Annotated in this window: 52 protein-coding genes (1 of these 52 running past the window's edge); 27 read left to right on the top strand and 25 right to left on the bottom strand. The window is 58.8% G+C overall.

What is annotated here, in order from left to right; translation table 11 throughout:
* Positions 1 to 131: 131 nt before the first annotated feature.
* Entirely contained in the window at positions 132 to 1,331 is a 1,200-nt protein-coding gene (gene tyrS / locus JJD74_RS18430; RefSeq protein WP_200616508.1) for a tyrosine--tRNA ligase, read from the bottom strand.
* Positions 1,332 to 1,543: 212 nt separating this feature from the next.
* On the opposite strand from tyrS, the gene JJD74_RS18435 reads away from it, so the two are divergent.
* Together JJD74_RS18435 and JJD74_RS18440 are read left to right on the top strand one after the other, a co-directional pair.
* Positions 1,544 to 2,968: a peptidoglycan DD-metalloendopeptidase family protein gene (locus JJD74_RS18435; protein WP_200616510.1), complete on the top strand. Its 1,425-nt coding sequence runs from the start codon at positions 1,544 to 1,546 to the stop codon at positions 2,966 to 2,968.
* Positions 2,969 to 2,971: 3 nt separating this feature from the next.
* Positions 2,972 to 4,063, top strand: a complete 1,092-nt coding sequence (locus JJD74_RS18440) for an anhydro-N-acetylmuramic acid kinase (protein ID WP_200616511.1) — start codon at positions 2,972 to 2,974, stop codon at positions 4,061 to 4,063.
* Between the two features lie 76 nt (positions 4,064 to 4,139).
* Here the strand turns inward: JJD74_RS18440 and erpA are convergent, their stop codons facing one another.
* Positions 4,140 to 4,490 (bottom strand): iron-sulfur cluster insertion protein ErpA, encoded by a 351-nt coding sequence (erpA, locus tag JJD74_RS18445; RefSeq protein WP_042561358.1) that lies wholly within the window; start codon positions 4,488 to 4,490, stop codon positions 4,140 to 4,142.
* A gap of 168 nt (positions 4,491 to 4,658) precedes the next feature.
* On the bottom strand, positions 4,659 to 5,693 hold the full coding sequence (gene argC / locus JJD74_RS18450) for an N-acetyl-gamma-glutamyl-phosphate reductase (protein WP_042561359.1): 1,035 nt from the start codon (positions 5,691 to 5,693) through the stop codon (positions 4,659 to 4,661).
* A gap of 135 nt (positions 5,694 to 5,828) precedes the next feature.
* On the opposite strand from argC, the gene hemJ reads away from it, so the two are divergent.
* The 6 genes from hemJ to coq7 all read left to right on the top strand — a co-directional run bounded on the left by hemJ (position 5,829) and on the right by coq7 (position 10,397).
* Positions 5,829 to 6,257: a protoporphyrinogen oxidase HemJ gene (gene hemJ / locus JJD74_RS18455; RefSeq protein WP_042561360.1), complete on the top strand. Its 429-nt coding sequence runs from the start codon at positions 5,829 to 5,831 to the stop codon at positions 6,255 to 6,257.
* A gap of 33 nt (positions 6,258 to 6,290) precedes the next feature.
* Entirely contained in the window at positions 6,291 to 7,259 is a 969-nt protein-coding gene (locus JJD74_RS18460; RefSeq protein WP_042561361.1) for an NAD(P)H-dependent flavin oxidoreductase, read from the top strand.
* Between the two features lie 79 nt (positions 7,260 to 7,338).
* Positions 7,339 to 8,289, top strand: a complete 951-nt coding sequence (locus JJD74_RS18465; protein WP_042562228.1) for a DUF805 domain-containing protein — start codon at positions 7,339 to 7,341, stop codon at positions 8,287 to 8,289.
* A gap of 61 nt (positions 8,290 to 8,350) precedes the next feature.
* Positions 8,351 to 9,139, top strand: coding sequence for an SDR family NAD(P)-dependent oxidoreductase (locus JJD74_RS18470; RefSeq protein ID WP_042561362.1), 789 nt, complete (start codon positions 8,351 to 8,353; stop codon positions 9,137 to 9,139).
* 80 nt (positions 9,140 to 9,219) lie between these two features.
* Entirely contained in the window at positions 9,220 to 9,558 is a 339-nt protein-coding gene (locus JJD74_RS18475; RefSeq protein ID WP_003228789.1) for a histidine triad nucleotide-binding protein, read from the top strand.
* 191 nt (positions 9,559 to 9,749) lie between these two features.
* Entirely contained in the window at positions 9,750 to 10,397 is a 648-nt protein-coding gene (gene coq7, locus JJD74_RS18480; protein WP_047303750.1) for a 2-polyprenyl-3-methyl-6-methoxy-1,4-benzoquinone monooxygenase, read from the top strand.
* A gap of 111 nt (positions 10,398 to 10,508) precedes the next feature.
* Here the strand turns inward: coq7 and speD are convergent, their stop codons facing one another.
* Positions 10,509 to 11,303: an adenosylmethionine decarboxylase gene (speD, locus tag JJD74_RS18485; protein WP_042561364.1), complete on the bottom strand. Its 795-nt coding sequence runs from the start codon at positions 11,301 to 11,303 to the stop codon at positions 10,509 to 10,511.
* Positions 11,304 to 11,540: 237 nt separating this feature from the next.
* Entirely contained in the window at positions 11,541 to 11,963 is a 423-nt protein-coding gene (locus tag JJD74_RS18490; protein ID WP_003228794.1) for an OsmC family protein, read from the bottom strand.
* A gap of 236 nt (positions 11,964 to 12,199) precedes the next feature.
* Here JJD74_RS18490 and crp point away from each other — a divergent pair, with 236 nt between their 5' ends.
* Positions 12,200 to 12,844: a cAMP-activated global transcriptional regulator CRP gene (gene crp / locus JJD74_RS18495; protein WP_007966430.1), complete on the top strand. Its 645-nt coding sequence runs from the start codon at positions 12,200 to 12,202 to the stop codon at positions 12,842 to 12,844.
* A gap of 9 nt (positions 12,845 to 12,853) precedes the next feature.
* On the opposite strand, the gene JJD74_RS18500 is transcribed toward crp, so the two are convergent.
* The 4 genes from JJD74_RS18500 to JJD74_RS18515 all read right to left on the bottom strand — a co-directional run bounded on the left by JJD74_RS18500 (position 12,854) and on the right by JJD74_RS18515 (position 16,175).
* Positions 12,854 to 13,555, bottom strand: coding sequence for a lipoate--protein ligase family protein (locus JJD74_RS18500; protein ID WP_200616512.1), 702 nt, complete (start codon positions 13,553 to 13,555; stop codon positions 12,854 to 12,856).
* A gap of 134 nt (positions 13,556 to 13,689) precedes the next feature.
* On the bottom strand, positions 13,690 to 14,526 hold the full coding sequence (gene trpC / locus JJD74_RS18505) for an indole-3-glycerol phosphate synthase TrpC (RefSeq protein ID WP_042561366.1): 837 nt from the start codon (positions 14,524 to 14,526) through the stop codon (positions 13,690 to 13,692).
* Positions 14,523 to 15,572, bottom strand: coding sequence for an anthranilate phosphoribosyltransferase (gene trpD / locus JJD74_RS18510; protein WP_200616513.1), 1,050 nt, complete (start codon positions 15,570 to 15,572; stop codon positions 14,523 to 14,525). The genes trpC and trpD overlap by 4 nt, the downstream gene beginning before the upstream one ends.
* Positions 15,573 to 15,581: 9 nt before the next feature.
* Positions 15,582 to 16,175, bottom strand: a complete 594-nt coding sequence (locus JJD74_RS18515) for an aminodeoxychorismate/anthranilate synthase component II (RefSeq protein ID WP_025113531.1) — start codon at positions 16,173 to 16,175, stop codon at positions 15,582 to 15,584.
* A gap of 406 nt (positions 16,176 to 16,581) precedes the next feature.
* On the opposite strand from JJD74_RS18515, the gene estP reads away from it, so the two are divergent.
* Positions 16,582 to 18,492 (top strand): esterase EstP, encoded by a 1,911-nt coding sequence (estP, locus tag JJD74_RS18520; protein WP_200616514.1) that lies wholly within the window; start codon positions 16,582 to 16,584, stop codon positions 18,490 to 18,492.
* 166 nt (positions 18,493 to 18,658) lie between these two features.
* Here estP and trpE read toward each other — a convergent pair whose 3' ends face one another.
* From trpE to JJD74_RS18570, 10 genes are all read right to left on the bottom strand, one after another.
* Positions 18,659 to 20,140 (bottom strand): anthranilate synthase component I, encoded by a 1,482-nt coding sequence (gene trpE, locus JJD74_RS18525; protein ID WP_200616515.1) that lies wholly within the window; start codon positions 20,138 to 20,140, stop codon positions 18,659 to 18,661.
* A 70-nt stretch (positions 20,141 to 20,210) separates the two neighbouring features.
* A complete protein-coding gene (locus JJD74_RS18530) occupies positions 20,211 to 21,029 on the bottom strand; it encodes a phosphoglycolate phosphatase (protein WP_042561370.1) in 819 nt (272 codons plus the stop codon).
* Positions 21,026 to 21,700 carry a ribulose-phosphate 3-epimerase gene (gene rpe / locus JJD74_RS18535; RefSeq protein WP_042561371.1) on the bottom strand — a complete coding sequence of 225 codons (675 nt, stop codon included), beginning with the start codon at positions 21,698 to 21,700 and terminating at the stop codon, positions 21,026 to 21,028. The genes JJD74_RS18530 and rpe overlap by 4 nt, the downstream gene beginning before the upstream one ends.
* Before the next feature lie 114 nt (positions 21,701 to 21,814).
* Entirely contained in the window at positions 21,815 to 22,963 is a 1,149-nt protein-coding gene (locus JJD74_RS18540) for an iron-containing alcohol dehydrogenase (RefSeq protein ID WP_200616516.1), read from the bottom strand.
* Between the two features lie 224 nt (positions 22,964 to 23,187).
* Entirely contained in the window at positions 23,188 to 24,012 is an 825-nt protein-coding gene (locus JJD74_RS18545) for an ABC transporter permease (protein ID WP_042561373.1), read from the bottom strand.
* A 12-nt stretch (positions 24,013 to 24,024) separates the two neighbouring features.
* The gene (locus JJD74_RS18550) at positions 24,025 to 25,272 is read right to left on the bottom strand and encodes an ABC transporter permease (RefSeq protein ID WP_042561374.1); all 1,248 of its coding nucleotides are present in this window, start codon (positions 25,270 to 25,272) and stop codon (positions 24,025 to 24,027) included.
* 180 nt (positions 25,273 to 25,452) lie between these two features.
* Complete coding sequence (locus JJD74_RS18555) at positions 25,453 to 26,496, bottom strand: ABC transporter substrate-binding protein (RefSeq protein ID WP_042561375.1); 1,044 nt, start codon at positions 26,494 to 26,496, stop codon at positions 25,453 to 25,455.
* 48 nt (positions 26,497 to 26,544) lie between these two features.
* Complete coding sequence (locus JJD74_RS18560; protein ID WP_200616517.1) at positions 26,545 to 27,669, bottom strand: ABC transporter ATP-binding protein; 1,125 nt, start codon at positions 27,667 to 27,669, stop codon at positions 26,545 to 26,547.
* 330 nt (positions 27,670 to 27,999) lie between these two features.
* A complete protein-coding gene (locus JJD74_RS18565; protein ID WP_008147212.1) occupies positions 28,000 to 28,629 on the bottom strand; it encodes a response regulator in 630 nt (209 codons plus the stop codon).
* Positions 28,630 to 28,739: 110 nt separating this feature from the next.
* Positions 28,740 to 31,136 carry a PAS domain-containing sensor histidine kinase gene (locus JJD74_RS18570; protein WP_200616518.1) on the bottom strand — a complete coding sequence of 799 codons (2,397 nt, stop codon included), beginning with the start codon at positions 31,134 to 31,136 and terminating at the stop codon, positions 28,740 to 28,742.
* 73 nt (positions 31,137 to 31,209) lie between these two features.
* Here JJD74_RS18570 and JJD74_RS18575 point away from each other — a divergent pair, with 73 nt between their 5' ends.
* Positions 31,210 to 32,199 (top strand): alpha/beta hydrolase family protein, encoded by a 990-nt coding sequence (locus JJD74_RS18575; protein ID WP_200616519.1) that lies wholly within the window; start codon positions 31,210 to 31,212, stop codon positions 32,197 to 32,199.
* A gap of 70 nt (positions 32,200 to 32,269) precedes the next feature.
* On the opposite strand, the gene JJD74_RS18580 is transcribed toward JJD74_RS18575, so the two are convergent.
* The 3 genes from JJD74_RS18580 to JJD74_RS18590 are packed head-to-tail and all read right to left on the bottom strand — an operon-like array spanning position 32,270 to position 34,726.
* On the bottom strand, positions 32,270 to 33,037 hold the full coding sequence (locus tag JJD74_RS18580; RefSeq protein ID WP_042561379.1) for a TerB family tellurite resistance protein: 768 nt from the start codon (positions 33,035 to 33,037) through the stop codon (positions 32,270 to 32,272).
* Position 33,038: 1 nt separating this feature from the next.
* Positions 33,039 to 33,710: an N-acetylmuramate alpha-1-phosphate uridylyltransferase MurU gene (gene murU / locus JJD74_RS18585; RefSeq protein WP_200616520.1), complete on the bottom strand. Its 672-nt coding sequence runs from the start codon at positions 33,708 to 33,710 to the stop codon at positions 33,039 to 33,041.
* Positions 33,707 to 34,726, bottom strand: a complete 1,020-nt coding sequence (locus JJD74_RS18590; protein WP_200616521.1) for an aminoglycoside phosphotransferase family protein — start codon at positions 34,724 to 34,726, stop codon at positions 33,707 to 33,709. Before JJD74_RS18590 ends, murU begins: the two co-directional genes overlap by 4 nt.
* Before the next feature lie 131 nt (positions 34,727 to 34,857).
* On the opposite strand from JJD74_RS18590, the gene JJD74_RS18595 reads away from it, so the two are divergent.
* The 11 genes from JJD74_RS18595 to JJD74_RS18645 all read left to right on the top strand — a co-directional run bounded on the left by JJD74_RS18595 (position 34,858) and on the right by JJD74_RS18645 (position 48,959).
* Entirely contained in the window at positions 34,858 to 37,671 is a 2,814-nt protein-coding gene (locus tag JJD74_RS18595) for an LPS-assembly protein LptD (protein WP_200616522.1), read from the top strand.
* On the top strand, positions 37,646 to 38,968 hold the full coding sequence (gene surA / locus JJD74_RS18600; protein WP_200616523.1) for a peptidylprolyl isomerase SurA: 1,323 nt from the start codon (positions 37,646 to 37,648) through the stop codon (positions 38,966 to 38,968). Before JJD74_RS18595 ends, surA begins: the two co-directional genes overlap by 26 nt.
* Entirely contained in the window at positions 38,965 to 39,954 is a 990-nt protein-coding gene (gene pdxA, locus JJD74_RS18605) for a 4-hydroxythreonine-4-phosphate dehydrogenase PdxA (RefSeq protein WP_200616524.1), read from the top strand. The genes surA and pdxA overlap by 4 nt, the downstream gene beginning before the upstream one ends.
* Positions 39,951 to 40,769, top strand: a complete 819-nt coding sequence (rsmA, locus tag JJD74_RS18610; protein WP_115147186.1) for a 16S rRNA (adenine(1518)-N(6)/adenine(1519)-N(6))-dimethyltransferase RsmA — start codon at positions 39,951 to 39,953, stop codon at positions 40,767 to 40,769. Before pdxA ends, rsmA begins: the two co-directional genes overlap by 4 nt.
* A 113-nt stretch (positions 40,770 to 40,882) precedes the next feature.
* Positions 40,883 to 41,263 (top strand): Co2+/Mg2+ efflux protein ApaG, encoded by a 381-nt coding sequence (gene apaG / locus JJD74_RS18615; RefSeq protein WP_042561385.1) that lies wholly within the window; start codon positions 40,883 to 40,885, stop codon positions 41,261 to 41,263.
* Positions 41,263 to 42,144 (top strand): symmetrical bis(5'-nucleosyl)-tetraphosphatase, encoded by an 882-nt coding sequence (locus JJD74_RS18620; protein ID WP_200616525.1) that lies wholly within the window; start codon positions 41,263 to 41,265, stop codon positions 42,142 to 42,144. Before apaG ends, JJD74_RS18620 begins: the two co-directional genes overlap by 1 nt.
* Before the next feature lie 33 nt (positions 42,145 to 42,177).
* The gene (gene glpE, locus JJD74_RS18625) at positions 42,178 to 42,507 is read left to right on the top strand and encodes a thiosulfate sulfurtransferase GlpE (RefSeq protein ID WP_200616526.1); all 330 of its coding nucleotides are present in this window, start codon (positions 42,178 to 42,180) and stop codon (positions 42,505 to 42,507) included.
* A 294-nt stretch (positions 42,508 to 42,801) separates the two neighbouring features.
* Positions 42,802 to 44,724: a PrkA family serine protein kinase gene (locus JJD74_RS18630; protein ID WP_042561388.1), complete on the top strand. Its 1,923-nt coding sequence runs from the start codon at positions 42,802 to 42,804 to the stop codon at positions 44,722 to 44,724.
* 117 nt (positions 44,725 to 44,841) lie between these two features.
* Positions 44,842 to 46,113, top strand: a complete 1,272-nt coding sequence (locus JJD74_RS18635) for a YeaH/YhbH family protein (RefSeq protein WP_042561389.1) — start codon at positions 44,842 to 44,844, stop codon at positions 46,111 to 46,113.
* Positions 46,110 to 47,672 carry a SpoVR family protein gene (locus JJD74_RS18640; RefSeq protein WP_042561390.1) on the top strand — a complete coding sequence of 521 codons (1,563 nt, stop codon included), beginning with the start codon at positions 46,110 to 46,112 and terminating at the stop codon, positions 47,670 to 47,672. The genes JJD74_RS18635 and JJD74_RS18640 overlap by 4 nt, the downstream gene beginning before the upstream one ends.
* 63 nt (positions 47,673 to 47,735) lie before the next feature.
* Entirely contained in the window at positions 47,736 to 48,959 is a 1,224-nt protein-coding gene (locus JJD74_RS18645; protein ID WP_200616527.1) for a multifunctional CCA addition/repair protein, read from the top strand.
* Positions 48,960 to 49,054: 95 nt separating this feature from the next.
* On the opposite strand, the gene folK is transcribed toward JJD74_RS18645, so the two are convergent.
* The gene (gene folK, locus JJD74_RS18650; RefSeq protein WP_200616528.1) at positions 49,055 to 49,570 is read right to left on the bottom strand and encodes a 2-amino-4-hydroxy-6-hydroxymethyldihydropteridine diphosphokinase; all 516 of its coding nucleotides are present in this window, start codon (positions 49,568 to 49,570) and stop codon (positions 49,055 to 49,057) included.
* Positions 49,561 to 49,917 (bottom strand): dihydroneopterin aldolase, encoded by a 357-nt coding sequence (folB, locus tag JJD74_RS18655; RefSeq protein WP_042561393.1) that lies wholly within the window; start codon positions 49,915 to 49,917, stop codon positions 49,561 to 49,563. The genes folK and folB overlap by 10 nt, the downstream gene beginning before the upstream one ends.
* Before the next feature lie 74 nt (positions 49,918 to 49,991).
* Between folB and plsY the strand changes: the two genes are divergently transcribed.
* A complete protein-coding gene (gene plsY / locus JJD74_RS18660; RefSeq protein ID WP_042561394.1) occupies positions 49,992 to 50,561 on the top strand; it encodes a glycerol-3-phosphate 1-O-acyltransferase PlsY in 570 nt (189 codons plus the stop codon).
* 23 nt (positions 50,562 to 50,584) lie between these two features.
* On the opposite strand, the gene tsaD is transcribed toward plsY, so the two are convergent.
* Positions 50,585 to 51,610 (bottom strand): tRNA (adenosine(37)-N6)-threonylcarbamoyltransferase complex transferase subunit TsaD, encoded by a 1,026-nt coding sequence (gene tsaD, locus JJD74_RS18665; RefSeq protein WP_042561395.1) that lies wholly within the window; start codon positions 51,608 to 51,610, stop codon positions 50,585 to 50,587.
* A gap of 202 nt (positions 51,611 to 51,812) precedes the next feature.
* On the opposite strand from tsaD, the gene rpsU reads away from it, so the two are divergent.
* The 4 genes from rpsU to JJD74_RS18685 form a co-directional block, all read left to right on the top strand.
* Positions 51,813 to 52,028, top strand: coding sequence for a 30S ribosomal protein S21 (gene rpsU, locus JJD74_RS18670; protein WP_002551877.1), 216 nt, complete (start codon positions 51,813 to 51,815; stop codon positions 52,026 to 52,028).
* 483 nt (positions 52,029 to 52,511) lie between these two features.
* Positions 52,512 to 54,476, top strand: coding sequence for a DNA primase (gene dnaG, locus JJD74_RS18675; protein ID WP_042561396.1), 1,965 nt, complete (start codon positions 52,512 to 52,514; stop codon positions 54,474 to 54,476).
* A 67-nt stretch (positions 54,477 to 54,543) separates the two neighbouring features.
* Positions 54,544 to 56,391: an RNA polymerase sigma factor RpoD gene (gene rpoD / locus JJD74_RS18680; protein WP_042561397.1), complete on the top strand. Its 1,848-nt coding sequence runs from the start codon at positions 54,544 to 54,546 to the stop codon at positions 56,389 to 56,391.
* Positions 56,392 to 56,517: 126 nt separating this feature from the next.
* Positions 56,518 to 57,671 carry the start of a bifunctional diguanylate cyclase/phosphodiesterase gene (locus tag JJD74_RS18685; protein ID WP_200616529.1) on the top strand. Its footprint extends 2,593 nt past the window's final position, so the window shows 1,154 of its 3,747 coding nt (coding positions 1–1,154); the start codon lies at positions 56,518 to 56,520; the stop codon falls past the right edge of the window.

Below are 57,671 nucleotides of genomic sequence, written 5' to 3' on the forward strand. Positions count from 1 at the left end.
ATGAACTGAAGCGACCCACTCTCGAAACCTACTTAACTCATTGAATCTCAAGGAGTTTTCCGTTTCGACTGCGCCGGAAGTGGGGCGAATTATAGACGTCTGGAATCTGCCGTCAACCGTTAATTTCGACTTTATTCAGATTTCAGCGTGATACGCGCAAAAGCCTTCTTGCCAGCTTGGCAAACGTGAGTCGCACCCACTGCATATATAAAGGAGCGATCAACGACCTCACCATCTATACGCACACCGCCGGACGCCAGAAGATCACGCGCCGCTGCCGAGTTCTTCACCAGACCTGCCTTATTAAGGACGGCGGCAATCGGCATATCTTCAGCAGAAGGCAGTTCGATCTCCGGCAGATCATCAGGGAGCTCGCCATCCTTCATACGATTACCTGCCGCGCGGTGAGCGTTCGCTGCAGCCTCTTCGCCATGGAAGCGCGCAACGATCTCTTCAGCCAGCTTGATTTTCACATCACGCGGATTGGCGCCTGCCTCTACATCAGCACGCAACGCATTGATCTCGTCCATCGAGCGGAAGCTGAGCAATTCGAAGTAACGCCACATCAGCGCATCCGGAATCGATACGAGCTTGCTGTACATGACGCCCGGCGCCTCTTGAATGCCGACGTAGTTGCCCAACGACTTGGACATCTTCTTCACGCCATCGAGACCTTCGAGCAGAGGCATCGTCAGAATGCACTGAGCTTCCTGACCATAACCACGCTGCAGCTCACGCCCCATCAGCAAGTTGAACTTCTGATCGGTACCGCCCAACTCGACGTCCGCACGCAGAGCGACCGAGTCATATCCCTGAACCAGCGGATAGAGAAACTCGTGAATAGCGATTGGCTGGTTGGTGGTGTAACGCTTGTCGAAGTCATCGCGCTCAAGCATGCGCGCGACGGTGTACTGCGAAGTCAGACGAATGAAATCCGCCGGACCCATCTGATCCATCCAGGTGGAGTTGAAAGCAACTTCGGTTTTCGCCGGATCGAGAATCTTGAACACCTGAGTTTTATACGTCTCGGCGTTTTCCAGGACCTGCTCACGAGTCAACGGCGGACGAGTGGCGCTCTTGCCGCTCGGATCACCGATCATCCCGGTGAAGTCCCCTATAAGGAAGATCACCTGATGCCCCAGCTCCTGGAACTGACGCAGCTTATTAATAAGCACGGTATGACCCAAGTGCAGATCCGGAGCGGTTGGATCAAAACCAGCCTTGATACGCAGCGGCTGGCCGCGCTTGAGCTTCTCGATCAGCTCGGACTCGACCAACAGTTCTTCCGCACCACGTTTAATCAGCGCTAGCTGCTCTTCAACCGACTTCATAACAGACCCGCAAGGCTCAGATTCAAAGGGAACCAACCATACAAGATCGCGCACCAATTACAAGTTTTGCCCGGCGCACGGACACCAATCCACAGACGCGATGTCTGTAGACTTGCTTCAGAGATGATTTGGTTATATTTTATACAGTTATTTCATCTTCATCATGTCATTCATCTTTTCCAATTCATTACTTTTCAAAGTCAAAATTACCTATGACCACCGAACCGTCTAAAGCGCCACCGCTTTACCCGAAGACCCACCTGCTCGCTGCAAGTGGAATCGCCGCCCTTCTCAGCCTGGCGCTCCTGGTATTTCCTTCCAGTGATGTAGAAGCCAAAAAGACAACCCTGAGCCTTGAACTGGAAAGTCCTGCTGAACAACTGACACAAGATCAAGACGCTGCAGACGCCGCTCAAGCCACAAATGAGCCTGTAGCCTCGCCGTTCGCCCAAATCGAAAACAGTGAAGAAAACACTCCGCAAACCGCTGAAGCCGCGCCCGCCCCGGCTCCGATCGCTGAAAAACCTAATGCCCCTGGGCATCGAGAGGTAGTTGTTGCAAAAGGCGATACGCTATCGACCCTGTTCGAAAAGGTCGGTTTGCCTGCAACCGCCGTGCATGAAGTTCTGGCCAGCGACAAACAAGCCAAACAGTTCAGCCAGCTCAAGCGCGGCCAGAAAATCGAGTTCGAACTCACCCCTGAAGGTCAACTGACAAGCCTGCACAGCAAAGTCAGCGACGTTGAAACCATCACCCTGACCAAGAATGACAAGGGCTTCGCCTTCAACCGGGTTACTACAAAACCTATCGTTCGCACCGCCTACGCTCACGGTATAATCAACAGTTCGCTATCGCAATCCGCCGCTCGCGCCGGGCTTTCCCATAGCATGACCATGGACATGGCCAGTGTCTTCGGCTACGACGTCGACTTCGCTCAGGACATTCGCCAGGGCGATGAATTCGATGTGATCTACGAACAGAAAGTGGTTAACGGCAAGGCTGTCGGCACCGGCCCCATCCTGTCAGCACGCTTCACTAACCGCGGCAAGACCTACACCGCTGTGCGCTACACCAACAAACAGGGTAATAGCAGCTACTACACCGCCGATGGCAACAGCATGCGCAAAGCGTTCATCCGCACTCCGGTGGACTTCGCCCGCATCAGCTCCAAGTTCTCCATGGGCCGCAAGCACCCGATCCTGAACAAGATCCGCGCCCACAAAGGCGTCGACTACGCAGCCCCACGCGGCACGCCGATCAAGGCTGCCGGTGACGGTAAAGTGCTGCTGGCCGGCCGCCGCGGAGGCTACGGCAACACTGTTATCATTCAACACGGCAATACTTACCGTACGCTTTACGGCCACATGCAAGGCTTCGCCAAAGGTGTGAAGACCGGCGGCAGTGTCAAACAGGGCCAAGTGATCGGTTACATCGGCACGACTGGTCTGTCGACCGGCCCGCACTTGCACTATGAGTTCCAGGTCAATGGCGTTCACGTAGACCCACTGGGCCAGAAGCTGCCAATGGCCGATCCAATCGCCAAAGCCGAACGCGCCCGTTTCCTGGCGCAGAGCAAACCACTGATGGCACGTATGGACCAAGAGAAGGCCACCATGCTGGCTTCGAGCAAGCGATAAGCCATGGCTCTCTATATCGGGGTAATGTCCGGAACCAGTCTCGACGGGCTGGACATCGCCCTGATCGAGCAAACCTCGGCGATCAAACTGATCGCCACGCACTACATTCCCATGCCTGAATCCCTGCGCGCCGAGCTGCTTGGCTTGTGCGCAAGCGGCCCCGACGAGATCGCTCGCTCGGCGATTGCCCAGCAAAAGTGGGTAAGGCTCGCGGCACAGGGCATCGATGCCCTCCTCAGCCAGCAACAGCTCAAACCTGAAGCTATCCGTGCGATCGGCAGCCATGGCCAGACTATTCGCCACGAGCCAGCGCGCGGTTTTACCGTACAGATTGGTAACCCTGCCCTGCTGACAGAGCTGACGGGTATCACGGTGGTCAGTGACTTCCGCAGCCGCGATGTCGCTGCCGGCGGTCAAGGTGCGCCTCTGGTACCGGCCTTCCATGAAGCTTTGTTCGAAGAGCGTAGCGGTAATCAGGCGGTCTTGAATGTCGGCGGTTTCAGCAATCTGAGTCTGATTGAGCCGACCAAGCCTGTAGCCGGTTTCGACTGCGGGCCTGGGAATGTGCTGATGGACGCCTGGATTCAGCAGCAGCGTGGCGAGAATTATGACCGTAACGGCGATTGGGCTGCCTCCGGTACCGCTGAACCAGCGCTGCTGAAAGCATTGCTCAGCGATCCGTTCTTCGTGACCAAAGGCCCGAAAAGCACCGGCCGGGAAGTGTTCAACCTGCCTTGGCTGGAACGACACCTTGCAAGCCTGCAGGCGTACTCAGCTGAAAACGTACAGGCAACGTTACTCGAACTGACTGCGCTGACCATCATTGAGTCGCTGAAAAGCGCTCAATCGAATACCCGCGAACTGTTGGTCTGCGGTGGCGGCGCGCACAACGCGGCACTGATGAATCGTCTTGCCGAGTTGCTGCCAAACACGAAAGTCGCCAGCACTGCCACTCACGGTGTAGATCCTGACTGGGTAGAAGCCATGGCTTTCGCCTGGCTGGCTCATTGCTGCCTCGAAGGCATCGCCACCAACCGCCCGAGCGTCACCGGCGCCAAAGGCCTGCGTGTACTCGGCGCGATCTACCCCAACTGAGTAGATCGCCGGCCAATAAAAAACGCCGCAGAACCGTAAGGCTCTGCGGCGTTTTATTGTCTGCAGCGAAGTGCGATCAGATCGAAAACGACGAGCCGCAACCACACGTCGTGGAAGCATTCGGGTTCTTGATCACGAAGCGCGAACCTTCCAGACCTTCCTGGTAGTCCACCTCCGCACCGGCCAGGTACTGGAAACTCATCGGATCAACCACCAGACTTACGCCTTCGCGCTCGACAATGGTGTCGTCCTCGGCAACATCTTCATCGAAGGTGAAACCGTATTGAAACCCTGAACAACCGCCGCCCGTAACAAATACGCGCAGCTTCAAGCGATCATTCCCCTCTTCATCGACCAGGCTCTTCACCTTGTGCGCAGCACCTTGGGTGAATTGCAAAGCCGTGGGGGTGAAGGATTCGACGCTCATGCTGACTATCTCCCGGCGTTACGCCGCCATAATGCGTGATGACGCGCATTATCCGCTTGTCCGAGAAAATCGGTCAACTATTGTTACGGTATATCAATAAACCCGACGAGCTGTTCAGAATGCAAAAAGGCCCGTTGAACGGGCCTTTTTGCTGTGCGAGTTAAAGTGTTACGGCAGCATACCGGCGTGAGACAACCCGAAACGCTCATCCAGCCCGAACAGAATGTTCATGTTCTGCACCGCCTGCCCCGAGGCGCCTTTGACCAGATTGTCGATCACCGACAACACCACCACCAGATCGCCATCCTGTGGACGGTGAACTGCGATGCGACAGACGTTCGCGCCACGCACGCTACGGGTTTCCGGATGACTGCCAGCCGGCATGACATCAACGAACGGCTCGTTGGCGTAACGCTTTTCAAACAGTGCCTGAAGATCAACCGAGCGATCGACTACCGTCGCGTACAGCGTGGAGTGAATACCACGGATCATCGGAGTCAGGTGCGGCACGAAGGTCAGACCAACATCCTTGCCCGCTGCACGACGCAGACCCTGGCGAATTTCCGGCAGATGACGGTGACCTTTCACCGCATAAGCCTTCATGCTTTCCGACGTCTCTGAGTACAAAGAACCTACAGCCGCGCCGCGACCGGCACCGCTGACACCGGATTTGCAGTCGGCAATCAGACGCGAGGTGTCAGCCAGACCGGCTTCAAGCAGCGGCAGAAAACCCAATTGCGTAGCGGTCGGATAGCACCCCGGCACGGCGATCAAACGGGCTTTCCTGATTTGCTCACGATTGACTTCCGGCAGACCGTAGACCGCCTCATCCAGCAACTCTGGTGCACCGTGCGGCTGGCCGTACCACTTGGCCCACTCCTCAGCGTCTTGCAGACGGAAGTCTGCCGACAGATCGATGACCTTCGTGCCTGCCGCCAGCAACTCACCTGCCAGAGCGTGAGCGACACCGTGCGGCGTGGCGAAGAACACCACGTCGCAAGCGCCGAGGGTTTTGATGTCCGGCACGCTGAAGGCCAGGCCGTCGTAATGACCGCGCAGGTTCGGGTACATATCAGCCACGGCCAGACCGGCCTCGGATCGGGAAGTGATGACTGCCACTTCTGCCTGCGGATGCTGTGCCAACAGACGCAGCAGTTCGACACCGGTGTAACCCGTGCCGCCGACGATACCGACCTTGACCATAAACCTGCCCTCTACGAACCCACTGGAAAGCCGTCGATAATAGGGGCCGCGCGCGCCTGCGACAACCGTCAAGGTGACGTGTGGACGCTCAAGCCTCTACTATCCAGACTACCGTGAACCTGGGAATAACTAAAAATGCTCTATCTGTGGATCAAAGCGTTTCATATCGTCAGTCTTGTGTGCTGGTTTGCCGGGCTGTTCTACCTGCCACGACTGTTCGTTTATCACGCACAGAGTGAAGACACGATCAGCAAAGAACGCTTCAGTGTCATGGAGCGCAAGCTCTATCGCGGCATCATGGGCCCGGCGATGATCGCCACGCTGATCTTCGGTGGCTGGCTGATCTACCTCAACCCGAGCATTTTCAGCATGGGTGGCTGGATTCACGCCAAGCTGACCCTTGTCGTCTTGCTGATCGGCTACCACCACATGTGCGGCGCGCAGGTAAAACGTTTTGCCCGTGGCGAGAACACCCGCAGCCATGTCTTTTATCGCTGGTTCAATGAAGTGCCGGTTCTGATGTTGATTGCTATCGTAATTCTGGTGGTGGTCAAGCCGTTCTAACTTCAACCGGTACAAATCTTTGGGGTGTTCATAATGTCGCTGCCCGCTCTGCTCGAACAACGTCTGCGCCTGCCTGTGGTGGCGGCGCCGATGTTTCTGATTTCCAATCCGGAACTGGTATTGGCCTGCTGTCGTAATGGCGTGGTCGGCAGCTTCCCGGCGCTGAACCAACGCGAAAGCAGCGGATTCAAAGCCTGGCTGGAACAGATCGAGGCGGGACTGGCGACGCTGGACAATCCGGCGCCGTATGCGGTGAACCTGATCGTTCACAACAGCAATCCGCGCTTGCAAGCGGATCTGGATATTTGCGTCGAACATAAAGTGCCCATCGTTATCACCAGCCTTGGCGCGGTGAAGGAGTTGGTCGACGCGGTACACAGTTACGGAGGCCTGGTCTTCCATGATGTCACCACTCGCCGCCATGCCGAGAAAGCCGCCGAAGCCGGCGTCGACGGTTTGATCGCCGTCGCGGCCGGCGCCGGGGGTCATGCAGGTACGTGGAGTCCATTTGCGCTGATCGCCGAGATTCGTCAGTTCTTCGACAAGACCTTGCTGCTTGCGGGATGTTTGAACCATGGCCACGAGATTCTGGCCGCTCAATTACTCGGTGCGGATTTGGCCTACTTCGGTACGCGATTTATCGGCACCACCGAAAGTCATGCGCCTGACGCTTACAAAGAGATGCTGCTGACAGCCAAAGCAGCCGACATCATTCATACTCCAGCGGTGTCGGGGGTGCCGGCCAGCTTCATGCGCCAAAGCCTTGAGGCCGCGGGTTTCGACCTGGCGACGCTGCAAGGCAAAGGCGAAGTCAATTTCGGCGAAAAGCTCAAGCCGATCAGCGATGAAGCCAAAGCCTGGAAGACTGTCTGGTCTGCCGGTCAGGGTGTTGGGCAGATTGATGATCTGCCCAGCGTGGATCAGTTGATCGCCCGCCTCGACACTGAATACCGGCAGGCTCAGGAACGTGCCGCGCAGTTGCCGCAACGCTGGCCGCGCTAAGAAAAAATCAGGCCAGTCGCTGGCGGACTGGCCTTACACTGACGACCTTTCAATCTATCGCGACAAGGATGCCTCGGCCATGAGCGACCCCCGTTACAAGATCGTTTTCGACGGAGCTCTACAGCCCGGTGTCGATATCACCACAGCCAAGCTGAATCTCGCAGATCTGTTCAAAAGCGAAGTGGCCAGCATTGAGCGGCTGTTCAATGGCAGCACCGTGGCACTCAAGCGCGATCTGTCTCACAGCGATGCGCAGACCTACCTGCAAGCATTGAACAAAACCGGGATCGACGCCCGGATCGAAGCCGAAACAGCAATCGAGTTGAACCTCTCGGACGTACGCGAGCAATCCGCTGCCGTGGCAGAACCCTCCTCGCCTTATGCGCCACCGCGGGCCAGCGTAGGTGAAACCTTCGCAGCGTTTGCACCGCTCAAACCGCTTGGTGTGGAAGGCCGGATCGGTCGTTTGCGCTTTCTGGCCTGGACGATGGTCGTGACGTTGGTAAGCCTGCCGATCATCAGCATTTTTGCGCTGATTGCCGTGGGGCTGGTCAGCGCCGAATCCACCAGCGGACTGATCATCGGCGGCATCGTCGCGCTCTTTCTGGGTTTGGCGCTCATCGTCATCAGCATTTTCTTCACCGTGCAACGCCTGCACGATATCGGTTGGTCCGGCTGGCTGTGGTTGCTGACCCTGGTCCCATTCGTGGGCAGCATCTTCCCTTTTGTAATCATGGTCGTGCCGGGCAATACCGGTGCCAACCGATACGGGCCACCACCTCCGCCCAACAACACAGCAGTCAAGGTTTTGAGTGCACTGTGGATCGTCTTTATCGGGTTGTTTTTCATGGGCGGGATACTCGGCGGAATTTCGGCCATCCAGCAGGAATACGAAACAAGCCTCGAAAGCAGCTACGACAGCGGCTCGGTGACCACCGATGAAGTCGAAGTCGAGGACGAGCCCGCAGCGAATTCCACCGACGATGCAGCCGAAGCGGCGCAGGCCCCTGTAGACTCTGCGCAAGAATGAACAGCGCTCCCCGCCGTGACACCCGCGTCGCTGGCGCGGAGCTGTTGCGAGGGAGAATTGCATGACCCGTTACGCTCTGATCACTGGCGCCTCCAGCGGCATCGGTCTGGCCATGGCCGAAGCGCTAGCCCGGCGCGGCCGCAGCCTGATTCTGGTGGCACGACAGCGTGATCAGCTGGAAAGTATTGCTATCGAACTGACCCAACGCTTCGGCGTCGAGGTCCTGTTCCGAGCCTGCGATCTGGGCGAACCGCTGCGCCTCTCCGGTTTCCTGCTGGAGCTGGAAGAAGGTGACCGGCAAATCGACCTGCTGGTGAACTGCGCCGGCATCGGTACTTGCGGCCCTTTCCTGGCTCAGGACTGGATGACCGAGCAGGACCTGATCGAAGTAAACATCCTCGCCCTCACCCGCCTGTGCCATGCGATTGGCAACAGCATGGCGCTACAGGGTGGCGGACAGATTCTCAACGTTGCCTCCGTGGCGGCGTTCAATCCTGGCCCGTGGATGAGCACCTATTACGCCAGCAAGGCGTATGTGCTGCACTTCTCCGAAGCATTGCGGGTTGAACTCAAACAAAGCGCGGTCAAGGTTTCGGTGCTCTGCCCAGGCCCGACCCGCACGGCTTTTTTCCGCACCGCGCAGTTGAACAGTGACAAACTCAAAGACAGCAAAATGCTGATGAGCCCCGAAGAAGTCGCGCTCTACACCGTTCGCGCGCTGGAGAAAAATCGCGCGATCATCATTCCGGGACGGCGCAATCGCTGGTTCGCGTTTTTACCGCGACTGGGTTCGCGCTGGCTGAACCGCACCATCGTCGGCATGGTCAACAAGGCCTACTGCCCGCGCTGATCTGTCCTACGGCAAAACACTGGGCGGGTTCAGTCCCCATGAGTACACTCAGACCAGCCCAAACAACGGAGAAAACAGCAGTGGATACTCTGTTCACCAAGATCATCAACCGGGAAATCCCGGCCAAGATCATCTACGAGGACGACCAGGTTCTGGCCTTCCACGACATCGCCCCTCAGGCACCGGTGCATTTTCTGGTGATCCCGAAAAAACCGGTGCGCACCCTCAATGACCTGACCGAGGACGACAAGGCACTGGCCGGGCATATCCTGTTTACTGCGCAACGTCTGGCACTGGAGCTGGGCTGTGAAGAGGGCTTCCGGGTCGTCATGAACTGCAATGAAAAGGGTGGGCAGACCGTCTACCATATTCATATGCACGTACTCGGACAACGCCAGATGAACTGGCCTCCGGGCTGATGTAACGCAAAAACTGTGGGAGCGATCTTGCTCGCGAAGGCGGAGTGTCAGGCGCTGATGCTTTGAATGTGCCGACCTTCGCGAGCTGGCTTGCTCCCACAAAAGCATGACCGCATGGCTAATGACCCAGCGCAAACCTTCTCCGGCCGATTCGGTTAAACTGGCCGCCGAGATTCTTCCCGGAGGTCAGCATGACTACCCAACGTCACTACTCGCCGATTGACCGTCTTCTGCTGCAGGCCGATGCCGCGATGCGTACCCTGCTGCCCTTCAGTGGCCAGCCGTACCGTCCGTCACCGGCGATTTTGCAGCCGGAAACCCAGATGAGCGACGAAGACACCCGCCATGTCGCCGGGCTGATGCGCATCAACCATACCGGCGAAGTCTGTGCCCAGGCGCTGTATCAGGGACAGGCGCTGACCGCCAAGCTGCCACAGGTGCGCAAGGCCATGGAGCACGCAGCCGAAGAGGAAATCGATCATCTGGTCTGGTGCGAACAACGCATTCACCAGTTGGGCAGTCATACCAGCGTGCTCAATCCGCTGTTCTATGGCATGTCGTTCGGGATTGGCGCTGTGGCCGGTCTGATCAGCGACAAGGTCAGCCTCGGGTTTGTTGCGGCGACCGAGCATCAGGTATGCAAGCACTTGAACGAGCACCTGGAGCAACTGCCAGTCGAGGACGAGAAGTCTCGGGCGATTCTCGAGCAGATGCGCATTGATGAAGAGCATCATGCCGAGAGTGCGCTGGATGCGGGTGGTTTCCGGTTTCCGGCACCAGTGAAGTTCGGGATGAGTCTGTTGGCCAAGGTGATGACCAAGAGTACTTATCGGATCTGAAGTTTGAATCGTCAGACAGGGACTTGTCGTTGGCAAGCCAGCTGCCACAAAGATCCTGTGATGGAATGAAAAAGGCGACCGAAAGGTCGCCTTTTTTTGTGCCTGAAACTCTTACGCTGGCATGTTGCGCGCGTAAAAGATTTCCAGCATCTCGTGTTTCACACGATCAGTCACTTGGGCACGTTGCTCAGACGACAGGCTGCTGGTGGCGTCGCCGAACAGGTAGTTGTCCAGTTCGAAGTTCTTCAGCAGCATTTTGGTGTGGAACAGGTTTTCCTGATACACGTTCACGTCGGTCATCTGGTACGCGTCGCGGGTGTCTTCGGAAAGGTAGTTCTGGATCGAGTTGATCTCGTGGTCGATGAAGTGCTTGTTGCCTTCAACGTCACGGGTGAAGCCGCGCACACGGTAATCCACGGTCACGATGTCCGAATCGAACTGGTGAATGAGGAAATTGAGCGCTTTAAGCGGTGAAATGACACCACAGGTCGACACATCAATGTCTACACGGAAAGTCGCAATACCGGCGTCCGGATGGATTTCCGGGTAGGTATGCACCGTGATGTGACTCTTGTCGAGGTGGGCCAGGATAATTTCGGGCAATGGACCTGGCGACTCTTCGATCTGGCTTTCAGTCGGGGTCACCGGCTCTTCCGAGATCAGAATCGTGACGCTGGCACCCTGAGGCTCATAGTTCTGACTCGCAATGTTCAGAATGTTGGCACCAATGATTTCTACAACTTCCGTGAGGATCTGCGTCAGACGTTCGGCGTTGTACTCTTGATTGATGTACTCGACGTACGCCTGCTGGTCTTGCGGGGTTTCCGCGTAGCAGATGTCATAGATGTTGAAGCTCAAGGTCTTTGTCAGGTTATTGAACCCGTGGAGCTTGAGTTTGCTTTTCACCGTTAAAAACTCTCTATGTATGCGGCACAGCCGCGTGATCAAGCATGCCCGTCAAATGCGAACAACGCACCTGCGTAGGACGGTTAACACCTCTTCGCGATGGCGATTTTGGTTATCTGTTCAGGCGGATGACCCGTCGGCTGACCGATCACTGCCCTGAAAAAAGTGGCGCATTATGCAGACGTCAGCGGGGGATCGCCAGAGTCTGCACTGCTTTTATGATAGTTGAATGTCGCTTCAACCCAGTTCGACGATTTCGTAATCGTGGGTGATCGCCACACCGGCTGCGCCAAGCATGATCGAAGCCGAGCAATACTTCTCGGCAGACAGTTCGATGGCGCGTTTGACCTGGGCTTCTTTCAGGCCACGGCCCTTGACCACGAAGTGCATGTGGATCTTGGTGAATACCTTCGGGTCTTCGGTCGCACGCTCGGCTTCGAGGAAGGCTTCACAGCTTTCAACGGCCTGACGGGACTTCTTCAGAATGCTGACCACGTCGAAGTTGCTGCAACCGCCGACACCCAGCAGGAGCATCTCCATCGGGCGAACACCCAGATTACGACCACCGGCGTCCGGCGGACCGTCCATGACCACGACATGACCGCTACCGGATTCGCCGAGGAACATGGCTTCGCCAGCCCATTGGATGCGTGCCTTCATCGCCCAGACTCCACTGTAAAAAAAGGGTCGCCAGCTTAGCACAGGGGATTGCCCTGACAGCGAGCAGCATTCCTAGGACGAATGCTCCAACCGTGTAGGTAATTTCTCGAATTTGCGACGAAGTGTCTGTTAAGCTGGCGCCAATTCGCTGGCGCCTATGCCAGCTGTGTAGCGACCGCCTTCAGCGCCTCCTAAAAAAATCAAACATCACCGTGCAGTCTTTTCGGGATACAACCATGGTTGCTATTACCCCCACACCCAAAATCAAGAACCTCGACAAGCTGCTGATGCATTGTCAGCGTCGTCGTCATGCCGCCAAGAGCAACATCATCTGCGCCGGCGACCGTTCGGATACGTTGTACTTCATCATCAAGGGATCGGTGACGATCCTGATCGAAGACGACGATGGTCGCGAGATGATCATCGCTTACCTGAACGCCGGGGACTTCTTCGGTGAACTGGGCCTGTTCGAGCAGGCTGGTCAGGAACAGCAACGCAGCGCCTGGGTGCGGGCCAAGGTTGAATGCGAAATTGCGGAAATCAGTTACGTGAAATTCCGCGAGTTGTCGCAGCAAGATCCAGACATTCTTTACGTGCTCAGCGGACAAATCGCACAACGCTTGCGCAACACCACGCGCAAGGTCGGCGATCTGGCATTCTTTGACGTAACCGGTCGTGTAGCCCGTTGCCTGCTGGAACTGTGCAAACAGCCGGATGCGATGACCCATCCCGACGGCATGCAGATCAAGGTGACGCGTCAGGAAATCGGGCGGATTGTCGGCTGCTCGCGAGAGATGGTCGGTCGCGTGCTCAAGGATCTTGAGGAACGCAACCTGGTCGACGTGAAAGGCAAGACCATGGTGGTCTTCGGTACGCGGTAAGCTCGAAAATCAGGCGCTGTACATCTGCGCCAGCATCAATCGAAACAGCTCATCAAGACGCGCCAATGCCTGTGGCGCGTTGAATTTTTCATGCAGGGCAATGTGGCTTTGCGCACGTACCCGCTGCTCGAGGCCACAAGCTTCGTTGAAGCGATTGACCGCCGCAACCATCGATTCGCGCTCGTTATCCATCAACATCGCACCGTGCACCAAGCCTACAGGACGCTGCCCTCCCTGACTCTGACGCCAGCGCTGGGCTGTGCCGACCATTTTGCGGCCGTCGAGATTGACGTTGAAGCGACCGTCGCAAAACGCACCGTCAATTTCGCCCAGCGACGACGTACCGCCCAACTCATCCAGCAACTGACAAATCGGATCGCAAAGACGCCGGTAGCCCGTTTCGATGCGATTCAGATCACCTTCGCTGCGCGGTGGTGCGTAGACCAGCGCGATGTTAATCGTCGAGGCTGATTGCGGGACAGGTTCACCGCCCGTCTCGCGAAGGAGTACTGGCCAGCCGGCTGCGGCGGAGACTTCGCAGGCGTGATCGAAACCGGGTAGACGATTGAGGCGGCGAGGCATGACCAGGGCGCGGTCAGTGGGCTGCCAGAATAGAAGGCCGAACTCTGAATCGCCGGCGCAGACTGAGGCGAGCAGGTCTTGTTCGGCCTGGAGGCCCGCTTCGATGGTCAGAGGGATTGGCAGCGACATGGCGGGCTCCGGCAGATTTGAATCTTCAGGGGTTTCAAGCGCCTCTTCGCGAGCAGGCTCGCTCCCACACTGGATTGCATTTCAATGTGGGAACGAGCCTGCTCGCGAAAGGGTCGACTCGGTCTGAAAGGTTATCAGTCGAGCGTCGAACCGCTGATCGAACCACCTCGTTCCGGAAAAAACAGGCGCTGCAGTTCAGTGCCTGGACTTTCCGCACGCATAAATGCCTCGCCGACCAGGAACGCATAAACGTCGCTGATTTCCATCAGCTCGACATCGGCACGATTGAGGATGCCGCTCTCGGTGATCACCAGACGATCGCGCGGAATACGCGGCAACAAATCGAGGGTGGTTTCCAGGCTGACGTCGAAGGTATGCAGGTTGCGGTTGTTGACGCCGACCAGTGGCGTGTCGAGTGTTTTCAACGCGCGCTCCAGTTCATCACCGTCGTGCACTTCCACCAGCACGTCGAGACCGACGCCTTTGGCCACCGCCGCCAGTTCGGCCATTTTCACATCGTCCAGCGCGGAGACGATCAGCAGCACACAGTCGGCACCCAGTGCACGGGCTTCGACGATCTGGTACGGATCGATCATGAAGTCCTTGCGGATCACCGGCAGCTTGCAGGCGGCGCGAGCCTGTTGCAGATAGGCGTCGGCGCCCTGAAAGTAATCGATGTCGGTCAGCACCGACAGACAGGTCGCCCCGCCCTTCTCGTAGCTTTTGGCGATGTCGGCGGGAACGAAATCTTCGCGAATCACGCCTTTGCTCGGCGAAGCCTTCTTGATTTCGGCAATCACAGCCGGTTGTTTCTGCTTCGCCTGCGCCAGCAATGCCTGGGCAAAACCGCGTGGTGCATCGGCCGCCTTGGCCAGACTTTCCAGCTCGCTCAGGCTCACGCGGGCGCTACGCTCGGCGACTTCCTGAACTTTGCGGGCCAGAATGTTTTCCAGAACCGTCGGTACACTCATCCTTCATTCTCCACTCTGAATACCGCGGTAAAGGCACCCAACTCCTCGAGTTTCTCCCGAGCGAGGCCGGTATGCAGGGCGTCGTGCGCAAGCTCCACGCCCTGTTTCAAACTGCTGGCAACGTCAGCGGCGTAAAGCGCTGCACCGGCGTTGAGCACAATCATTTCAGCGGCTTTCTGGCCGTTTTCGGTTTTGCGCTTGCCCAGTGCATCGCGAATCAGCGCCAGCGACGCTTCCGGGCCGTCGACCGACAAGCCGTGCAGGCTCTGGCTCTTCATGCCCAGATCTTCCGGCTCGACCCAATATTCGGTGATTTCGTTGTTTTTCAGCTCGGCGACAAACGTCGGCGCGGCGAGACTGAACTCGTCCAGACCGTCCTTCGAATGCACCACCAGCACATGCTTGCTGCCCAGACGCTGCAAAACTTCAGCCAATGGGCGGCAGAGCGCCGGGTTGAACACACCCACCACCTGATGCTTCACGCCGGCCGGATTCGTAAGCGGGCCGAGCATGTTGAACAGCGTACGCAGGCCGAGATCGCGGCGCGGGCCGGCGGCGTACTTCATGGCTTTGTGATGGGTCTGGGCAAACATGAAACCGATGCCGACGTTGTCGATGCAACGGGCGACTTGAACCGGCGTCAGGTTGAGATAGATACCGGCTGCTTCGAGCAAATCGGCGCTGCCGCTCTTGCCCGATACCGCGCGATTGCCGTGCTTGGCTACGGTGCAACCGGCAGCGGCAACCACAAAGGAAGAAGCGGTGGATACGTTGAAAATATTGGCGCCGTCACCACCGGTGCCAACCACGTCGACCACGCCGTCGAGGGTCTTCAGTTCGACTTGATCGGCCAGCTCACGCATGACCGATACGGCGCCGACGATTTCGTCGATGCTTTCGCTCTTCATGCGCATGGCCATCATGAACGCGCCGATCTGCGCGTCGCTGCATTGGCCAGTCATGATCTCGCGCATCACATCGCGCATTTCTTCGGTGCTGAGGTCTAGGTGCTCAACGATACGGCTCAGGGCTGTCTTGATATTCATGGGAAGTCCTTAGCGCGTGCCGCCGGTTTGTTTGAGGAAGTTGGCAAACAGTTCATGGCCCTGCTCAGTCAGGATCGACTCGGGGTGAAACTGTACGCCCTCAATGTTCAGGGTCTTGTGACGCAGGCCCATGATTTCGTCGACTGATCCGTCATCGTGTTGCGTCCACGCGGTCAGTTCCAGGCAATCGGGCAAAGTATCGTGCTTGACGATCAGGGAGTGGTAGCGGGTGACTGTCAACGGATGATTCAGACCGGCGAAAACGCCCTTGTCCTCGTGGAATACCGGACTAGTCTTACCGTGCATTACCTGACGCGCGCGCACCACGTCGCCGCCAAAGGCCTGGCCGATGGACTGGTGGCCGAGGCAGACGCCAAGAATCGGCAGTTTGCCAGCGAAGTGCTTGATAGCCTCGATGGAAATACCAGCTTCGGTCGGCGTGCAAGGACCGGGAGACACAACGATGCGCTCGGGGTTAAGCGCTTCGATTTCGGCGATGGTCAATTCGTCGTTGCGCACGACTTTGACTTCGGCACCCAGCTCGCCGAGGTATTGCACAACGTTGTAAGTAAAGGAGTCGTAGTTGTCGATCATCAGCAACATGGCGTTTCGAACCTCTTGAATTCTGACTTGAAGACAGCCTTCAGATGACTTGCCCGCAGGGCGCTGCACGATGTCGGACGCACAGGGGCGTCGGCAAAGCGGCAATTCAAACGAGCAAGGAAGGCAAAGCGATACAGATCCGGCCGAGCCGGCAGAAAAGATTCAGGCGCGCCAACGCCAACGGGCGTGTGCCTTGATGACTTGATCCAGAAGTTTGCTGGTGATCAACACGGGGAAGGTCTCGTTCATACGTTCGGGCACAGTAACTTAGCTGGGCGGAGCGTGCAATATGGCCGGGGCTTTGGTGGATAAATCCAGGGGAGGAATCGCGACCGATGGCAAAAGGCCGGAAGTTTTTGGTACTGTCGTTTTGTTCACCTACAACAATAAATAAACGGACTTGCTCATGATCAAACAGACGTTGTTTGTACCGATGGCCAGCTGCTTGCTCGCATTAGCCTGCGCCCAAGCGAATGCCGCGCCCAATCCTTATTCGAATTTCATTGTTTTCGGCGACAGCCTCAATGACGCCGGCACGTTTAGCGACAGCGGCGGCCCGGACGGCGCCACTCAGCGCTTCACCAACCGCACCGGCCCGGTGTATCTGGATGGCAGCGGCGAATTGCGCTCGCTCAACGCGACGCAGATCCTCGGCGGCAAACTGGGGTTCTCGCCGGATCAGACAGCGTCCTCGTCATCGGCAGTACGCGCGAACGAAGGCCTGGCCGACGGTAACAACTGGGCGGTAGGCGGCTATCGTACCGACCAGATTCTTGATTCGATCACCACGCAATCCGCCACCGGCGAACGCACTCGCGCCGGTTACCTGCCGTCGAACGGCTTTCGCGCCGATCCGAATGCGCTGTATTACCTGTCGGGGGGCGGCAATGATTTCCTTCAGGGACGCGTGACCAGCCTGCCTCAGGCCAGCGCTGCGGCGGATCGTCTGGCGAGCAGTGCGCAAACCCTGCAACAAGCCGGCGCCCGTTACATCATGGTATGGCTGCTGCCGGACATCGGCTTCACCCCGGCCTTCAATGGCTCTCCCCTGCAAGCGTTCACGTCCCAGCTCAGCAGTCAGTTCAACACCGAACTGGTCAGCCAGTTGCAGCGCGTCAACGCTAACGTGATTCCGCTGAACATTCCGGTGCTGCTCAAAGAGTCGTTTGCCAACCCGGGCCAGTTCGGTCTGGCCACCGACCAGAATCTCAGCGCCACCTGCTTCAGCGGTAGCGGCTGCACCGAGAATGCCCGGTACGGGATCAACAGTGCGACGCCAGACCCGACCAAGCTCATCTACAACGATGCAGTTCACCCCACCGAAGCCGGCCAGCGCCTGATCGCCGATTACGCTTACTCGTTGCTGGCTGCACCGTGGGAAGCGACCCTGTTGCCAGAGATGGCGCAAGGCACCCTGCGCTCGCATCAGGATGAACTGCGCAACCAGTGGCTGGCCGACTGGGAAAACTGGCAAGGCGTTGGCCAATGGCGCGCGATTGTCGCTGGCGGCGGCCAACATCAGGACTTCGACAGCCAGGACAGCGGCGCCAGCGCCAACGGCAATGGCTACAACTTGAACATCGGTGGCAGCTACCGCCTCAACGAGGCCTGGCGCATTGGCCTGGCGGCCGGGTTCTACAACCAGAAACTCGAAGCTGGCGAGCACGATTCCGACTACAAGCTGAACACCTACATGGGCACCGCTTTCGCCCAGTACCAGCAGAATCGCTGGTGGGGTGACGCGGCCGTGACCGCCGGCCACCTGGATTACGACAGCCTCAAGCGTAAATTCCAGTTGGGGACGAACGAGCGCGGCGAGAAAGGCGACACCGACGGTTATGTCCTGGCTTTCAGCGGACGCGTGGGTTACGACATCGCGCCAGAGGCGAGCAGCCCATGGCACCTGTCACCCTTCGTGAGTGCTGATTTCGCCAAGGTCGAGGTCGACGGCTATTCGGAGGACGGCGCTGACTCCACCGCGCTGACATTCGATGACCAGTCGCGCATCTCCCGGCGTCTCGGTCTGGGGATTCAGGGCAAATACCAGATCACTTCGCAAACTCAGGTGTTCGGCGAATTGGCTCACGAACGTGAGTACAACGATGACGCTCAGGATGTGACGATGAATCTCAACAGCCTGCCGGGCAACCAGTACACCCTGGAAGGCTACACCCCGCAGACCAACCTCAATCGCTTGAACCTGGGCGTGAGCCACAACCTCACCAAAGACCTGGCGCTACGTGCCAGCTACAACGTCCGCAAGGATGATGACTTTACCCAGCAAGGGATCAACGTCGGGGTGAGTCTGGACTTCTAAATCGCAGGCACAAAAAAGCGGCGCCCTCACAGGCGCCGCTTTTTTTATGGCTGAACACAAAACCCATGTGGTAGCGAGCCTGCTCGCGAAGCGGTGTATCAGCCAACATCTATAGCGCCTGACACGCCCTCTTCGCGAGCAGGCTCGCCACAGGGAATTGCGTGAATCAGACGTCCGGGGTTTGTTCAGCCAGGGCCACCGCGCGGAACATCGCGCGGCGTTTGTTCAGGGTTTCTTCCCATTCCAGCGCCGGCACCGAATCGGCGACGATGCCGCCACCGGCCTGCACGTGCAGCTCGCCGTTCTTGATCACGGCGGTGCGAATCGCAATCGCGGTGTCCATGTTGCCGTTCCACGCGAAGTAACCAACCGCGCCGCCATACACGCCACGCTTGACCGGCTCCAGCTCGTCGATGATTTCCATCGCACGAATCTTCGGCGCACCGGACAAGGTGCCCGCCGGCAGAATCGCTCGTAGCGCATCCATCGCCGTCAGGCCTTCCTTCAACTGACCGGTAACGTTGGACACGATGTGCATCACGTTGGAATAACGCTCGATGACCATTTTTTCGGTGAGTTTCACCGAGCCGATTTCCGAGACGCGACCCGTATCGTTACGACCCAGATCAATCAGCATCAAGTGCTCGGCGATCTCTTTGTCATCCGACAGCAAGTCTACTTCCAGCGCCAGATCCGCTTCTTCAGTAGCCCCGCGTGGGCGAGTACCGGCAATCGGGCGCACGGTAATCAGGTTGTCTTCGACCCGCACCAACACTTCCGGCGAACTGCCGACGACATGGAAGTCGCCGAAGTTGAAGAAGTACATGTACGGCGTCGGGTTGAAGCAACGCAGTGCGCGGTACAGGTCAATCGGTGCAGCCTTGAAGTCGATCGACATACGCTGCGACGGCACGACCTGCATGCAGTCACCGGCAAGGATGTACTCCTTGATGGTGTCGACGGCTTTTTCGTAATCGTCCTGGGTGAAACTGGAGCGGAACACCGGGTCGGTCGACTGCTGCTTGCTGAAGTCCAGACCACGACGAGGCGTGATCGGCTGGCGCAGTTGCTCAAGCAATTGCTGCAAACGCGCCTGACCTTGCTCATAGGCATCGGCCTGCGCCGGGTCAGCCAGCACGATCGCGTGCATTTTTCCGGCAAGGTTGTCGAACACGACGACCGCATCGGAGACCATCAGCAGGATGTCCGGCACGCCCAGTGGATCCGGGTTCGGGCATTTGCCCAGACGTTTTTCGACATAGCGCACGCAGTCGTAACCGAAATAACCCACCAGACCACCGTTGAAACGCGGCAGACCGGCGATGGTCGGCACGTTATAGCGGGCCTTGAAGGTTTCGACGAAGGCCAGTGGGTCTTCGACGTCGTGGCTTTCGGTCTCGACGCCATCGACGGTGATGCTGACGTGATGGTCGTGCACCCGCAGCACAGTGCGACACGGCAGGCCGATGATCGAGTAACGGCCCCATTTCTCGCCGCCCTGCACCGATTCGAGCAGGTAGGAGTTGGGCTGGTCGGCCAGTTTCAGGTAGATCGACAGCGGCGTGTCGAAGTCGGCCAGGGTTTCGCAGGCCAACGGGATGCGGTTGTAGCCGTCAGCGGCCAAGCGCAGGAATTCTTCGCGGATCATAGGGTGCCTCGTGGTGTGAGGTGTCATCAGTCAGGTGTGCAAACGCGCCGGCAGGCCGGCCAGAAAAAAGTCAGGCGCGCCAACGCCAGCGGGCCAGGGCCTTGATGACTTTCATCCAGAGTTTGCGGGTGACCACCACGATGGCGTTTCCAGAAGGGGGTTGAACAGCGTCGGGCAACGTTATCCCACCGGCCAGATCCAGGCAACCGGGAATTAGCTTGCGCAGATCGTCAATCACCAGCGCCGGGGATTCCTCGGCAATCGGTCGGCCATGGTTGTAACCGTAGCTGAGCGCCACACACTTGACCCCCGCCGCCTTCGCCGCCAGCACATCACTGCGCGAGTCGCCGACGAACAGCGATTGCGAGGCCGGGATATTGGCCATTTTCATCACGAAGAACAGCGCCGCCGGATCAGGTTTCTGCTGCGGCAGGGTATCGCCGCCGATGATCCACTTGAAGTAGCGGCCGATCTTCATCTGATCCAGCAACGGCGCGACGAAACGCTCCGGTTTGTTGGTGATCAACGCCATGGCCACGCCCTGCTTTTGCAGCCATTTGAGGGTGTCGCGCACACCGGGATAAACCACGGTCAGTTCATGACTGGCGCCGTAGGCTTGCATGAACACTTCCAGCGCGTGTTCGGCCTCGACGTCATCCACCGCCGAATGATCGATGCCGCCGGCCAGCGCCCGACGCACCAATACCGGCGCGCCGTTGCCAACCCACTCGCGCACCGAATCGATGCCTGCTGGCTGGCGGCCAAGGCTGAGCAGCATCGTGTCCACCGCTGCCGCCAGGTCGGGAACCGAGTCGATCAACGTGCCATCCAGATCGAACATCACCAACCGTGGCAGTTTGCCCGGGAACAGCTGCTCAAAACCGCTCATGGGCGAGTCAGCGCCAGTTCGGAGCGCATCTTGTCGATGACTTCCTGATAGTTCGGCGCGTTGAAGATCGCCGAGCCGGCGACAAAGGTGTCGGCGCCAGCAGCAGCGATTTCACGGATGTTGTTGACGTTGACGCCGCCATCGATTTCCAGACGGATGTCACGGCCCGACGCATCAATGATCGCCCGTGCTTCGCGCAGTTTGTCGAGGGTGCCGGGAATGAACTTCTGCCCGCCGAAACCCGGGTTGACGCTCATCAGCAAGACCATGTCGACTTTGTCGATCACGTACTTGAGCACGTCCAGCGGGGTCGCCGGGTTGAACACCAGACCGGATTTGCAGCCGCCTTCGCGGATCAGCTGCAGCGAGCGATCGACGTGCAGCGTGGCTTCCGGGTGGAAGGTGATGTAAGTCGCGCCGGCCTCGATGAAGTCGCCAACGATGCGATCCACCGGGCTGACCATCAGGTGCGCGTCGATTGGCGCGGTAACGCCGTACTTGCGCAGTGCCGCGCACACCATCGGGCCGATAGTCAGGTTGGGCACGTAGTGGTTGTCCATGACATCGAAGTGGACGAAGTCGGCACCAGCGGCCAGAACATTGTCTACTTCTTCGCCGAGGCGGGCGAAGTCGGCAGAGAGAATCGACGGAGCAATTACGAAGGGCTGCATGACGCACCTTTTCTGAGCTAAATCACGATGGCGCGCATTGTATACCTCAAGTTTCCGCGCGCGCACCGTGACTGCGATGATTGGGTTGTGCCATGACCGCTAGTCGCCGACGGATCAGTACGCCGCGCGGTAGATCTTCTCGATATCCACGGCGCTGAGCTTGCGCGGGTTGTTGCGCATCAGGCGCTCGATGCCTGCGGCTTCCACGGCCATGGCCGGGATCGCGTCTTCCGGCACACCGAAACTGCGCAGCCCTGCGGGAATTTCCACCGCCGCGCACAAATCGGTCATGGCTTGCACGGCTTTGTCCGCTGCTTCAGTGGCGCTCAGATGCGCCGTTTTCACCCCCATGGCTTCGGCAATATCCTGCATGCGCTCGACGCAGGCCATCTTGTTCCAGGTCATGACATACGGCAGCAACAAGGCGTTACTGACGCCGTGGGCAATGTTGAATCGCCCGCCCAGCGGATACGCCAACGCATGCACCGCACCGACCCCGGCATTGCCGAATGCCATGCCGGCCATCAGGCTTGCGGTGGCCATGTCTTCGCGCGCTTGCAGATTGGCGCCGTTGGCGTAGGCCTTGGGCAAGGCATTGGCGATCAGTTTGATTGCGCCAATGGCGAGGGAGTCGGTAATCGGTGAGGCATTCACCGACAGATAGGATTCGATGGCGTGCACCAGCGCATCGACGCCACTGGCTGCAGTAACGCTGCGGGGGCAAGTCAGGGTCATTTGCGGACTGACCAGCGCGACATCCGGTAACAGATAGTCGCTGACGATGCCCTTCTTCAGTTGCGCGACCTTGTCCGAAAGAATAGCGACGTTGGTCACTTCCGAGCCCGTGCCGGCGGTGGTGGGGATGGCGATCAGCGGCGGGCCTTTACGCGGCACCTGGTCGACGCCGAACAGATCCTCCAGCGCGCCGTGGTAACCGGCATACGCCGCCACACTTTTGGCGATGTCGATGGCACTGCCGCCGCCGAGGCCGATCAAGCCGTCATGCCCACCCTCGCGGTACACGCGCATGCAATCTTCGACGATGGCAATTTCCGGGTCCGGCAGTACACGGTCGAAAATCTCGTACTCGCGCCCGCCCAATTGGCACAGCGCCAGCTCGACGGTACCGGACTTGACCAGCGCGGCGTCGGTGACGATCAGCGGATTATCGATATCGAGGCGAGCGAGTTCGGCCGCCAGTTGCTCGATGGCTCCGGCGCCGGTGATCAGTTTGTGAGCGATTTTGAACTGGGAAAGACTCATCGTGCGCAGCCTCTTATAGATGTGGGAGCTGGGCACAAGATTAGCTGGGGATTTGGGGTTGTCTGCTATTCAGGGTGTGAATGACCCAAACATCTGAACACAACACAAATCAAAATGTGGGAGCGAGCCTGCTTGCGAATACGGTGTCTGGTTCAGCTGATATACCAGCTGACACACCGCTTTCGCGAGCAGGCTCGCTCCCACAGGGGGAATAGCGCGGATCCTTAAACCTGTGCGGTACGCAATTTCTCACTCCGCCCACGCAACCATTCCAGGGTCAGCAGCAGGATGACCGAGAAGGCGATGAGCAACGTGGCTGCAGCGGCAATCGTCGGGCTGAGGTTCTCGCGAATCCCGCTGAACATCTGCCGAGGCAACGTCGCCTGCTCGGGCCCCGCGAGAAACAGCGTCACCACCACTTCATCAAACGACGTCGCAAAAGCAAACAGCGCGCCGGAAATCACCCCCGGTGCAATCAGCGGCAGGGTCACGCGACGAAATGCCGTCAACGGCGAAGCGCCAAGGCTCGCGGCGGCACGCACCAGGTTATGGTTAAACCCCTGCAACGTCGCCGAAACCGTGATGATCACAAATGGCACACCCAGCACCGCATGCACCACGATCAGAGAAAAGAAGCTATTGCCCAGGCCCAGCGGCGCGAAGAACAAATAACTCGCCACGCCGATGATCACCACCGGCACGACCATCGGCGAAATCACCAGCGCCATCACCAGCGCCTTGCCGGGGAAGTCGCCACGGGTCAGGCCGATGGCCGCCAGCGTACCGAAGATCATCGCCAGCACGGTCGCGGCCGGGGCGACGATGATGCTGTTCTTCAGGGCGCGCATCCACTCGGCCGAAGCGAAGAAGTCCTGATACCACTGCAGCGAGAAGCCCTGCAGCGGGTACACCAGAAAACTGCCCGAGTTGAACGAGAGCGGAATGATCACCAGCACCGGCAGAATCAGGAACAGCAGAATCAAGCCGCAGAGGATCCGCAAGCTGTAGAACCACACCCGTTCGATGGGCGACATGTAAGGACTCAGCATTTCAAACTCCCCTTAGCTCAGGCGCAGGCGACTGGCGCCCACCAGCCAGCTGTAGATCAGATAAAGCACCACGGTCGCCAGCAGCAACAAGCCGCCCAGCGCAGTGGCCATGCCCCAGTTGATGCTGGTGTTGGTGTAGAAGGCGACGAAGTAGCTGACCATTTGATCGTTCGGGCTGCCGAGCAGCGCCGGGGTGATGTAGTAGCCGATGGCGAGGATGAACACCAACAGGCAGCCGGCGCCGACGCCTGCATAGGTCTGCGGGAAGTACACCCGCCAGAAACTCGCGAACGGGTGGCAACCAAGGGAAATCGCGGCGCGCATGTACGTTGGCGAGATGCCTTTCATCACGCTGTAGATCGGCAGGATCATGAACGGCAGCAGAATGTGCACCATCGAGATGTACACGCCGGTACGGTTGAACACCAGTTCCAGCGGCTTATCGATGATGCCCATCGCCATCAGCCCGCTGTTGATGAGGCCGCCCGATTGCAGCAACACAATCCACGCCGCCACTCGCACCAGAATCGAAGTCCAGAATGGCAGCAACACCAGAATCATCAGCAGGTTGCTCTGACGCGACGGCAGGTTCGCCAGCAAGTACGCCAACGGATACGCCAGCACCAGGCAAATCACAGTGATGACCAGGCCCATCCAGAAGGTACGGGCGAAGATGTCGAGGTAGATCGCCTGGTCCGGGGTGGCCGGGGCGATTTCGCCGAGGTCGTCGATACGGTGATCGACTGACGCCAGCAAGTAATACGGGGTGATGCTACTGGTGTTGCGCTTGACCGCTTGCCAGTAGGCCGGATCGCCCCAGCGTTCATCGAGGGCTTCAAGCGCTTCTTTATAAGAGGCCGGTTCGCTGGCGAATGGCAACGCCCGGGCAGTTTTGGTCAGCAGGCTGCGATAGCCGGCCAACTCCATGTTCAAGCGCTTGGACAAATCGCCCAAGGTCTGGTTTTTTCGCGCCTCGGCGAGGTCTTCACTCGCCGCTTTATAGACGGGTTCAGCGGGTAGGCCACGGCCGTCCCAACTGGCGATGGCCGCCACGGTGCGCGGCAGGCCGCCGACCACTTCCGGGTTACCGACGCTTTTGTAGAGCAGCGCCACGATCGGCACCAGAAACACCAGCAGCAGGAAAATCACCAGCGGCGCAATCAGCGCCTGCGCTTTCCAGCGGTTGACCCGCTCGGCGCGCTTGAGCTTCTGCTTCAAAGTGGGGCTGGCGCCCTCGTTCAGGGGAACGGCGATGGCCATGACGTACTCCGCAAATCTTTGATCGTTACAGAGGTGGCGAACCACCTCTGTTGTGTTGGAACACAGCTACCTGCTCGCGAAGAGGCCATCACATTCAACATCTATGCTGGCCGATCTACCGCTTTCGCGAGCAGGCTCGCTCCCACAGGGGTAGGCAAGCCCACCATCACCAGGCCTTGCTTATTTCGCCGCCCAGGAGTTGAAACGCTGCTCAAGCTGCTCGCCGTTGTCAGCCCAGAAGCTGACGTCGATCTGCACCTGGTTGGCGATGTTTTCCGGCGTGGTCGGCATGTCTTTCAGGACGTCCTTGGCAAGCAGCGGCACGGCTTGAGTGTTGGCCGGGCCGTAGGCGATGTTTTCCGAGTAGGTCTTCTGCTGCTGCGGCTGTACCGAGAAGGCGATGAATTTCTTCGCCGCTTCCGCACGCTTGGCGTCCAGACCTTTCGGGATGGCCCATGCGTCGAAGTCGTAGATTCCGCCGTTCCACACCACTTTCAGGTTGGATTCTTTCTGCACCGCAGCAATCCGGCCGTTGTAAGCCGAGCTCATGACCACGTCACCGGAAGCGAGATATTGCGGCGGCTGCGCGCCGGCCTCCCACCACTGAATGCTTGGCTTCAGCTCATCGAGTTTCTTGAACGCGCGATCCTGACCGCCCTTGCTGGCCAGTTCCTTGTAGACGTCTTTCGGCGCCACGCCGTCGGCCATCAAGGCGAACTCGAGAGTGTACTTGGCACCTTTGCGCAGGCCACGCTTGCCCGGGAATTTCTTGGTGTCCCAGAAATCGACCCAACTGGTTGGCGCGGTTTTCAGCTTGTCGGCGTTGTACGCGAGCACGGTGGACCATACGAAGAAACCTACGCCGCACGGCTGAATCGCGCCTTTGACGTAGTCTTCGGTCTTGCCGAACAGTGCAGGGTCCAGTGGCTCGAACATGTCTTCGTCGCAGCCACGGGACAGTTCTGGCGACTCAACTTCCACCAGATCCCACGACACGCTCTTGGTGTCGACCATGGCTTTGACCTTGGCCATTTCACCGTTGTACTCGCCAGCAACGATCTTGCCGTTGCCCGCCGCTTCCCACGGTGCATAGAAGGCTTTGACTTGCGCAGCCTTGTTCGCCCCGCCAAACGACACCACGGTCAAATCCGGGCCAGCAGCCATTGCGCTTGCCGCACCCATCAGGCCCAGGGTCAGGGCGGTGAACTTCAGGGATCTCAACATTTATTGTTCTCTCCACGTGCAGGGTTGGTGTTGGTATTGCCGGGGCGATCAGTTCGCCTCTAAAAGAGGATCAAGCGCGCGAACGTGCTCGACCTGCCAGCCAAGCGGAACCACGTCGCCGACGCTGAGCCCTGGATCGAGCTCGGCAATCGGTTGTTTCACGAAGAAGTCGGTCTTGCCGCAGACTTCCAGGCGCACCCGGACGTGGTCGCCCAGATAGATGAATTCCGCCACCCTCCCTGAGAAGCGGTTAACGCATTGATCACTCGAACCGTTGAGGCTGACGCGTTCCGGACGGATCGACAGGGTCACCGGTTCGCCGGTCTGGCCGACGTTGACCGCCAGCGCCTCGACCTTCTCGCCACGACCCAACTCGACCACGCAGCGCTCGCCGTTCTGGCTGATCAACCGGCCGTTGAGGCGGTTGTTCTCACCGATGAAGTTGGCGACGAAGGTGTTTTTCGGTTCTTCGTAGAGGCTGCGCGGCGGTGCAATCTGCTGGATTTCGCCCTGATGGAACACGGCCACGCGGTCGGACATGGTCAGTGCTTCGCCCTGATCGTGGGTCACGTAGACCACGGTCACGCCGAGGCGCTGGTGCAGGTGTTTGATTTCCATCTGCATGTGTTCACGCAGTTGTTTGTCGAGGGCGCCGAGGGGTTCGTCCATCAGCACCAGTTGCGGTTCGAACACCAACGCGCGGGCCAGCGCCACACGTTGCTGCTGGCCGCCGGACAACTGCGCCGGATAACGCTGGGCGAAGGCATCGAGCTGGACCATGCTCAGGACTTTTTTCACCTTGTCGCTGACGTCGCTCTTGTTCAGCCCGCGCACGCTCAACGGGAACGCGAGGTTTTCGGCCACGGTCATGTGCGGGAACAAGGCGTAGTTCTGAAACACCATGCCGATATCGCGCTTGTGCGGCGGCACGTTGTTGATCGAGCGACCGGCCAGCAGAATTTCACCGGCGGTCGGGGTTTCGAAACCGGCGAGCATCATCAGGCTGGTGGTCTTGCCGGAACCGGACGGCCCGAGCAGGGTGAGGAATTCGCCTTTGCGAATGTCCAGGTTGAGGTCTTTGACGATCAGGTTCTCGCCGTCGTAGCTCTTCTGCACTCCACGAAAGCTGACCAGCACATCACTGGCTCCTGCGCTTGTATCGACCTGGCTCATACCCACACCTTTGTTGTTGATGACTGCTTGTGTATCCAGCCTAGTGGCTGGCGGCAGCCACGCAAATCGGGGCGCAGGAGAGAATCGCCTCAGCCGTATGGAAGGTTGGGGGTAGGGATCGCCCTACAAGGATGGCGCGCATTGGCAAGCCAGCGGCGAGCGACAAGCTGCGAGCCGCAAGAACCCGCAAAAGCGGCTGTCGCTAACAGATATGCCCACACACCCCCCTGGTAGGAGCTGCCGAAGACTGCGATCTTTTGATCTTGTTTTTTAAGATCAAGATCAAAAGTTCGCAGCCTTCGGCAGCTCCTACAGAGGATCGCGTTCAGGTCAGAGAAGTTTGTGTTCCATCGCGTACTTCACCAGTTCCGCCAGTGAAGTGATATTGAGCTTCTGCATCAGCCGCGCCTTGTGCGTGCTGATGGTTTTACTGCTCAGGGCCAGTTGCTGGGCGATGTCGTTGACGTTGGCGCCCTGGGCTAGGCGCTCGAACACCGAGAACTCGCGTTCGGACAACAGCGAATGCAACGGCCGCGAATCCGTCAGGCCGACTTCGAAGACCATGCGGTCAGCCAGATCCGGATCGATATAACGCCCGCCCGCCGCAACTTTACGAATGGCAGTGAGCAGCAGCGCCGGATCACTGTCCTTGGTCGCGTAACCCGCGGCGCCGATCTTCAGCGCACGTGCGGCCATTTGCGCTTCGTCGTGCATCGACAGCACCAGAATCGCTGGCGGATTATTCAGCGCGCGGATTCGCGGTATCGCTTCCAGTCCGTTGACCCCTGGCATGGAGATGTCGAGCAAGACCACTTCGCACGGGACATGGCGCAGGGTCTCGAGCAATTGTTCGCCATTGCTCGCCTCCCCCACCACCAGCAGATCCTTGGCCAGGCCGATCAATTGCTTGATGCCTTCGCGGACGATGGTGTGGTCTTCGGCTACCAGTACTCGGATCACGTTCTTCTCCACTTCAAAATTCACGAGCAGGCTCGCTCCCTCAGGGAAATGCATTCCAACGTAGGAGCGAGCCTGCTCGCGAAGAGGCCAGCATCAACACCACTCAACCATCAGGCTTCATCCACCGGCACCCACACCATCAGACTGGTGCCTTCCCCCGGCTCACTTTCAAGCGCAAACCGCCCGCCCATGATCAGCACCCGCTCACGTATGCCTACCAAACCAAACGAAGTCGGCCGGCCAGCAGCGGCGACAAATCCTACGCCATCATCGCTGACTGTCAGACACAATTCGTCGCCTGCCAGCACCAGCGTGAGTTCCACAGTATGCGCCTGGGCATGACGCATCACATTGGTCAGCGCCTCTTGCAGGATCCGGAACAAACCAATCGCCTTGGCATCACTGAGCGGTGGCAGATTGTCCGGTACCTGCACCAGGCACGGAATCTGCGTCCGCGCTTCGAATCTTCGCGCCTGCCACTCGATTGCCGAGGCAATCCCGGCATCGAGAATCGGCGGCCGCAACGCGGTCGCCACATCGCGCACCAGCTGAAACAGCTGGGCGATCAGGCGTTTCATGCTGTTCAGCCGCTCGTGCAGACCGGGATCGAGTTGCGCGTAGGCCAATTCGCACATCGATGTCTCCAGCTTCAGCACCGTGAGCATTTGCCCCAACTCGTCGTGTACCTCGCGGGCGATCCGCGCCTTCTCTTCCTCGCGCACGCTTTCAAGGTGCGCCGACAGTTCGCGCAGTTGCTCGCGCGATGACGCCAGTTCCAGCTCGATGCGCTTGCTCTCGGTGATGTCCCAGACAATGCCGTCCCAGACATAAGCGCCATCTTCAAGCTGTCGGGTGATCGCCTTGATTTCGGCCCAACGCTGCACCCCTTGGCGCGTGAGGATTCGCCCCTGCCACGACCAGTCGCTATCGGTGTCCAGCGCCTGATCCTGGGTCTGGTGATAACTGGCCTTGTCGTCCGGATGCACCAGACTGCGCAGGCCCATGTCGCGGTGAGCGATGGCCGCCGGGGCATAACCGACCAGACTTTCGCTGCCCTCGGATATATAGGCAAAGTCGATTTGCCCGGTGACCGGCGCCCGCTCCAGACGGAACACCAGCCCCGGCACGTTGGCGGCGATGCCTTGCAGTCGCGCCTCGCTTTCCTGCAACGCGGCCAGTGCACGACGACGGTCGGTGACGTCGGTGAGGTAAACCACCAGATATTCGCTGTCACGAAAGCGCAAGAAACTCAGCGACACGTCCGCCGGCAAAACACTGCCATCCGCGCGCACGCAACTGGTTTCGAAACTCTGCGGCCCTTCTTCACTGGCTCGCGCGCGTTTCCACAGGTTGAGCCAACGGTCCATGTGCAGGCCCGGTTCGAAGTCGATCAACGGCCGTTCGATCAACCCACCCGAGGGGTAACCGAGCATGTTGTCTGCCGCCCGATTGGCGTACCGCACGTGGCTGTCCCAGTTGACCCAAAGAATGCCGACGGTGCTTTGATCGATGGAAAACTGCGTCAGACGCAAGGCTTCTTCGCTAGCTGCGCGCAGGGCAATGTCTTCGCGGGCGGCGAGCAGACGCTGTTCGAGACTGCGCTGCTGACGCCGCTGCCAGAACACAATCGCCATGCAACTGAGCAACATGACGGCGAACAACAGACTGAGGTTCTGCCAAAACCCAGGCGACTCCGACAACCTCGGATACTTGGGTTGCAGCCATTGATTGTGCAGGCGTTCCAGATCCTTGGCCGGAATCGCCCGCAATGCGCTCTGGACGATACCGGCCAGCTGCGGCCAATCGCGCCGCGAAGCCACGCGCAGCAGTTGCGGCAGACCGATGTCGCCAACCACCACCAGTTCGGCGAACTCCGGTTCCACTGACAGCCGACCGAGCTGCGCTTCATCGACCACCGCGTAAGAGGCCTGCTGACTCAACAACAGCTGCAACGCCTGACGCTCCAGCGGCACGCCTTGCAGGTTCAGATGCGGATAGTTGCCGCGCAAATAGTCGGCAGTAGTACTCGGCATGCGCACGGCGACGCGGGTCTGGCCGTCGAGCTTTTCCAGATCCACCACACCGCTGGCCTTCTGATCGCTGACCACCAGTTGCGGCACGCGCATGTACGGATCGGAAAACTGCCACAGGCGCAGCGCACTGGGTGTCTGGGTCAGCCCTGGGGCGATATCGACTTCGCCATCGCGCACCGCCGCTTCCAATTGCGCCAGATCCTGAAAATTGCGCCAGCTCAGCTCAACATTGAGTGCCTGGGCGAGCAACTTCATCAGTTCGACATTGGCCCCGGACAACCGCTGCAAGCGTCGGTCGTATTGCGCGTACGGTGCCTGCAACACCAGGCCGACGCGCAATTCGTTGTGCTGCACGAGCCATTGCTGCTCACTCGCCGACAATTGCGCAACGTGCGCCGGTGGCGCAGGCGCCGCCCAGCCCATCAAGGGAAACCACAAACAGCCGATAACCCACAGGCAGTGAAAACGCTTCATTGAAGTCTCTTGAACTGACAAATTCTGACCAACCCATTAGGCTGCCGGGATACTTTCTGGCCTGGAATAACCGATGCCCTCTGTTTACCGCCTGGCAATGCCAGCATTGTGCCTGTCGCTGATCCTGCCTTGTGCGTTTTCCGTCAACGCCGCCGATCCGGCCCCGGCCGCCGCAGCGGAAAAACCCGCTGAAGAAAAACCGGCCGAACGTCAGCCACTGCTTGAGCGTAGTCAGGAAGAAGCCGCAGCACTTGAACGTAAAGTGCCGGCGCAAGAACAACAACAGTTGCAGGCGGCCAGCGAGACCTTCCTGGCCCTGTGGAAACCGGCCAACACCGCCGATCCCAAAGGCGCAGTGATTATCGTCCCGGGCGCGGGCGAGACCGCTGACTGGCCTCAAGCAATCGGCCCTTTGCGGCAGAAGTTGCCGAACGCCGAGTGGAGCAGCCTGAGTATTACCCTGCCCGATCTGCAAAGCGATGCGGTCGCGCCGCGGGTAGTCGAAGCCGCAGCGGCGCCGAAAGCGCCGGAAACTGGCAGTAAGGATGCCACCACGGCGCAACCCATCGAACAGGCTGCAGGCGGTGAAGCGGAAGTCGCCGATCAAGTGGTGGCCGAGACGACTGAAGAACAGTCCAAAGCCGATGCCGAACGGATCTTCGCGCGGCTCGACGCAGCCATTGCCTACGCCGAACAGCAAAGCGCACGACGCATTGTTGTGCTCGGCCACGGCACCGGCGCCTATTGGGCAGCGCGTTACCTGAGCGAGCGGCAGACAGCACAGGTGGAGAAATTCGTCATGGTCGACGCGCAGGCACCGGCCAAGGCCAAACCGCCACTGGCGGAACTGACGCCAACGCTGAAGCTGCCGACGGCGGATATCTTCTATATGGATAAACCACTGGATCGACATGCGGCGTTGGAGCGTATGCAAGCGAGCAAGCGTTTGAAGACCCCGGCATTCAGCCAGGTGGCGCTTAGGGCGTTGCCGGACAACAAGGCCGAGCAGGAACAGTTGTTCCGTCGGGTGCGCGGCTGGTTGAATCCGCAGACTCCGGACTGACCAAAGCAAAAGCAAAAGATCGTCCGAAGGCTCGGGCCGCGATCGGACGATCTTTTGACCTTAAAAATGCCTAACGAAAATCCCGCCGCTCACGAATCAACGTATAGGCACTGTGCAGTTCCCGAGTCCTATCGGTCGCCTCACGCACCTGCGCAGGGGTCGCGCCGCTGCCAGCGATCTTGTCCGGATGATGACGACTGAGCAGTCGTCGATAAGCCCGTTTGATCTGCGCCGGCTCGCTGCTCGCCGACACGCCGAGCAAACGCATCGCTTGCTGATAAGTCACCGCTGCACTGACGATGGGCCGCTTACCCGGTTCGTAATCGCTGGCCAGCGCTTGCACCTGCTGAGGCGTCCAGCCCAGCCACTTGCCCCACTGCGCCAACAACTCGCGCTCACTGACGCCGGCCCGGCCGTCAGCCCAGACCATGCGCCAACAGGCACGCAACACCCCTTCGGTAGCATGGGGTTGCGCACTCAGACGCCGCAGATACCCGCGCAGATTATCGCCACCCGACTTACCGCGATTGAACGCAGCGATCGCGCGACGCATTGCCGGCTCGCTCATTTCCAGCGCGCGCATCTCGTTACGTGCCTGCTGAATATGCCCGTCCCTGACTTGCCCGTCGCTCTTGGCCAGACGTCCGAGCAACACAAAAAGCAGCTCGTCGTTGCGCAACATCGGCCGGCCGCCGAGCTTTTCCCTTAAATGCCCCCAGCTCTGCAAGTGCAGACGCCGATCAAGCGCCTGCCCCAACAACGCCCCAAGCATGGCCCCCGGAATGCTGGCGATTGCAAAACCCGCCCCGGCTCCAATCAGAGTCCCTGGCCACAACATATCAGCGACTCGCTTCTATCAAGGTTTCAGCTTCGGCCAGACGCTCATGCGTACCGACATCCACCCAATGACCTTTCAGGCGCTCGCCCGTCACCTCACCGTCCGCCATGGCTTTGCGCAGGAGCGGCGCCAGTTTGAAAGCCCCGTCCGCGCAGCCATCGAACAACTGCGGATGCAGCACCGCGATGCCGCTGTAGGTCAGCGTCGCGGCGTTCGGTTGGCCGTCGATGACCTGCCCCTCCACCAACGAAAAATCGCCGGTCGGGTGATGCGCCGGGTTATCCGCCAGCACCAGATGCGCCAGGCCGTTGATCGGCTGATGCAGCACGCTGAAGTCGTAATCGGTCCAGATATCACCGTTGACCACCAGAAACGCATCGTCGCCAAGCAGCGGCAGCGCGCGGAAAATTCCGCCGCCGGTCTCCAGCGGCTCACCTTCCGGCGAGTACTGGATGCACAAGCCAAACTGCGAACCGTCGCCCAGATAATCCTCGATCTGCTGACCGAGCCAGGCGTGATTGATCACGATTTCGTTGAAGCCGGCCGCAGCGAGGGCGCGCAGGTGGTATTCGATCAGCGGAACACCGCCGGCACGCACCAGCGGTTTCGGAGTGGACAGGGTCAGCGGGCGCATGCGCTCGCCTTTGCCTGCCGCCAGAATCATGGCCTTCATGCCGTCGCTCCGCCACGCAGGCTGGTAAACAGCGCTTGCAGTTCTGCCAGTTCGGGACGCCGAGCGATCACTGCTTCTATATAGGAGAAGAAACGCGGCACATCGGCGAGGTAGCGTGGCTTGCCATCGCGATGGCAAATCCGCGCGAAGATGCCGATGACTTTCAGGTGGCGCTGCACGCCCATGAGGTCGCTGGCGCGCAGGAAGTCTTCGAAGTCCGGCTGCACCGGTATGTCCAGCGCCGAGGCTTGCTGCCAGTAGCTTTCCAGCCAGCCGCGTACGCGCTCTTCAGGCCAGCTGAGGAAGGCGTCCTTGAACAGGCAGGTCACGTCGTAGGTGACAGGGCCATAGACCGCGTCCTGAAAATCAAGCACGCCGGGGTTCGGCTCGCTGAGCATCAGGTTGCGCGGCATGTAGTCGCGGTGCACCAGCACTTTGGGCTGCGCCAGCGCACTGTCGATCAACAAGTCGCTGATGCGCTGCCACTGCTGCTGTTGGGTCGAATCGAGTTCGACGCCCAGTTCACGCTTCACGTACCACTCGGGGAACAGTTCCAGCTCGCGGCGCAGCAATGCAACGTCGTAACTCGGCAGCGGCGCGACCATCGGCAACTGCTGAAAAGCCAGCAGCGCCTGCAAGGCATCGCTGAACAATGCGTCGGCATTTTCGCTGTCGATCACGTCCAGATAAGTCTTGTTGCCTAGGTCATTGAGCAAAAGAAATCCACGTTCGAGGTCTTCGGCATAAATTTTTGGCACATTTATTCCGGATTTCGCCAGCAAAAATGCGATATCCACGAACGGTTTGCAGTTTTCCTGGGGGGGCGGCGCGTCCATCACGACGAAACTGCGACCCTCGCCTTCCCAACGGAAGTAACGGCGGAAACTCGCGTCGCTACTGGCCGCGGTCAACGTGGCCGGGGGCACGGCGCCCCAGCCCTGATCTGCAAACAGGATTGCCAACTGCTCATCGAGCCAAACTTTCAGGTGTTGCAAGCGTACATCTTGGTCAGGCATTGCAAGGGTCTCCGACGGCGCTAGCCGTCAAGCGGGTCATGCTTTATTATCCAGCATCTTTTTCAGACCATCGAGAGGCGTGCGGCCCACCACCGCGGGCAGATGGCACGCAGGAAGCCCGGACTAATAAGATGGCATTGAAATCCCCCGCGTTTCGTAAAAAATTTCCATTGTTGGTAACCGGCAGTCTGCTGGCTATGCAACCTCTGGCCAGTCAATTCGTTGTTGCCGCCGAGCAGTATGACTGCTCCGTATCGGCTACGGGTGGTTGGGACTGTGCGCCCAAGACGTCGGCGGCTGCATTGCCACCACGTCCAGTGCATGACGGCAGTGCCGTCAGCGCCACCGGCGATGCCCCGAGCGATAAAGGTTCGGTTGCCGACAATGGCGCCAAGCCAACGCTGGTCACCGAAGCCAAAGGCCGTGGGTTGAAATCCCGTAGCGAAGACTTCAGTCACCTCGACTGGGTTCCGCGCGAGAAGCTCACCGCCGCCCAACTGGCCGAAACCGGCCCGTACTGCTCCGGTGCCTACATCGAACCCACTCGTCCTGGCATGAATGACAAGACGAGCAAAAGCGATGCTCCGACCTTTATCGGCGCAAAAGCTTCGCGCTATAACACCGATGATCAAGTTGGTACGCTGGCCGGTGATGTCGTCCTGCGTCAGGGCAGCATGCAGGTCGAGTCCGACGAGGCCAGCCTGTATCAGGCCGAGAGCCGCGCCGAACTCAATGGCGATGTGCGTATCCGTGATAACGGCGCACTGATCGTCGGCGACCATGCCGACGTGCAGCTCGACACCGGTGAAGCCAAGGTCGACAACGCCGAATACGTGATGCACAAATCGCGCATTCGCGGTAGCGCCCTGTACGCCAAGCGTGCAGAGAACGCGATCATCCGCTTGAAGGACGGCACGTACACCACGTGCGAACCGAACAGCAACGCCTGGCAGCTCAAGGGCAACAACATCACCTTGAACCCGGCCACCGGCTTCGGCACCGCGACCAACGTGACGCTGCGCGTAAAAGACATTCCGATTCTGTACACGCCGTACATCTACTTCCCGATCGATGACCGTCGCCAGTCCGGCTTCCTGCCGCCGACCATTGGCACCAGCACCGATACCGGCTTCACACTGGTGACTCCGTACTACTTCAACCTGGCGCCGAACTACGACGCCACGTTGTATCCGCGCTACATGAGCAAGCGTGGCATGTTGGTGGAAGGCGAGTTCCGTTACCTGACCAAGTCGAGTGAAGGCCAGTTCGGCGCTGCTTACCTGAATGATGACGACACCGAGCGCAGCAAGCAGACCGATTACGAAAAAACCCGCTACATGTACAACTGGCAGCACAAGGGCGGTCTCGACTCCCGCGTGCTCACCCAAGTGGATTACACCAAGATCAGCGATCCGTATTACTTCCAGGATCTGGAAACCGATCAGATTGGCGTGAAGTCCAGCGACTTCGTGAATCAGCAGGGTTCGGTCACCTATCGTGGCGACAGCTACACCGCACGCTTGAATGCTCAGCAGTACCAACTGGCCACTGTTTCGAACATCACACCGTATGGTCGTCTGCCGCAGATCACCTTCAATGGTCAGCTGCCGTATCATCCGGAAGGCTTGAATTTCGATTACGAGACCGAGATTGTGCGGTTTGATCGTGATTTGAAAACTGGCAATTTCATCGACGAAAATGGGAATGCAGCGCCACGTCTGGATACCAACGTTTCAGGTCTGGCTCGCGCCAACGGCGATCGCCTGAACCTGAAGCCTGGCGTCAGCCTGCCGATGAACTGGACTTATGGCTTCCTGAAGCCATCGCTCAAGTATCAGTACACCCAATACCAGCTTGATCTGGACGGTACCGGCAAGTCGCAGATCGTTGCTCAGCAAAATGCGGCAGCGACAGCAGGTACTGACTATGTAGGCGGTAAGTTCGATAGCAACCAAAACCGTGGCGTACCAATCGCCAGCATCGACAGCGGTCTGTATTTCGACCGCAACACGTCGTACTTCGGCAAAAATTACCGCCAGACGCTGGAACCACGTCTGTTCTACCTCTATGTACCTGAGGTCGACCAGGAAGACATTCCAGTATTCGACACCAGCGAAAACACTTTCAATTACACCTCGCTGTTCCGTGACAACCGCTTCTCCGGCTCCGACCGTGTCGGCGACGAGAACAAACTGTCGCTGGGCGTGACCAGCCGCTGGATCGAGGACAACGGTTTCGAGCGTCAACGCATCAGCGTTGGTCAGGCCCTGTACTTCAAGGATCGTGAAGTCCAACTGCCAGGCATCGATGCCAAAACCCGTGACGACGCGCAATCCAACGTCTCGCCGTACGCCCTGGAATACGAATACCGCTGGAATCGCGATTGGCGCACCACAGCTGACTACAACTGGGATCCGGACAGCCGCAGCCCGCGTTCGGGTAGTGCGATGTTCCACTACCAGCCTGAAGACAACCCGAACAAGGTTATCAACGTCGGCTATCGCTATCGCAATGACCAGGTTCGTTACGACCAGAACACCGGTAAATGGTCGGTGGGTGGTGGCGACTACGGCACCCCAGGCCAACCTGGCTACGTGAAGGACTACTACAAGATCCAGCAGCATGACTTCTCGGTCATCTGGCCGATCGTTCCACAGTGGAACGCAATCAGCCGCTGGCAGTACGACTACAACCGTAACCGTACCCTGGAAGCCTTCGGTGGTTTCGAGTACGACAACTGCTGCTGGAAATTGCGCCTGATCAACCGTTACTGGGTTTCCTACGACGAATTCAGTCAGGAAGCTCCGCAAAACGAAAAAGGCGACCATGGCGTCTTCCTCCAAATTGTTCTGAAGGGACTCGGCGGCCTCACTGGCGCCAAAGTAGAGAGCTTCCTCGACAAAGGCATCCAAGGTTATCGTGAACGTGAAGACCAAGCTTTCTGATTGTCTGCGCCCGCTGATGCTGGGCGCGCTGTTCCTGGGTACTGCGGCCAACGCCGCAGTACAGTCCATCGATAAAGTGGTTGCGATCGTCGACAACGACGTGGTCATGCAGAGCCAACTGGACCAACGCGTCCACGAAGTTCAGCAGACCATCGCCAAGCGTGGTGGCGGCTCGCCGCCACCGGGCGTTCTGGATCAGCAGGTGCTCGAGCGCCTGATCGTCGAAAACCTGCAACTGCAGATCGGCGAACGTTCCGGCATTCGCATCACCGACGAAGAACTGAACCAGGCGGTTGGCACCATCGCCCAGCGCAACAACATGTCCGTGGATCAGTTCCGCTCGGCTCTGGCTCGCGACGGCCTGTCTTATGACGACGCCCGCGACCAGATCCGCCGCGAGATGATCATCAGCCGTGTGCGTCAGCGCCGTGTAGCCGAACGCATTCAGGTGTCCGAGCAGGAAGTGAAAAACTTCCTCGCCTCCGACCTGGGCAAGATGCAACTGTCCGAAGAACTGCACCTGGCCAACATCCTGATTCCGACCCCGGAAAGCGCCAACTCTGAAGCGATTCAGAACGCCGCGCGCCAGGCCATGGAGGTTTACCAGCAGCTCAAGCAAGGCGCTGACTTCGGTCAGATGGCCGTGGCCAAGTCTGCCAGCGACAACGCGCTGGAAGGCGGCGACATGGGCTGGCGTAAAGCCGCGCAATTGCCACCTCCGTTCGATCGCGAACTGAGCAGCATGGCCGTCGGCGACATCACTCAGCCTGCACGCACCCCGGGTGGCTTCATCATCCTGAAGCTGCTGGCCAAGCGTGGTGGCGAAGCCCAAACGCGTGACGAGGTGCATGTGCGCCACATCCTGGTCAAGCCGAGCCCGATTCGCGACGAAGCGAAAACCAAAGCCTTGGTCGAGTCGCTTTACTCTCGTATCGAAGCTGGCGAAGACTTCGCCGCACTGGCCAAAAGCTATTCGGAAGACCCGGGATCAGCCCTCAACGGCGGCGACCTGAACTGGATCGACCCGAACGTACTGGTTCCGGAATTCCGTCAAGTGATGGCCAATACCCCACAAGGTCAGCTGTCCAAGCCGTTCCAGACCCAATACGGCTGGCACGTTCTGGAAGTCCTTGGCCGTCGCGCCACCGACAGCACCGAACAGGCCCGCGAGCAGCAAGCCATGACCGTACTGCGTAACCGCAAATACGACGAAGAGCTGCAAACCTGGCTGCGTCAGATCCGTGACGAAGCGTACGTAGAGATCAAACTCCCTGGTGCAGACCAGGCAGCGCAGTGAAACCCAAGCGTTTCGCGCTGACACCCGGCGAACCAGCCGGCATCGGTCCCGACCTGTGCCTGCTGCTCGCCTCGCAAGTCCAGCCACACCCCCTGATTGCCATCACCAGCCGCGACCTGCTCCTTGAGCGGGCCGCGCAGCTGGGGCTGGCCGTCAATCTGCTGGAAGTCGGGCCGAGTCACTGGCCTGACGCTCCGGCACCGGCTAACAGTCTCTATGTCTGGGATACACCCCTCAGCGCACCTGTGGTCGCCGGACAACTGGACAAGGCCAATGCCGCTTTCGTCCTCGAGACCCTGACCCGCGCCGGCAACGGCTGCCTCAACGGCGACTTCGCCGGGATGATCACTGCACCCGTCCACAAGGGCGTGATCAACGAGTCGGGTATAACGTTTTCCGGACACACCGAATTTCTGGCTGACCTGACCCGTACCTCCCAGGTGGTGATGATGCTTGCCACGCGTGGTTTGCGCGTAGCTCTGGTCACCACTCACCTGCCCCTGCGCGAGATTGCCGATGCAATAACGCCGGAGCGGCTGGAGCGGGTCACGCGGATTCTGCACGCCGACCTGCAGGAAAAATTCGGCATTGCCCAGCCTCGCATTCTGGTGTGCGGGCTCAACCCGCACGCCGGTGAAGGCGGACATCTGGGCCATGAAGAAATCGACATCATCGAACCTACATTAGAGCGCCTGCGCGGCGAGGGCATGGATCTTCGTGGCCCGCTGCCAGCCGACACTCTGTTTACCCCCAAATATCTGGAGCACTGCGATGCAGTGCTGGCGATGTACCACGACCAGGGCCTGCCCGTGCTGAAGTACAAAGGCTTCGGCGCCGCGGTCAACGTGACCCTGGGCCTGCCGATCATCCGTACTTCGGTTGACCACGGCACCGCCCTCGATCTGGCTGGCAGCGGCAAGATCGACACCGGCAGCCTGCAAGTCGCCCTGGAAACCGCCTACCAGATGGCCGAGACCCGTTTATGACCGAGCAATACCAACACAAGGCGCGCAAACGCTTTGGCCAGAACTTCCTGCACGATGCCGGCGTCATCGACCGCATTCTGCGCTCCATCAGCGCCAAGCCTACAGATCGCCTGCTGGAGATCGGCCCGGGCCAGGGCGCATTGACCGCCGGCCTGCTGAATTCCGGTGGGCAACTGGACGTGGTGGAACTGGACAAGGATCTGATACCGATCCTCAACCAGCAGTTTGCCGGCAAGAGCAATTTCAACCTGCATCAAGGCGATGCGCTGAAGTTCGACTTCAATACACTCAACGCCGAGCCGAACAGCCTGCGTGTGGTTGGCAACCTGCCGTACAACATCTCCACGCCGCTGATTTTCCACCTGCTGAACAACGCCGGCATCATTCGCGACATGCACTTCATGCTGCAGAAGGAAGTGGTCGAGCGTCTGGCCGCAGGTCCTGGTGGTGGTGACTGGGGTCGTCTGTCGATCATGGTTCAGTACCACTGCCGCGTAGAACACCTGTTCAACGTCGGGCCGGGCGCGTTCAATCCGCCGCCGAAGGTCGATTCGGCCATCGTTCGTCTGGTGCCGCACGCGGTACTGCCGCACCCGGCCAAGGATCATCGTTTGCTGGAGCGCGTCGTGCGCGAAGCCTTCAACCAGCGCCGCAAGACTCTGCGTAACACGCTCAAGCAATTGATGAGCAATGCCGAGATCGAAGCCGCCGGTGTCGATGGCAGCCTGCGCCCGGAACAACTCGACCTGGCGGCCTTCGTGCGCCTGGCCGACAAGCTCAGCGAGCAAGTCCCTGAAGCTCCCGCCGCCGACTGACCGGCGATGAACGCTATCGGGCAGGACGCCACTCTGGTTTACTGCCCGATACTTGCCTAGACTGAATCCCCATCAGCTACGCCCCGCGTTCCGCTTTGTTTAAGGCCTCTTGCATGTCCGATTCCCGTTACCAGGTCGATGTCAGCGTCGTTACCCACTATCTGGCAGACCAATCGCAACCCGAGCACGACCGCTTCGCCTTCGCCTACACCATCACCGTGCAAAACAACGGCGAGATCCCAGCGCGATTGATTTCGCGGCACTGGGTGATCACCGACGGTGACGGGCATAAAGAAGAAGTTCGCGGCGCAGGTGTGGTGGGCCAGCAACCGTTGATCGACGTCGGCAAAAGCCATACCTACAGCAGTGGCACGGTGATGACGACTAGGGTCGGCACCATGCAGGGCACCTACGAAATGGTCGCCGACGACGGCAAGCATTTCGATGCCGTCATCAAACCCTTTCGCCTCGCCGTGCCCGGAGCCTTGCACTGATGGCAACGTACGCGGTCGGTGACCTGCAGGGCTGTCTCGAACCGCTCAAATGTCTGCTCAGGCAAGTGACGTTCGATCCTGCGCATGATCGGCTCTGGCTGGTCGGCGATCTGGTCAACCGCGGCCCACAGTCACTGGAAACCCTGCGTTTTCTATATGGCATGCGCGACTCGCTGGTCTGCGTCCTCGGCAACCATGATCTGCACCTGCTCGCCGCGGCGAAAAACATCGAACGCCTGAAGAAGTCCGACACCTTGCGCGAGATTCTCGACGCCCCCGACTGTGACGAACTGCTTGAGTGGGTCCGCCAACAAAAACTCATGCACTACGACGAGACGCGTGACGTTGCCATGGTCCATGCTGGCATCCCGCCACAATGGTCTGTGCGCCGCGCCCTGAAGTGTGCCAATGAAGTCGAAACGGCCCTGCGTGACGACAACCTGCTTCCCGCGTTCCTCGACGGCATGTACGGCAACGAGCCGGCAAAATGGGATAGCGACCTCAAAGGCGTCACCCGCCTGCGTGTGATCACCAACTATTTCACCCGCATGCGATTCTGCACGGCCGAAGGCAAACTCGATCTCAAGAGCAAGGAAGGTCTCGACACCGCCCCACCCGGTTACAAACCGTGGTTCCAGCATAAAGAGCGCAAGACCAGAGGGTCGCGGATCATCTTCGGACACTGGGCGGCACTGGAGGGCAATATCCATGAGCCAGGTATTTTCGCTCTGGACACCGGCTGCGTCTGGGGCGGCAGTCTGACCCTGATGAACGTCGACAGCGGCGAACGCCTTTCCTGCAAATGCGATGAACATGGCGGCGCGCTGTCCCCGCTCACACCACTTATCCCCGAAACTTCGCCAGTCAGCGCCCCGCGTTAGACTGCGCAATCAGCCGAGCAACAGGAACCCGCCATGAGCGAATTCAAACGCATCTCCCCGGAACAGGCCCAGGCCCTGCGCGAGCAAGGCGCGGTGATGGTCGATGTCCGCGATCCCGCTACTTTTGCCGCACTGCATATCAGCGGTTCGAAGCATCTGGACAACGTTTCCATCTCGGACTTCATCCGTGCCGCCGACCTTGATGCACCTACGGTAGTGGTCTGCTACCACGGCAACTCCAGCCAGAGCGCCGCCGCGCACCTGATCAGCCAGGGCTTCTCCGACGTCTATAGCATGGACGGCGGCTTCGAGCTGTGGCGTACGACCTACCCTTCGGAAACCGCGCAAGGCACCACCGAATAATTTTTTTGTCACGCGCAGGCCCCGGCTCCCGCGGGCCCGCGCGTGACAGACGAACGGTCTGCCACAACTAATTACGTATCTCGCCTTTACCTCCCGAATTCCCAACTATCCTTAAGCCCAGGCCATCCAAAACAGGGGAGAGCCGGTACACCGGCGCACGGGTCATCGGGAGTGACTTTCAAGGTTGTCGACCGCGAAAGTGTTCTGGGGGGTAAACAAGTGGCCACCTCGGCTGCTTGCCAGCATCGACTGAGTGATCCGGCGTCGGCTCCACGTATCGAGCGAGGTGACGTCATGAGTATCTTTAGCCACTTCCAACAACGCTTCGAGTCCACACGCCAGGAAGAACTCTCGCTGCAAGAGTACCTGGAGCTGTGCAAGCAAGACCGTAGCGCCTACGTTTCCGCCGCCGAGCGTCTATTGCTGGCCATCGGCGAACCGGAACTGCTCGACACCTCGACCAACTCGAGGCTGTCACGCATCTTCTCCAACAAGGTGATTCGTCGTTATCCGGCCTTTGAAGACTTCCACGGGATGGAAGAATGCATCGACCAGATCGTGTCATATTTCCGCCACGCCGCCCAAGGCCTGGAAGAGAAGAAACAGATCCTCTATCTGCTCGGCCCCGTCGGTGGCGGTAAATCGTCTCTGGCCGAGAAGCTGAAACAGCTGATCGAAAAAGTGCCCTTCTACGCGATCAAGGGCTCGCCGGTATTCGAGTCGCCGCTGGGTCTGTTCAACGCCACCGAAGATGGCGCGATCCTCGAGGAAGATTTCGGCATTCCCAAACGCTACCTCAACACCATCATGTCGCCTTGGGCGACCAAACGCCTGGCCGAATTCGGCGGCGACATCAGTCAGTTCCGCGTGGTCAAGCTATATCCGTCGATCCTCAACCAGATCGCCGTGGCCAAGACCGAACCGGGCGATGAAAACAACCAGGATATTTCGGCGCTGGTCGGTAAGGTCGACATCCGCAAACTCGAGGAATACCCACAGAACGACGCTGACGCCTACAGCTACTCCGGTGCGCTGTGCCGGGCCAACCAGGGCCTGATGGAATTCGTCGAAATGTTCAAGGCACCGATCAAGGTGCTGCACCCACTGCTGACTGCCACTCAGGAAGGCAACTACAACAGTACCGAAGGCTTGGGCGCGATTCCGTTCACCGGGATTCTGCTGGCCCACTCCAACGAATCGGAGTGGCACACCTTCCGCAACAACAAGAACAACGAAGCCTTCATCGACCGGATCTACATCGTCAAGGTGCCGTACTGCCTGCGGGTCAGCGATGAAGTAAAAATCTACGACAAACTGCTGTTCAACAGCTCCCTGGCCAAAGCGCATTGCGCGCCCGACACCTTGAAGATGCTGGCGCAGTTCACCGTGCTTTCGCGCCTCAAGGAGCCGGAAAACTCCAACATCTATTCGAAGATGCGCGTGTACGACGGCGAAAACCTCAAGGACACCGATCCAAAGGCCAAGTCGATTCAGGAATACCGCGACACGGCAGGCGTCGACGAGGGCATGAACGGTCTGTCGACCCGCTTCGCGTTCAAGATCCTGTCCAAGGTCTTCAACTTTGATCCGCATGAAATTGCCGCTAACCCTGTGCATCTGCTGTACGTGCTGGAACAGCAAATCGAGCAGGAACAGTTCCAGGCGGAGACCCGCGAGCGCTATCTACGCTTCCTGAAGGAGTATCTGGCACCGCGCTATATCGAATTCATCGGCAAGGAGATTCAGACCGCTTACCTGGAGTCCTACAGCGAGTACGGCCAGAACATCTTCGACCGCTACGTGCTGTATGCAGATTTCTGGATTCAGGATCAGGAATACCGCGATCCGGAAACCGGCGAGATTCTCAACCGTGTCGCCCTCAACGAGGAACTGGAGAAAATCGAAAAACCTGCCGGCATCAGCAATCCGAAGGATTTCCGCAACGAGATCGTCAACTTCGTGTTGCGCGCCCGGGCCAACAACAACGGTAAGAACCCGACCTGGCTCAGCTACGAAAAACTGCGGGTGGTCATCGAGAAGAAAATGTTCTCGAACACCGAGGACCTGCTGCCAGTCATCAGCTTCAATGCCAAGGCCAGCAAAGAGGACCAGCAGAAACATAATGACTTTGTTACACGAATGGTCGAACGCGGCTACACCGACAAACAGGTACGGCTACTTTCCGAATGGTACCTACGGGTCCGCAAATCGCAATAAAGCAGCTGCAAGCCTCTAGCGACAAGCTGCAAGAGAACAGCAAAAACCGATCTCGAGAGCGGGTGAGCTTTCACTTGCAGCTTGAAGCTTATGACTTGAAGCTCCCCGGAGGGGCCTATGAGCTATGTGATCGACCGACGTCTCAATGGCAAGAACAAGAGCACGGTGAACCGCCAGCGTTTCCTGCGGCGTTATCGTGACCACATCAAAAAGGCTGTCGAAGAGGCGGTTAGCCGTCGCTCCATTACTGACATGGAGCACGGTGAACAAATCAGCATTCCCGGTCGCGACATCGACGAGCCGGTGCTTCACCACGGTCGCGGCGGCAAGCAGACTGTGGTTCATCCCGGCAACAAGGAGTTCACGGCCGGCGAACACATCGCCCGACCGCCGGGAGGGGGCGGCGGACGCGGCCCGGGCAAGGCGGGTAATTCCGGCGAGGGCATGGACGAGTTCGTCTTCCAGATTACCCAGGAAGAATTCCTCGAATTCATGTTTGAAGACCTCGAACTGCCGAACCTGGTCAAACGTAACCTGACTGGCACTGACACCTTCAAGACCGTGCGCGCAGGGATCAGTAACGAAGGCAATCCCTCACGCATCAACATCATACGCACCCTGCGTTCAGCTCACGCGCGGCGCATCGCCCTGTCAGGCAGCAGCCGGGCAAAACTGCGCGAAGCCAAAGCAGAACTGGAGCGGATCAAACGCGAAGAGCCCGACAACTTCGGCGATATTCAGACACTCGAAGCAGAAATCGAAAAGCTCAGCGCGCGCATCCATCGGGTGCCATTCCTTGATACTTTTGACCTCAAATATAACCTGCTGATCAAGCAACCCAACCCAAGCTCCAAGGCTGTCATGTTTTGCCTGATGGACGTTTCAGGGTCGATGACCCAGGCAACCAAGGACATCGCCAAGCGCTTCTTCATCCTTCTGTACCTGTTCCTGAAGCGCAACTACGACAAGATCGACGTCGTGTTCATCCGCCATCACACCAGCGCCCGAGAAGTGGACGAGGAGGAGTTTTTCTATTCCCGGGAAACCGGCGGCACCATCGTCTCCAGCGCCTTGAAACTGATGCAGGAGATCATGGCAGAGCGTTATCCGAGCAACGAATGGAACATCTACGCCGCGCAAGCTTCCGACGGTGACAACTGGAACGACGACTCGCCGATCTGCCGCGACATTCTGATCAATCAGATCATGCCGTTTGTGCAGTACTACACTTACGTGGAGATCACCCCACGCGAACACCAAGCCCTCTGGTACGAGTACGAACGCATCGCCGAAGCCTTTTCCGATACGTTTGCCCAGCAGCAATTGGTCTCGGCCGGGGATATCTATCCGGTCTTTCGTGAACTCTTCCAGCGCAGGTTAGTGACATGACCGCCAAAGAGCAGAAACGCCAACCCATTTCCACCGGCTCCGAATGGACGTTCGAGCTTATCCAGACCTACGACCGCGAAATCGCCCGTATCGCGGCCGGCTATGCGCTGGATACCTACCCCAACCAGATTGAAGTGATTACCGCAGAGCAGATGATGGATGCGTATGCCTCGGTCGGGATGCCGTTGGGTTACCACCACTGGTCCTACGGCAAACACTTCCTCAGCACCGAAAAATCCTACAGTCGCGGGCAGATGGGGCTGGCGTACGAGATCGTGATCAACTCGGACCCGTGCATCGCCTATCTGATGGAAGAGAACACCATTTGCATGCAGGCCCTGGTCGTGGCCCATGCCTGCTACGGGCACAACAGCTTCTTCAAAGGCAATTACCTGTTCCGCACCTGGACCGACGCCAGTTCAATCATCGATTACCTGGTGTTCGCCAAGCAGTACATCATGCAATGCGAGGAACGCCATGGCATTGATGCCGTGGAAGACCTGCTCGATTCCTGCCATGCGCTGATGAACTACGGGGTTGATCGCTACAAACGCCCGTATCCGATTTCCGCCGAAGAGGAACGCCGTCGGCAGAAAGATCGCGAAGAACATATGCAGAAACAGATCAACGATCTGTGGCGCACCATTCCCAAAGGCGCGGACAAATACAGCGACAAGGACAACGCACGCTTCCCGGCCGAGCCGCAGGAAAACATCCTCTACTTCATCGAGAAACACGCACCGTTGCTGGAGCCCTGGCAGCGGGAAATCGTGCGGATCGTGCGCAAGATCGCCCAGTACTTCTACCCACAACGCCAGACTCAGGTTATGAACGAGGGTTGGGCGACGTTCTGGCACTACACGCTGATGAACGACCTGTATGACGAAGGGCTGGTCACCGACGGTTTCATGATGGAGTTCCTGACGTCGCACACCAGCGTGGTGTTCCAGCCTGGTTTCGACAGCCCTTACTACAGCGGGATCAACCCTTATGCACTCGGCTTTGCCATGTACCGCGACATCCGGCGCATGTGCGAAGAGCCCACCGAGGAGGATCGCCACTGGTTCCCCGACATCGCCGGGACGGATTGGCTGTCGTCCATCAAATTCGCCATGAGCAGCTTCAAGGACGAAAGCTTCATCCTGCAGTACCTGTCACCGAAAGTGATCCGCGATCTGAAACTGTTCAGCATCCTTGATGATGACCAGAAAGATGACCTGCTGGTACCCGCCATCCATGACGAAACGGGCTATCGGACTATCCGCGAAACCCTCGCAGCGCAGTACAACCTCGGCAATCGTGAACCGAACGTGCAGATATACAGCATTGATCGTCGCGGCGACCGCTCGCTGACACTGCGGCATCAGCAACACGACCGCAAACCGCTGGGCGACTCCACCGAAGAGGTGCTCAAACATCTGCATCGCTTGTGGGGTTTCGACATTCATCTGGAAACGCTGCAAGGCGACCAGATCATGAAAACCCATCACGTTCCGCCACGCGGTGAACACAGCGAAGGGGATTACGGTCGGCTCGACCTCGCCGTCATTCACCTTTGATTCGGTTCTGGCCTCCGAAAGTTCGACGCAAGGGTTATCCTGTCGGGCTAACGGAGGTTTTTTATGCAGATTTTCAAGGTTGGCGGTGCGGTACGTGATCGCTTGCTGGGCAAACCGGTCACCGATATCGACTGGGTCGTGGTGGGCGCCACCACCGAAGAAATGCTCGCTCAGGGCTATCGTCCGGTCGGCGCGGATTTCCCGGTGTTTCTTCATCCGAAAAGCGGCGCGGAATACGCCCTCGCCCGCACCGAGCGTAAAAGCGGTCGCGGTTATGGCGGCTTCACCTTTCACGCCAGCCCTGAGGTCACGCTTGAAGAAGACCTGATCCGCCGTGATCTGACGATCAACGCCATGGCCGAAGACGACCAGCAGAATCTGACCGATCCTTATCACGGCCAGCGCGACCTCGAAGCTCGAGTCCTGCGTCACGTTTCGCCGGCATTCGCCGAAGATCCGTTGCGAGTACTGCGTGTTGCCCGCTTCGCCGCTCGCTACGCGGATTTGGGTTTCACCGTTGCGCCCGAAACGCTGGACCTGATGCGTCAGCTCAGTGAGTCTGGCGAACTTGAGGCACTAACAGCTGAACGCAGCTGGAAGGAAATCTCCCGGGCACTGATGGAAGACCAACCGCAGGTATTCATTCAGGTGCTACGCGATTGCGGCGCACTGAAAGTGCTGATGCCGGAAGTCGATGCGCTGTTCGGTGTGCCGCAGCCAGAAATCCATCACCCGGAAATCGATAGCGGCATCCACACGCTCAGCGTGCTGGAGCAATCAGCGCGGCACAAACAGCCGCTCACCGTACGTTGGGCCTGCCTGCTGCACGACCTCGGCAAAGGCCTGACGCCAGAAGAGGAATGGCCACGACACATCGCCCACGAACACAAGGGGCTGAAGCTGATCAAAGTGGTCAACGAACGCTTCAAGGCGCCGAAGGACTGTCAGGAATTGGCGCTGCTGGTCGGCCAGTACCACACCCACGGCCACCGCGCCTTGGAGTTGAAGGCCTCAACGTTGCTGGAGCTGCTGCAAAGTTTTGACGTCTATCGCCGGCCGCAGCGCTTTGAAGAGTTTATCGCTGCGTGCGAGATGGATGCCCGAGGCCGCAAGGGGCTGGAGGACAGGAGTTATCCACAGGCTGATTATTTGCGTGGAGCGGCCAGTGTGGCGCGTGGCGTGGCGGTGCAGCCACTGCTAGAGAAAGGATTCAAGGGCCCTGAACTGGGCGAGGCGCTTAAGCGCGAACGGCTCAAGGCTTTGAAGGCTTACAAAGAGAACGCTTGAGGCCAGCTCAAAAGATCGTCCGATCACGGCCCGAGCCTTCGACAGCTCCTACACGGGAATTCGCATTTCCCTGTAGGAGCTTGAGATCTTTTGATTTATAGACTTGACGGTGTGAGCTGCTCGCCCCGCCACTCGAACGCCACCGGCGCCAACACTTGATCAATCTGCGCCTCGGCCCACAGTGTCGCGAAGCTTTTTCCCACAGCCGGATGCACGCGATCTGGCGCAATCAGCGACAGTGGCCACAACACGAAGGCGTTTTTCAGTATCTCGGCGCGTGGCAGAACCAATCCGTCGAAATTGCCCACCAGATCGCCGTACAACAGCACGTCGATATCCAGCGGCAAGCCCTTACGGTCAGGGGCATACCGACCGTTATCTGCTTCGATGAATTTCAAGCGACGATCGAGCTCCATCAACGGCAGGTCGGTAAACGCCGACACCACGAAGTTGAAGAACGGACCACTTTTGATCCCCACAGGCTGGCTTTCGAATACCGCCGAACAGCGGATATCCACCAAAAAAGTGGCCAGCGCATCCAGACCGGCGCGCAAATGGGTTTCGCGCTCGATGTTGCTACCGAGCCCGAGATAGACCTGAGTCAGCGACATCCGCGCTCGATCTCCACACCCACGCCACCCTTGGCGGCCGGCACGGCGCCGGGCTTGGTCAGCTTCAGGCGGACCCAGGTGATCTTGAATTCGTCCATGAGTACCGCGACCAGACGCTCGGCAAAAGTCTCGACCAGTTGGAACTGCGCCTGTTCGGCAAACGCCTGGATACGCGTGGAAACGCTGGCATAGTCGAGCGCCAGGGTCAGATCATCACCGGCCGCGGCCGGGCGATTGTCCCAGGCGAAGCTCAGATCAAGACGCAGACACTGTCGGATGCCGCGCTCCCAGTCGTAAGCACCGATCACGGTGTCGACTTCCAGGCCCTCGATAAACACTCTGTCCACGCACTTTTCTCCGCTGCACGACAAGGGCGCAATGCGCCGTTAGAATCAGGGCGTCCTCGCCCGGAATAGTAAGCATGTTTTGGTTACTGGCGACTCTCGCCTACCTGCTCGGCTCTCTGTCCTTCGCCATTTTGCTCAGCCGCCTGACCGGAAATCCGGACCCGCGAATGAGTGGCTCAGGCAATGCCGGCGCCACCAACATGCTGCGCCTGGCCGGTCGCAAACTCGCGATCCTGACCCTGCTGGGTGATCTGTGCAAAGGCCTGCTGCCGGTACTGCTCGCTGCGGCTATCGGCCTTTCGCTGCAAGATCAGGCCTGGATTGGCGTGTGCGCCGTGATCGGTCACCTGTTCCCGCTGTATTTCCGTTTTCGCGGCGGCAAGGGAGTCGCCACCGCTGCCGGCATGCTGCTGGCCCTGTATCCGCCTGCTGCGCTGCTGGCGGTGTGTGCCTGGCTGCTGACGTTCTACCTGACCCGCACCAGCTCTCTGGCAGCGCTGATCGCCACACCGCTGACTCTGCCGCTACTGGCCTGGCAAGAACCGGAGGCACTGCTGCCGATGAGCGCATTGACGCTGCTGATCGTCTGGCGCCACCGTGGCAATCTACGCGACCTGTTTGCCGGGCGCGAACGGCATTTCTGAATACCGTTCATGAGCGCGGCCCATCAGAGTGCCGACAATTGCTCCATCGGCCAGCGCGCCTGCACGCTGATCGCCAGACTTTCCTGCTGTCCGGCCTGCAATCGCTGGCAACCGGCGAACGCGATCATCGCGCCATTGTCGGTGCAGAACTCGGGACGGGCATAAAACACATCGCCCTTCATGTCGCCGAGCATTTTCTCCAGTGACACACGGAGGGCCTTGTTGGCGCTAACGCCGCCAGCAATCACCAGGCGCTTCATGCCCGCCTGTTTCAGGGCCCGCTTGCACTTGATGGTCAAAGTCTCCACCACGGCCTGCTGGAACGCCAGCGCGATGTCGCAACGGGCTTGCTCGTTGTCGTCCCCGGCGCTGATGCGCTGCTGCCAGGTGTTGAGCGCCGAGGTCTTCAGACCGCTGAAGCTGAATTCCAGCCCCGGGCGATCACACATCGGACGCGGGAAAGTGAAACGTCCTGCGACGCCCTTCTCCGCCAGCTTGGCGATTTCCGGACCGCCGGGATAATTGAGGCCCATCATCTTCGCGGTCTTGTCAAAAGCTTCACCGGCCGCGTCGTCGAGCGTCTCACCGAGCAACGCGTATTGACCGATGCCATCGACCTGAACCAACTGCGTATGACCGCCGGAGACCAACAAAGCGACGAACGGAAATTGTGGCGGTTCTGGCTCCAGCATCGGCGCCAGCAAATGACCTTCCATGTGATGCACACCGAGTGCCGGAATGCCCCAGGCAAACGCCAGTGCCTGGGCGCAGGAAGCACCAACCAGCAGCGCCCCGACCAGGCCAGGACCCGCGGTGTAGGCGATCGCGTCGATCTCGGTCGGCACACAGTCAGCCTCGGCCAACACCTGACGAATCAAGGGCAGCATGCGTTTGACGTGGTCACGCGAGGCCAGCTCCGGCACCACACCGCCATAGGCGCGATGCAGGTCAATCTGACTGAACAGTGCATCAGCCAGCAGACCCCGTTCACTGTCATATAATGCGACGCCGGTTTCGTCGCAGGAGGTTTCTAATCCCAGTACTAGCATGGGTTTGCGCCTTGTTTAGGCTGAATTCGAAGGCGCGCATAATAGTCCCCGCGTGATGCCCCGACCAGCGGTTTTCGATCAGAGGCTTTGCATTCCGAGCGATGAGGGGTTAACATCCGCAACCCTTAAAAACCGACGACCTCAGCCGCGAATTTTTTGCGACGAGAACGTTGATCCCGGTAATGAAAGAAGGTAGCTCTGGATGCCAGCCGTCAAAGTTAAAGAGAACGAACCCTTCGACGTAGCTCTGCGTCGTTTCAAGCGCTCCTGCGAAAAAGCCGGTGTACTGGCTGAAGTTCGTAGCCGCGAATTTTACGAGAAGCCAACTTCTGAGCGTAAGCGTAAAGCAGCAGCCGCTGTTAAGCGTCACGCCAAGAAAGTTCAGCGCGAACAGCGCCGCGCCGTTCGTCTGTACTAATACACAGACGTTCGTAGCAAGCTTCTGCCAAGCCCGGCCCTCAGCCGGGCTATTGGCATTTGCGGATATCGCTTGATGCTTCATCGTCGACGCCGCACACGCGACCGAGACAAATCTGCTTCAAACGTCAGACCTGGCTCTTTTGCCAGCGGTGCACGTCTTTTCTGACGAGCCTTTCAAGGCTACTGACGAGCACACCCACTGATTCCTCTTACGACGATCAGCCCAAGGCACCTGCATGCGTGCCCGCTTTATTGAGCTATCCGAGGTCTTTAACCGGCCGTCAGCGGATTCAGCGCAACACTTTCAAATAGTCGAAGGCTGATTGGTACTAACGTCAGTGGATTTTCGGCAGATACACTTCCCGACAGCGATAACGCAGACGACACTGGTCGAGCCGCACATTTTGCGTGCTTCAAACAACGACCCGCGTCCGGCCGCCCTTCGCATCGGACTTATTACAGCGCAGACAACGAGCACGCCATGGCCGGGCTGATTCCCCAGAGCTTCATTGACGACCTGCTGAACCGCACCGACATCGTCGACGTGGTCAGCTCGCGCGTGCAATTGAAGAAGGCTGGCAAGAACTACACCGCCTGCTGCCCGTTTCATAAAGAAAAAACCCCGTCGTTCAGCGTAAGCCCCGACAAGCAGTTCTATTACTGCTTCGGTTGCGGTGCCGGCGGTAACGCGCTCGGCTTCCTCATGGATCACGACAACCTGGATTTCCCCCAGGCTGTTGAAGACCTTGCGAAAGCCGCCGGCATGGAAATACCCCGCGAAGAAAGTGGCCGCCCGCACAAGCCGCGCCAGCCGACCGATTCGCCGCTGTATCCGCTGCTCACTGCTGCCGCTGACTTTTATCGGCAGGCGCTCAAGAGCCACCCAGCGCGTAAAGCCGCCGTGGATTACCTCAAGGGTCGCGGCCTGACAGGTGAGATTGCCCGAGACTTCGGTTTAGGCTTTGCTCCGCCGGGCTGGGACAACCTGTTCAAACACTTGAGCAGCGACACACTTCAGCAAAAAGCCATGATCGACGCCGGCCTGCTGATCGAGAACGCCGAAACCGGCAAGCGCTATGACCGCTTCCGCGATCGCGTGATGTTCCCGATCCGCGACAGCCGCGGTCGGATCATTGCTTTCGGCGGTCGCGTACTGGGCGACGACAAGCCCAAATACCTGAACTCACCGGAAACCCCGGTTTTCCATAAAGGCCAGGAACTCTACGGCCTCTATGAAGCGCGCAAGAACAACCGCAACCTTGACGAAATCATCGTCGTCGAAGGCTATATGGACGTCATCGCCCTCGCCCAACAAGGCCTGCGCAATGCCGTCGCAACGCTGGGCACCGCGACCAGCGAAGAGCACATGAAACGCCTGTTCCGCGTCGTGCCCAACGTCTTGTTCTGTTTCGACGGCGACCAGGCCGGCCGCAATGCCGCGTGGCGCGCATTGGAGGCAACGCTTTCAAGCCTGCAGGATGGACGTCGCGCGCGATTCCTGTTTCTGCCCGAAGGCGAAGACCCGGACACCCTGGTTCGCGCCGAGGGCACCGACGCCTTCAAGGCCCGAATCAATCAGCATGCGCAGCCGCTGGCAGATTATTTCTTCCAGCAACTGAGCGAAGAGTCCGACCCGCGCTCGCTCGAAGGCAAGGCCCACATGGCCACCCTAGCTGCACCGTTGATCGACAAAGTGCCAGGTGCAAATCTGCGCATTCTGATGCGTCAGCGCCTGACCGAAATCACCGGCCTGAGCAGCGAAACCGTCAGTCAGCTCGCGCAAAACGCACCGCAGGAAGCGCCGCCCGCCTACGATCCGGGCTTCGATTACGATGCAATGCCCGATTACAGCGACTACCATCAGCCGCAGGCGCAGGACATGTACGCGCCGCAGCAGGAGTGGACGCCGAAAAAACCCGGTGCCGGCGGCAAGAAATGGGACAAAAAACCCTGGGATAAAAACGGCAAGCGTGGTGGCGATCGCGATCAGCAACGACCACGGACGCCAATCGGCGTCGAGTCGCCGACCCTGACCGCCCTGCGCACACTGCTTCATCACCCGCAATTGGCCAAGCGCGTCGAAGATGCCGGGCACATTGCGGACGAAAATCAGACCAACGCCCAGCTGCTTGTGGCGCTGCTCGAAGCCGTACAGAAGAATCCCAAGCTAAACTCATTTCAGTTGATCGCGCGATGGCACGGCACTGAACAGGGTCGATTGCTCAAGGCACTGGCAGAAAAGGAATGGCTGATTGACGGAGATAACCTTGAACAACAGTTTTTCGACACCATTACTAGCTTGTCAGCCCGCCAACGCGAGCGAAATCTTGAACAGTTACTCAGGAAAGCGCGTCAAAGCGAACTGAGTATCGAAGAGAAAAATCAACTGCGCGACCTTTTAAGTCGCAATGTTTCCGCATCAAGCCCGACCTCAACTGGCGCGTGAGGTCATAGCTCAGGTATAATCCTCGGCTTGTTTTTTGCCCGCCAAGACCTTCAGTGGATAGGGTGTTATGTCCGGAAAAGCGCAACAGCAGTCTCGTATTATTGAGTTGATCAAACTGGGTCGTGAGCAGAAGTATCTGACTTACGCCGAGGTCAACGACCACCTGCCCGAGGATATTTCAGATCCTGAGCAGGTGGAAGACATCATCCGCATGATTAACGACATGGGGATCCCCGTACACGAGAGTGCTCCGGATGCGGACGCCCTTATGTTGGCCGACGCCGACACCGACGAGGCCGCTGCGGAAGAAGCAGCAGCCGCGTTGGCAGCGGTGGAGACCGATATCGGTCGCACGACTGACCCTGTGCGCATGTATATGCGTGAAATGGGTACCGTTGAGCTTCTGACTCGTGAAGGCGAAATCGAAATCGCCAAGCGTATCGAAGAGGGCATCCGTGAAGTGATGGGCGCAATCGCGCACTTCCCTGGCACGGTTGACCACATTCTCTCCGAGTACACCCGCGTCACCACCGAAGGTGGTCGCCTTTCTGACGTCCTGAGCGGTTATATCGACCCGGACGACGGCATTGCGCCGCCTGCGGCAGAAGTGCCGCCGCCGGTCGATCCGAAAGCCGTCAAGGCTGACGATGACACCGACGACGATGAAGCCGACTCTTCCGATGACGAAGAAGAAGCCGAAAGCGGTCCGGATCCGGTCATCGCGGCCCAGCGTTTTGGCGCTGTGTCCGATCAGATGGAAATCACCCGCAAGGCGCTGAAGAAGCACGGTCGCAGCAACAAGGCAGCGATTGCCGAACTGCTGCTACTGGCCGAGCTGTTCATGCCGATCAAACTGGTGCCGAAGCAATTCGAAGCCCTGGTCGAGCGTGTTCGTGGTGCCCTGGATCGTCTGCGTCAGCAAGAGCGCGCGATCATGCAACTGTGCGTACGTGATGCACGTATGCCACGCGCCGATTTCCTGCGTCAGTTCCCGAGCAACGAAGTCGACGAAAGCTGGTCCGACGCACTGGCCAAAGGCAAGAGCAAATACGCCGAAGCCATCGGCCGTGTTCAGCCGGACATCATTCGTTGCCAGCAGAAACTGATCGCGCTGGAAACCGAAACCGGTTTGACCATTGCTGAAATCAAGGACATCAACCGTCGCATGTCGATCGGTGAGGCCAAGGCCCGCCGCGCGAAGAAAGAGATGGTTGAAGCGAACTTGCGTCTGGTGATCTCGATCGCCAAGAAGTACACCAACCGCGGCCTGCAATTCCTCGATCTGATCCAGGAAGGCAACATCGGTCTGATGAAAGCGGTGGACAAGTTCGAATACCGTCGTGGTTACAAGTTCTCGACTTATGCCACCTGGTGGATCCGTCAGGCGATCACTCGCTCGATCGCCGACCAGGCCCGCACCATCCGTATTCCGGTGCACATGATCGAGACGATCAACAAGCTCAACCGTATTTCCCGGCAGATGTTGCAGGAAATGGGTCGCGAACCGACCCCGGAAGAGCTGGGCGAACGCATGGAAATGCCTGAGGACAAGATCCGCAAGGTATTGAAGATCGCTAAAGAGCCGATCTCCATGGAAACCCCGATCGGTGATGACGAAGACTCCCATCTGGGTGACTTCATCGAAGACTCGACCATGCAGTCGCCAATCGATGTTGCCACTGTTGAGAGCCTGAAAGAAGCGACTCGCGAAGTGCTGTCCGGCCTCACTGCCCGTGAAGCCAAGGTACTGCGCATGCGTTTCGGTATCGACATGAACACCGACCATACGCTCGAAGAAGTGGGCAAACAGTTTGACGTGACCCGTGAGCGGATCCGTCAGATTGAAGCCAAGGCGTTGCGCAAGCTGCGCCACCCGACGCGAAGCGAGCATTTGCGCTCCTTCCTCGACGAGTGATACCAGAACCCCCGGCCCAGGCCGGGGGTTTTGTTTATGTAGCAGATTAAATCCTCCGCACCACCCCTCCCCCGCATACCCCGTCTACACTCGAAACAACCACCCCCGAGCCATACCGAGAGCGCTATGCCCAGATTGGCGTCCGTGCTAATTCTGCTGTCATTGATGATCTGGACCGCAACGGCTGACGCACTGACTCTGACCGATGAAGAACGTAGCTGGCTGACGGCTCATCCGGACTTGCGCCTAGGCGTCGACGCGTCGTGGCCGCCTTTTGAGTTTCGTGACGATCAGTCCCGCTATCAGGGCCTGGCAGCTGACTACATAGACGTCATACGCCAGCGTCTGGCGATCAAGCTCACCCCGGTCGAACCCGTGAGCTGGACGGTGGTGCTTGAGCAGGTCAAGCAGGGCAAAATCGACCTGCTGCCCGGGATCATGTCGACACCGGAGCGTCAGGGATATCTGTCGTTCACTCGTCCTTACCTCGACTTCCCCATCGTCATCCTCGCCCACATCGGCGGCGCACAACCGCGCAAACTTGAGGATCTGTACGGTCTGAAGATCGCCGTGGTGGAAAACTACGCGCCCCATGAACTCCTGCGCACCCACCATCCCGACCTGAATCTGGTCGCCATGCCCAATGTCAGCTCTGCCTTGCAAGCGCTTGCCACCGATGAAGTCGACGCTGTAGTCGGTGATCTCGCGTCCAGTGTCTGGAGCCTGCGTCAGCTGAAACTCGACGGCCTGTACGTCAGCGGCGAAACCCCGTATCGCTATCAGCTGGCGATGGGCGTACCCCGTGACAACAAGATACTGGTGGGCATTCTGGACAAAGTCCTGGCGGACATGTCCCCCGCTGAAATCAGCGAGATTCAAGAGCATTGGGTCGGCAACGTGCTTGATCACCGGACATTCTGGTCAGATCTGCTGGTTTACGGCCTGCCTGGCCTGGGGATCCTGATCATCGTGCTGGCGGTGGTTATCCGCATCAATCGCCGCCTGAGTTCGGAGATCGCCCGCCGCATCAACCTCGAACAGGAATTGCGCAGCAGTGAGTATCACTATCGTGGCTTGGTAGAGAGCTTGTCGGCCATCGCCTGGGAAGCGCGAATGAGCGACTTCACCTACAGCTATGTGTCACCCCACGCCGAAGACTTGCTCGGCTATCCGCTATCGCATTGGCTGATTCCGGGGTTCTGGCGCAACATCATTCACCCGGCCGACCTGACCCGCGCCCAGAGCTTCTGCGATCACGAAGTGCTGGCCGGACGCGATCA

Origin of the sequence: Pseudomonas sp. MF6776, from assembly GCF_016613125.1 — a bacterium.
GTDB lineage: Bacteria > Pseudomonadota > Gammaproteobacteria > Pseudomonadales > Pseudomonadaceae > Aquipseudomonas > Aquipseudomonas iridis.

What these genes read in the sequence shown, in the direction of transcription:
- glpE (WP_200616526.1), top strand. Translation starts at nt 42,178, where the DNA reads ATGAGCGAATTCAAACGCATCTCCCCGGAACAGGCCCAGGCCCTGCGC.
- JJD74_RS18560 (WP_200616517.1), bottom strand. Translation starts at nt 27,669, where the DNA reads ATGAGCCAGGTCGATACAAGCGCAGGAGCCAGTGATGTGCTGGTCAGC.
- JJD74_RS18460 (WP_042561361.1), top strand. Translation starts at nt 6,291, where the DNA reads ATGTCGCTGCCCGCTCTGCTCGAACAACGTCTGCGCCTGCCTGTGGTG.
- coq7 (WP_047303750.1), top strand. Translation starts at nt 9,750, where the DNA reads ATGACTACCCAACGTCACTACTCGCCGATTGACCGTCTTCTGCTGCAG.
- folK (WP_200616528.1), bottom strand. Translation starts at nt 49,570, where the DNA reads ATGTCGCTGACTCAGGTCTATCTCGGGCTCGGTAGCAACATCGAGCGC.
- murU (WP_200616520.1), bottom strand. Translation starts at nt 33,710, where the DNA reads ATGAAGGCCATGATTCTGGCGGCAGGCAAAGGCGAGCGCATGCGCCCG.
- JJD74_RS18440 (WP_200616511.1), top strand. Translation starts at nt 2,972, where the DNA reads ATGGCTCTCTATATCGGGGTAATGTCCGGAACCAGTCTCGACGGGCTG.
- JJD74_RS18435 (WP_200616510.1), top strand. Translation starts at nt 1,544, where the DNA reads ATGACCACCGAACCGTCTAAAGCGCCACCGCTTTACCCGAAGACCCAC.
- JJD74_RS18640 (WP_042561390.1), top strand. Translation starts at nt 46,110, where the DNA reads ATGACCGCCAAAGAGCAGAAACGCCAACCCATTTCCACCGGCTCCGAA.
- JJD74_RS18635 (WP_042561389.1), top strand. Translation starts at nt 44,842, where the DNA reads ATGAGCTATGTGATCGACCGACGTCTCAATGGCAAGAACAAGAGCACG.
- plsY (WP_042561394.1), top strand. Translation starts at nt 49,992, where the DNA reads ATGTTTTGGTTACTGGCGACTCTCGCCTACCTGCTCGGCTCTCTGTCC.
- JJD74_RS18550 (WP_042561374.1), bottom strand. Translation starts at nt 25,272, where the DNA reads ATGGCCATCGCCGTTCCCCTGAACGAGGGCGCCAGCCCCACTTTGAAG.
- apaG (WP_042561385.1), top strand. Translation starts at nt 40,883, where the DNA reads ATGTCCGATTCCCGTTACCAGGTCGATGTCAGCGTCGTTACCCACTAT.
- erpA (WP_042561358.1), bottom strand. Translation starts at nt 4,490, where the DNA reads ATGAGCGTCGAATCCTTCACCCCCACGGCTTTGCAATTCACCCAAGGT.
- JJD74_RS18580 (WP_042561379.1), bottom strand. Translation starts at nt 33,037, where the DNA reads ATGTTGTGGCCAGGGACTCTGATTGGAGCCGGGGCGGGTTTTGCAATC.
- JJD74_RS18470 (WP_042561362.1), top strand. Translation starts at nt 8,351, where the DNA reads ATGACCCGTTACGCTCTGATCACTGGCGCCTCCAGCGGCATCGGTCTG.
- rpe (WP_042561371.1), bottom strand. Translation starts at nt 21,700, where the DNA reads ATGCAGCCCTTCGTAATTGCTCCGTCGATTCTCTCTGCCGACTTCGCC.
- estP (WP_200616514.1), top strand. Translation starts at nt 16,582, where the DNA reads ATGATCAAACAGACGTTGTTTGTACCGATGGCCAGCTGCTTGCTCGCA.
- hemJ (WP_042561360.1), top strand. Translation starts at nt 5,829, where the DNA reads ATGCTCTATCTGTGGATCAAAGCGTTTCATATCGTCAGTCTTGTGTGC.
- JJD74_RS18620 (WP_200616525.1), top strand. Translation starts at nt 41,263, where the DNA reads ATGGCAACGTACGCGGTCGGTGACCTGCAGGGCTGTCTCGAACCGCTC.
- tsaD (WP_042561395.1), bottom strand. Translation starts at nt 51,610, where the DNA reads ATGCTAGTACTGGGATTAGAAACCTCCTGCGACGAAACCGGCGTCGCA.
- JJD74_RS18515 (WP_025113531.1), bottom strand. Translation starts at nt 16,175, where the DNA reads ATGTTGCTGATGATCGACAACTACGACTCCTTTACTTACAACGTTGTG.
- JJD74_RS18490 (WP_003228794.1), bottom strand. Translation starts at nt 11,963, where the DNA reads ATGAAGGCACGCATCCAATGGGCTGGCGAAGCCATGTTCCTCGGCGAA.
- rsmA (WP_115147186.1), top strand. Translation starts at nt 39,951, where the DNA reads ATGACCGAGCAATACCAACACAAGGCGCGCAAACGCTTTGGCCAGAAC.
- JJD74_RS18645 (WP_200616527.1), top strand. Translation starts at nt 47,736, where the DNA reads ATGCAGATTTTCAAGGTTGGCGGTGCGGTACGTGATCGCTTGCTGGGC.
- JJD74_RS18465 (WP_042562228.1), top strand. Translation starts at nt 7,339, where the DNA reads ATGAGCGACCCCCGTTACAAGATCGTTTTCGACGGAGCTCTACAGCCC.
- JJD74_RS18545 (WP_042561373.1), bottom strand. Translation starts at nt 24,012, where the DNA reads ATGCTGAGTCCTTACATGTCGCCCATCGAACGGGTGTGGTTCTACAGC.
- argC (WP_042561359.1), bottom strand. Translation starts at nt 5,693, where the DNA reads ATGGTCAAGGTCGGTATCGTCGGCGGCACGGGTTACACCGGTGTCGAA.
- rpoD (WP_042561397.1), top strand. Translation starts at nt 54,544, where the DNA reads ATGTCCGGAAAAGCGCAACAGCAGTCTCGTATTATTGAGTTGATCAAA.
- JJD74_RS18590 (WP_200616521.1), bottom strand. Translation starts at nt 34,726, where the DNA reads ATGCCTGACCAAGATGTACGCTTGCAACACCTGAAAGTTTGGCTCGAT.
- JJD74_RS18630 (WP_042561388.1), top strand. Translation starts at nt 42,802, where the DNA reads ATGAGTATCTTTAGCCACTTCCAACAACGCTTCGAGTCCACACGCCAG.
- JJD74_RS18570 (WP_200616518.1), bottom strand. Translation starts at nt 31,136, where the DNA reads ATGAAGCGTTTTCACTGCCTGTGGGTTATCGGCTGTTTGTGGTTTCCC.
- dnaG (WP_042561396.1), top strand. Translation starts at nt 52,512, where the DNA reads ATGGCCGGGCTGATTCCCCAGAGCTTCATTGACGACCTGCTGAACCGC.
- trpE (WP_200616515.1), bottom strand. Translation starts at nt 20,140, where the DNA reads ATGATCCGCGAAGAATTCCTGCGCTTGGCCGCTGACGGCTACAACCGC.
- crp (WP_007966430.1), top strand. Translation starts at nt 12,200, where the DNA reads ATGGTTGCTATTACCCCCACACCCAAAATCAAGAACCTCGACAAGCTG.
- JJD74_RS18575 (WP_200616519.1), top strand. Translation starts at nt 31,210, where the DNA reads ATGCCCTCTGTTTACCGCCTGGCAATGCCAGCATTGTGCCTGTCGCTG.
- trpD (WP_200616513.1), bottom strand. Translation starts at nt 15,572, where the DNA reads ATGAATATCAAGACAGCCCTGAGCCGTATCGTTGAGCACCTAGACCTC.
- JJD74_RS18540 (WP_200616516.1), bottom strand. Translation starts at nt 22,963, where the DNA reads ATGAGTCTTTCCCAGTTCAAAATCGCTCACAAACTGATCACCGGCGCC.
- tyrS (WP_200616508.1), bottom strand. Translation starts at nt 1,331, where the DNA reads ATGAAGTCGGTTGAAGAGCAGCTAGCGCTGATTAAACGTGGTGCGGAA.
- JJD74_RS18500 (WP_200616512.1), bottom strand. Translation starts at nt 13,555, where the DNA reads ATGTCGCTGCCAATCCCTCTGACCATCGAAGCGGGCCTCCAGGCCGAA.
- JJD74_RS18555 (WP_042561375.1), bottom strand. Translation starts at nt 26,496, where the DNA reads ATGTTGAGATCCCTGAAGTTCACCGCCCTGACCCTGGGCCTGATGGGT.
- JJD74_RS18595 (WP_200616522.1), top strand. Translation starts at nt 34,858, where the DNA reads ATGGCATTGAAATCCCCCGCGTTTCGTAAAAAATTTCCATTGTTGGTA.
- JJD74_RS18530 (WP_042561370.1), bottom strand. Translation starts at nt 21,029, where the DNA reads ATGAGCGGTTTTGAGCAGCTGTTCCCGGGCAAACTGCCACGGTTGGTG.
- rpsU (WP_002551877.1), top strand. Translation starts at nt 51,813, where the DNA reads ATGCCAGCCGTCAAAGTTAAAGAGAACGAACCCTTCGACGTAGCTCTG.
- trpC (WP_042561366.1), bottom strand. Translation starts at nt 14,526, where the DNA reads ATGAGTGTACCGACGGTTCTGGAAAACATTCTGGCCCGCAAAGTTCAG.